The sequence below is a fragment of the Pantoea sp. AN62 genome (assembly GCF_050432985.1).
Lineage (GTDB): Bacteria > Pseudomonadota > Gammaproteobacteria > Enterobacterales > Enterobacteriaceae > Pantoea > Pantoea brenneri.
The window spans coordinates 283,741-340,836 of the sequence record NZ_JBNPYB010000001.1; the positions used below are offsets into that span (position 1 = coordinate 283,741).

Below are 57,096 nucleotides of genomic sequence, written 5' to 3' on the forward strand. Positions count from 1 at the left end.
GACTTCTGATTATCCTGCTGCCGCTGATTACGGGCTGGCTGTTACCGTTCCGTCAAACCACCGTGCTGCGTCAGGTCAATCGCCTGCTGGGCTGGATGGTCTACGTGATCCTGTTCTTCATGGGCATCAGCCTGGCGTTTCTTGATAACCTCAGCAGCAATCTGGTTACCGTGTTTCACACCGCGCTGGTGACCGCGCTGTGCATCCTGTTATGTAACCTGCTGGCGCTGCGCTGGCTGGAGAAGCGCGTGCCCTGGCAGCACAGCCATAAACAGGAAAAATTACCTTCACGGCTGCACATGGCGCTGGATTCACTCAAGCTGTGCGGCGTAGTGGTGATCGGGTTTGTGCTCGGCCTGACCCAATGGCCGTTACTGCATTATGCCGCAACCGCCAGTGAATATGCGCTGATTTTCCTGCTGTTTCTGGTTGGCATTCAGCTTCGTGGCAGCGGGATGACGCTGCGTCAGATCATTCTCAACCGACGGGGAATGTTGGTGGCCAGCGTGGTACTGGTCAGCGCGCTGGTCGGCGGAATGATCGCAGCGCTGGCGCTGGGCCTGCCGCTAAAAACCGGTCTGGCGTTAGCGAGCGGATTCGGCTGGTACTCGCTCTCAGGTATTCTGCTCACCGAAGCGTTTGGCCCGGTGATCGGCAGCGCCGCTTTCTTCAACGATCTGCTGCGCGAGCTGGTGGCGATTATGCTGATCCCGGCGCTCATCGCCCGCCATCGCTGCAGCGCCTTAGGCTTATGTGGTGCCACCTCAATGGACTTTACCCTGCCGGTGCTGCAGCGGGCCGGTGGCAATGAGATCGTGCCCGCCGCCATTGTGCACGGCTTTGTCATGAGCCTGCTGGCTCCGATTCTGATCGCCCTGTTCTCGGCCTGACCGGCGCGGGCAGCCTCCAGCGCATTTTTTCACGGCTGCTTTTCTGTTACGTCGTCTACGCTTCTTTTTTGCGGTTTTGGTCGCGCCATCGGTCTGGCGCACCCACAAAGGAGAATAAGATGAAACAAACCGTGGCGGCGCTGGTCGCTAAAACGCTTGAAAACGCCGGCGTCAAACGCATCTGGGGCGTTACCGGGGACTCATTAAATGGCCTGAGTGACAGTCTGAACCGCATGGGCACCATTGAATGGATGCCGACGCGCCACGAAGAAGTGGCGGCGTTTGCGGCAGGCGCGGAAGCGCATATCAGCGGTGAGCTGGCGGTCTGCGCCGGCTCCTGTGGGCCAGGCAATTTACACCTGATCAACGGATTGTTCGACTGTCATCGCAACCGCGTGCCGGTGCTGGCGATTGCGGCGCATATTCCGTCGAGCGAGATCGGCAGCGGCTATTTTCAGGAAACCCATCCGCAGGAGCTGTTCCGCGAATGCAGCCACTACTGCGAACTGGTATCCAATCCTGAGCAGCTGCCGCAGGTGCTGGGTATCGCCATGCGCAAAGCGATCCTCAATCGCGGCGTTTCGGTGGTCGTCCTGCCGGGCGATGTTGCACTTAAGCTAGCCCCCGAAAACGCTAACGCTGCGTGGTATCCGCCGCAGCTGCCGCAGGTTCTGCCACAGGCCGCTGAACTGGCCCAACTGGCTGAGACCCTGAATCAGGCCAGCAATATTACCCTGCTGTGCGGCAGCGGCTGCGCCGGTGCGCATCAGGAAGTGGTCAGGCTGGCGGAGACGCTGAAAGCGCCGATTGTCCATGCGCTGCGCGGTAAAGAGCACATCGAATATGACAATCCTTATGATGTCGGCATGACCGGGCTGATCGGCTTCTCTTCCGGCTTCCACGCCATGATGAATGCCGAAACGCTGGTGCTACTTGGCACCCAGTTTCCCTACCGCGCCTTCTATCCGGAAAAGGCCCGCATTATTCAGATCGATATCAATCCCGGCAGCCTCGGTTCGCACTGTCACGTTGATGAAGCTTATGTCGGCGACGTGAAAACCACACTGCAGGCACTGCTGCCGCAGCTGACCAGCAAAATCGACCGCAGTCATCTCGACAGCGCGCTGGAACACTATGTCGATGCGCGTAAAAGTCTTGACGAGCTGGCCCAGCCCAACGATAAACAGCCGATTCATCCGCAATATCTGGCGCAGCAGATCAGTCACTACGCCAGTGAAGACGCCATCTTCACCTGCGACGTCGGTACGCCGACGGTCTGGGCGGCGCGTTATCTGAAGATGAACGGCAAGCGCCGGCTGCTCGGCTCGTTTAACCACGGCTCAATGGCCAACGCGATGCCGCAGGCGCTGGGTGCCCAGTCAATTGACCGCAATCGCCAGGTGGTGGCACTGTGTGGGGATGGTGGATTCAGCATGCTGATGGGCGATTTTATCTCGCTGGCGCAGCTGAAAATGCCGGTCAAGCTGGTGATCTTCAACAACAGCGTGCTGGGTTTCGTGGCGATGGAGATGAAAGCTGGCGGCTACCTCACCGACGGCACCGAGCTGGACAACCCCGACTTTGCGGCCATCGCCGAAGCGTGCGGTATTAAAGGCATCCGGGTAGAAAAAGCATCAGAGCTGAACGGCGCGCTGGAGCAGGCGTTCGCCCATGACGGTCCGGTTCTGGTCGATGTCATCACTGCCAAAGAAGAACTGGCGATGCCGCCGCAAATTAAAATGGAGCAGGCCAAAGGCTTCAGCCTGTACATGCTGCGCGCCATTCTGAATGGACGCGGCGACGAAGTGGTAGAACTGGCGAAAACCAACTGGCTGCGGTAAAACAACAGCTTCACCCAGGCGGGCGCGATGCCCGCCTTTTTTTCCGCCACGTTCAGGAGCTTCAGGTGATCGATTTACGCAGTGATACCGTGACCCGGCCCAGTGCCGCCATGTTAAGCGCCATGATGTCCGCCGAAACCGGTGATGATGTCTACCGTGATGATCCTACCGTTAACGCCCTTGAGGCAGAAGCGGCGCGCCTGAGCGGTAAAGCGGCTGCGCTGTTCTTCCCGACCGGTACCCAGGCCAACCTGGTGGCGTTGCTGAGCCACTGTGAGCGTGGTGATGAGTATATCGTCGGTCAGCAGGCGCATAACTACAAATATGAAGCGGGCGGCGCGGCGGTGCTGGGCAGTATCCAGCCGCAGCCGATTCTGGCCGCTGACGATGGTACGCTGCCGCTCAGCGACGTGGCCGCCGCCATCAAGCCTGATGATATTCACTTCGCCCGCACCCGCCTGCTGAGCCTGGAGAACACCCATCACGGCAAAGTATTGCCGATAAGTTATCTGGAACAGGCCTGGGCTTTTACCCGGGAGCGGCAGCTGGCACTGCATATTGATGGCGCACGCATCTTCAATGCGGTCGTCGCCCAGCAGACTACGCTGGCGGCGATCGCCCGCTACTGCGACAGCCTGACCATCTGCCTGTCAAAAGGTCTGGGTACGCCGGTCGGTTCCCTGCTGTGTGGTGATGCGACGCTGATTGAGCGGGCGCGCCGCTGGCGTAAAATGACCGGCGGCGGTATGCGTCAGGCCGGAATTCTGGCAGCGGCCGGGCTTTATGCCCTGCAGCATAACGTGACACGCCTGCAGCAGGATCACGATAATGCCGCCTGGCTGGGGCAGCAACTGCATGAGCTTGGCGTGGAAGTGATTGATCAGCAAACCAATATGCTGTTTGTCCAGCTACCGGCCAACCAGGTTGAACCGTTAGCGGCGTGGATGAAAGCGCGCGACGTGCTGATCAGCGCCGGTCCCCGCACCCGACTGGTGACCCATCTGGATGCCGATCGCGCCGCGCTTGAGCAGGTGGTGGCCCACTGGAAAGCCTTTCTGCAGCAGTAATTTTTCCCGCTTACTGCGCCGCGCCATACTTTTCCAGCAGCGCGGCCGCTATCGCGGCAGTTTCGGCATCTGCGTTGCCGCGATAGTCTGCCGGCCGGAAATGCATCTGAAACGCTGCGATCACCGTCTGCTGCTCGCGCGCGCTCATCGCCCTATTCACCGGATAGCCGTAACGCTGTAAGCGATCGACGATTACTTCAGCCGGTACCGCCGCGTGCGGATCCTCACCGGCTAAGTAAAACGCTACCCGCCTGGCATCAGGCCAGGCACCCAATCCCCGCTGCGCCAGTTGCTGCCAAGGAAACAGCGGTCCGGGGTCCTGTTTACGCTGCGGGGCAATATCGCTGTGACCAACAATGTTTTCCGGCGCAATCGCGTAGCGCTGGCTGATATCACGCAGCAGCGCCTCCAGCGCAGTGATTTGCGCCGTGGTAAACGGCTGCCACTCGCGACCGGTCAGAGTACGGCGATAACCGCGATTCACCAGTTCGATGCCAATTGAGGTGTCGTTAATCCGGCTGGCTCCACGCCAGAAGCTCGGTCCGGCGTGCCAGGCGAGCTGCTGCTCCGGCACCAGTTGCCAGATGACGCCCTTACCGGCGCGCTGTGGCGGCTGCCGCGGGATCAGATAATGGGCGCTGACCTGTTGATCGGTCAGGGTTGCCAGCGAAGAGGAAAAATCTTCGGCGGTATAGTGAATCACAATCACTTTAACCCGTGGTCGCGCACCCTGGGCGGGATGCCGCAGGTCGGCCCAGTAGCCGGGACGGGATTCCACCCCGGACTGACAGCCCACCAGCATCAGCGCTGCGACCAGCAACAGCAGGCGTTTCAACGAACGATTACCGCCGTCCCGCTGACGCTGACCATCAGCATACTGCTCTCTTTGCCGACCGTTTCGTAATCGATATCAATTCCGACAACCGCGTTAGCACCCAGCGCTTTGGCCTGCTCTTCCAGCTCTTTGAAGGCGATCTCACGCGCTTTGCGCAGCTCTTTTTCATAGGCGCCGGATCGGCCGCCGACGATATCGCGAATGCCGGCAAAAAAATCGCGGAAGATATTGGCACCGAGAATCGCTTCGCCGGTTACCACACCGCAATAATCCGTGATGCTGTGGCCTTCCAGCGTGGGGGTAGTTGAAAATTTCATCGTCTTCTCCTTGTTGAAAACCGGACTAAGGCTCTTTCGACTAAAAAGCACGGCTATACTCTATGCTAAAAAGGGCACCTTGCCAGAGAACAATAAGGAAATCGAGATGAGAAACAACGCGTTTGCGCTAATGATCCCCGCGGCCCTGCTGCTCAGCGCCTGTACCACCGTTGAGCCCGTGATTAAGGATAATGGCCCGCGTAGCGCGCCGTGCATCGAAGGCGGCCCTGACCAGGTTGCCCAACAGTTCTATGATCTGCGCGTTCAGCAGCCGACCCAGGGTCTGCCGGACAGCAACACGCTGGCAAAATATCGCCCTTACCTGAGCGATGCACTCTATCACTCACTGCAGGCCGCCAGCGGCAGTAACGCCGGCGCACAGTGGCGCAACGGCGATCTCTTCTCCAGCCTGTCACAGGGTCCGACCGCTGCCAGCGTAGCCGATGCTTCTACCATTCCTAACCGTGATGCGCGCAATATTCCGCTGCGGGTTGAACTGAGCCGCGACGGCAAGCAGTGGCAGGATGAAGTGCTGATGATCCACCAGGGCAGTTGCTGGGTAGTCGATGATGTTCGCTATATGGCGAACCCGGCACATGCCGAGGGTGGCAGCCTGAGTCAGATGCTTGAAAAATCGAAAAAATAATCACCCGTTCGGCGAGTGATAAAAAGCGCGAGGTACTGATACCCGCGCTTTTTTTGTTTCCGCTAGCCCGGCATTCGTCGGGTCATCCCGCCGGACAGCACACGATATTGTGCTAAGCTTTAGCGGTTTTCCCGGCTGTTTCATAAATTTTAACCCACCTCAATTGCATAACTATTCTGGTGACGTTAAAATCCGCGACACTAATAGCTATTCAAATCTGGCGCATGAGTATTCAACTAAACGCAATAAACTGCTTCTACGGTGCTCATCAGGCGCTGTTCGACATTAATCTTGAGTGTCCGCAAGGCGAGACACTGGTATTGCTGGGTCCCAGCGGTGCCGGTAAGAGTTCGTTGCTGCGGGTGCTGAATTTGCTGGAGCAACCCCGTTCAGGTCAGTTGCAGATCGCCGGTAATCATTTCGATTTCAGCCAGAAGCCGGCTGAGGCCGCGATCCGTGAACTGCGCCAGAACGTCGGAATGGTGTTCCAGCAATATAATCTCTGGCCGCATCTGACCGTGCTGCAGAACCTGATGGAAGCGCCCTGCCGGGTGCTGGGTCTGAGCAAGAGTGACGCGCGTGCCCGGGCAGACAAGCTGCTCGATCGTCTGCGTCTGACGCCCTACAGCGACCGTTTTCCGCTGCATCTCTCCGGCGGTCAGCAGCAGCGGGTGGCGATTGCCCGCGCCCTGATGATGGAGCCGCAGGTGCTGCTGTTTGATGAGCCGACCGCTGCGCTCGACCCGGAAATTACCGCTCAGATTGTCACCATTATTCGCGAACTGGCCCAGACCCGGATTACGCAGGTGATCGTTACCCATGAAGTGGAAGTGGCGCGTAAAACCGCCAGCCGCGTGGTCTACATGGAAAATGGTCACATTGTGGAACAGGGTGATGCCAGCCGCTTTACACAGCCGCAAACCGAGGCGTTTGCTCACTATCTTTCGCACTAAGTCAGGATGCTAACAATGAAAAAAGTCGTACTTGCTGCACTGCTTGCTGGTTTTAGCCTGAGCGCCACCGCGGCGCAGACCATTCGTTTCGCGACCGAAGCCTCTTACCCTCCGTTTGAGTTCGTCGATTCAGACAACAAGATTCAGGGCTTCGATGTCGATCTGGCGAATGCATTGTGTAAAGAGATTGATGCGACCTGTACTTTCACCAACCAGGCGTTCGATAGCCTGATCCCCAGCCTGAAATTCCGTCGCTTTGATGCGGTGATGGCCGGCATGGATATCACCCCTGAGCGTGAAAAACAGGTGCTGTTCAGCAAGCCTTACTACGACAACTCGGCGCTGTTCGTGGCGCAGAAAGGGAAAGTGGCCAGCATTGAGGCGCTGAAAGGCAAGCGCGTCGGCGTACAAAACGGCACCACTCACCAGAAATACCTGACCGAAAAGCACAGTGAAATCACTACCGTGCCGTACGACAGCTATCAGAATGCGGTGCTGGATCTGAAAAATGGCCGTATTGATGCGGTATTCGGCGATACGGCGGTGGTTAATGAGTGGCTGAAGCAGAACGCGACGCTGGCGCCAGTGGGCGAGAAAGTCACCGATAAAGCCTACTTTGGTACCGGTCTGGGCATTGCAGTGCGTACCGGCAATACCGATCTGCAAACCAAATTCAACGGTGCGCTGGATAAAATCAAAGCCGACGGCACCTATAAGACGCTCTACAGCAAATGGTTCCCGCAGTAATTTCTGATGAATGAAATGATCCCACTCGCAAGCGCCGCCGGCATGACCGTCGGCCTTGCCGTTTGTGCGCTTATCGCCGGCCTGGTGCTGGCGATGATTTTCGCTGGCTGGGAGTCGCTGCGCTGGAAACCGCTGGCGTGGATCGGCACCGGTCTGGTCACCCTGATCCGCGGTCTGCCGGAAATTCTGGTGGTGCTGTTTATCTACTTTGGCGCCTCTCAGCTGCTGCTGACCCTCTCCGACGGTTTCACCCTCAATTTCGGCCTGTTTCAGTTACCCATTCAGGTAGAAATTGAAAACTTCGACGTCAGTCCGTTCCTGTGCGGCGTGATTGCGCTGGCGATGCTGTATGCCGCCTACGCCTCACAAACCCTGCGCGGGGCGCTGAAAGCAGTGCCGATCGGCCAGTGGGAATCGGGTCAGGCGCTGGGAATGAAAAAATCGGCGATATTTCTGCGTCTGATTATGCCGCAGATGTGGCGGCATGCCCTGCCAGGACTCGGCAATCAGTGGCTGGTACTGCTAAAAGATACCGCACTGGTGTCGCTGATCAGCGTCAACGACCTGATGCTGCAAACCAAAAGTATCGCCACACGAACTCAGGAGCCGTTTACCTGGTTCCTGGTGGCTGCGGCTATCTATTTAGTGATCACCTTGTTCAGCCAGGCGGTATTGCGCCGCATTGAGCTGCGCACCACCCGATTTGAACGGGGGAACAGCTGATGCTGGCGTATCTGCCCGAATTACTGAAAGGATTACACACCAGCCTGACGCTGACCGCGGCCTCGCTGGTGCTGGCGCTGCTGCTGGCGCTGCTGTTCACCGTGGTGCTGTCGCTGAAAACGCCGGTGCTTAATCCGCTGGTAAAAGGCTTTATCACATTGTTTACCGGCACGCCGCTGCTGGTGCAGATCTTCCTGATCTATTACGGTCCGGGACAGTTTCCGTCGATCCAGCAAATCCCCTGGCTGTGGCACCTGCTGTCGCAACCGTGGCTGTGCGCCATGCTGGCGCTGTCGCTCAATAGCGCGGCTTACACGACCCAACTTTTTTACGGCGCGGTGCGGGCTATTCCGTCCGGTCAGTGGCAATCCTGCGCTGCACTCGGCATGAACCGCAAAGATACGCTGCGTATTCTGCTGCCTTATGCATTTAAGCGCGCCCTCTCCTCTTACTCCAATGAGGTGGTGCTGGTGTTTAAAGGCACTTCGCTGGCCTATACCATTACCCTGATGGAAGTGATGGGCCACGGTCAGCTGCTCTACGGTCGCACCTATGATGTCACGGTGTATGCCGCCGCCGGGCTGGTTTATCTGTGTGTTAACGGGGTGCTGACGCTGATGATGCGGCTGATCGAGAAACGCGCACTGGCCTTTGAACACCGTAACTGATGGTCAGGCGAGCCCGCTCGCCTGATACGCCTGGACAATCACAACGATTGCATAAAAATTCATTATCTGGCAGGGTAAGCAGCTCTCAGAGTAGTGAACAGGTTGTGATTACAGGAGTCGTATAATGAAAAAATGGATTGTTGCCGCCACGCTGGCTTCGCTGGCCCTCAGCGCCCAGGCCGCTGATAAAATTCGCTTCGCCGCCTCGGCGACTTATCCGCCGTTTGAATCGCTGAATCGTGAAAATCAGCTGGTCGGTTTCGACATCGATCTGGCGAAGGCGCTTTGCCAGCAGATGAAGGCCGACTGCACCTTCACCAACAATGCGTTCGACAGCCTGATCCCTTCGCTGAAGTTCCGCCGCTATGACGCGGTTATTTCCGGTATGGACATCACCGCCGAACGCAGCAAGCAGGTCGATTTTACCCAGCCCTACTACGCCAACTCCGCAATCGTGATCGCCCGCAAAGGCCAGTTCAGTGATTTTGCCGCCCTGAAGGGCAAGCGTCTTGGTGTCGAGAACGGCACCACCCATCAGAAATACCTGCAGGAAAAACATCCTGAGGTGACGGTGGTGGCGTATGACAGCTATCAGAATGCGATTCTGGATATGAAGAATGGGCGTCTGGATGGGGTGTTTGGTGACAGCGCCGTGGTGAATCAGTGGCTGAAGACCAACAGCGATCTGGCAACCGTCGGCGAGCACGTTACCGATGCAGACTACTTCGGCACCGGCCTCGGCATTGCAGTGCGCAAAGGCAACACCGAATTACGCGATCGCTTTAATCATGCCCTCGCCGAACTGAAAGCCAATGGCCGCTGGCAGCAGATTAACCAGCAGTGGTTCCCTGAATAAATGCAGATGCGGGCTCAGTGTCTGAGCCCGTCTTACGCTTAGCGCGGCTGGCGGGTTAACAACGCCAGCACTTCAAAATGGGCGGTGTGCGGGAACATATCAAACAGCTGCACCTTGCTAATCTGATAATCATTCAGCCGGGCTACGTCTTCTGCCAGCGTCTGTGGGTTACAGCTGGAATAGAGCAGATAATCGGGTGCCATCTGACTAAGAAAATCACACAGTTCAGCGCCAATGCCGCGTCGCGGTGGGTTAACCAGCACCAGCTGTGGCACCGCGTCCCGGCCGGTGGCAAATTCGGTCGAGTCCAGCGCAGCAAACTGCACTTTTTCCAGTCCCATCATCTGCGCTGAACGCTGGGCGCATTTAATCGCCTCGGCGCTGATTTCAATGCCGGTCAGCGTCATCTCTGGCGTGGCGCAGTGCAGGCCAAATCCCCCTACGCCGCAGAACAGATCCCACATGCTGGTGACCGGCAGCTGCTGCACCCATTGCCGGGCGGTGGCGTAAAGCGTGCTGGCAACCTGTGGATTGGTCTGGAAGAAACTTTGCGGACGGATCCACAGCGGCACGCCGTTAAAATTTTCGGCCAGCGACTGCGCTGGCGTCAGCGCAATCTCCTGCTCCCCTTCCAGAATCGCCATATGTACCGGCTGAATATTGGCGGAGATCACCGTCAATTGTGGCAACTGCTGTTGCAGCTCCGGCAGTGCCGCGCGCAGTTGCGCCAGCTTGGTGGTCGAACGCAACACAAAACGCAGCATCATGCCGCCCTGACTACTGCCGGTCAGCAACAGATATTTCAGCTCGCCCCGTTTGCGCGCCACGTTGTACGGCGTCAGCCCGGCGCGGGCGATAAACGGCCGCAGCGCAGCAAACACCGGCTGAAAACTGGCTGGATAGAGCGGGCAGTCGCACAGATCAACCGCCTCGCCATTGCGCTGAACCATGCCGAACACCGGACGCTCCACGCTACCGCTGACCACCATCTTGGCTTTATTACGAAACGCCTGCTGCGGCGAGGTGATCGGTGGCAACCACTGCGCCACCGGCCGATCGGCCAGCAGCTGTTCCAGCCATGACTGTTTGTCAGTCAGCTGTTGGGTATAGGGTTTTTCCAGCCACTGGCAGGAGCGGCAACGGTTAGCGTCATAGAGCGCGCAATGCATGGGAAAGCCTGTATTCACGGTGGAGAGGTCGGGCGGAGCGCGATTGTATCATCGCTTGCTGAAAAATGCGCGACTGCTGAGCGGCAGAAACAGCAGCAGCAGCACCAGCAGATCCGGCAGCTTTTGCAGCAGGGTGTGATGGACGATCTGGACATTATTCGCGCCATCAATGCTGAATATCTCCGGATAGATCCAGCCCATGGAGGCCATCAGCATATAACCCAGCACAATCACCTGGGTGGCGACATAGCCCCAGCGTCCCCGGTTGCTGCCGCGCATCAGGGTAAAGGCGCAGCGCAGTTCGAACAGGAAGATCAGCTGGCTGGCGACAAAGATAAAGGTTGAGTCCCAGGCCTGGGCGCTGCGGTGGACAAAGTTGGCGAGCTCGCTGTAGCCAAGCTCATTTGCCAGCATCAGCACGCTCAGGCAGCGCGTCGCGATAATGGCAATGCCCGCCACGGTGACCGGAACCGGTGCCTCCGTCAACGTGCGGCTGCTTTTAAGGATTTCTGACATAGTCCGTGACTCCACCTGATCAAAAAACGGGCCGGTAAAACCAGCCCGTTGTTATAGTGGCAAATGTTACGGATTTCAGCCACGTTTAGCTTTCTGAATATCGCTTAAACGTTGTTTTTCTTCATGTGCCATCACCCGCCAGGCGATAAAACCGACTAAACCGACCACGAACAGGATCAGTGAGGCGAGCGCGTTGATTTCCGGATTGACGCCACGCCGCACGGTGGCAAAAATCGCCATCGGCAAGGTGGTCGCGCCAGGGCCGGTTACAAAGCTGGAAATCACCAGATCGTCGAGAGACAGCGTAAACGCCAGCAGCCAGCCGGTGACGATAGCCGGAGCAATCATCGGCACGGTAATCACGAAGAACACTTTGAGCGGCGTTGCGCCCAGATCCATCGCGGCCTCTTCAATCGAGCGGTCCAGTTCGCGCAGGCGCGAGTTGATCACCACGGCGACATAGGCGGTACAGAACGTAACGTGCGCCAGCCAGATGGTCAGCATGCCGCGCTCGCTCGGCCAGCCAAAGGCGTTGCCCATCGCCACAAACAGCAGCAGCAGCGACAGCCCGGTGATCACGTCGGGCATCACCAGCGGTGCGGTCAGCATAAACGCAAAGCCGTTATGGCCACGGAAACGGCCGAAGCGCACGATAATCACCGCCGCCAGGGTTCCCAGCACCACCGCCATGGTGGCGGAGAGCGCGGCGATACTCAGACTCAGCATCACCGCGTCAATCATCGCGCTATCCTGAAACAGCACCCGGTACCAGTGGAAGGAGAAGCTGTCCCATACCGTCACCAACTGTGAGCTGTTGAAGGAGTAAACCACCAGCAGCAGCATCGGCGCATAGAGGAACAGGAAACAGCAGACCAGAATCCCGGTACGCCAGGGCGAGCGAATGGTCGGCAAATTGTTCATGCCTTCTCCCCCATCTCACGGTTTTGATGCTTATGGAACCAGATGATCGGCAGAATCAGGATCAGCAGGATAATGACCGCCAGCGCCGACGCGACCGGCCAGTCACGGTTATTAAAGAACTCCTGCCACAGAATACGGCCAATCATAATGCTGTCCGGACCCCCGAGCAGTTCCGGGATCACGTACTCACCGACCGCCGGAATAAACACCAGCATCGAACCGGCGATTATCCCGCCTTTGGTAAGTGGAACGATCACGCTGAAAAAGGTTTTCAGCGGACGCGCGCCCAGATCCAGCGACGCTTCAACCAGCGAGTAGTCGATACGCGTCAGCGCGGTGTAGATCGGCAGCACCATAAACGGCAGATAGCAGTAAACGATGCCGATATAGACCGCGGTATTGGTGTAAAGGATCACCAGCGGATGATCAATCACGCCCAGCCACAGCAGAAAACGGTTGAGGATACCGTTATTGTTCAGCAGCCCCATCCAGGCGTAGACCCGCACCAGAAAGGAGGTCCACGACGGCAGGATCACCAGCAGCAGCAGGATAGTGCGCATCGACGGCTTGCTGTGCGCCACCGCCCAGGCCAGCGGATAGCCCACCAGCAGGCAAATCACCGTCGAGATGGCCGCCACTTTCAGCGACTGCAGATAGGCGTCGACGTAGAGAGGATCGTCGGTCAGCGTCAGGTAATTGGCAAAGTTCAGCACAATACTGAACTGATCGTCCGCCCAGCTGACCAGTTCGGTATAGGGTGGAATGGCGCGCGCAATGTCAGCGAAGCTGATCTTTAGCACCGTCAGGAACGGCAGCAGGAAGAACAGCACCAGCCAGACATAGGGTAAAGCGATCACCAGTTTGCGGCCGTGCTGCATTTTAATTCGCGTGGCCCAGCGTTGCAGCGGCGTGCCGACCAGCCGGGCCGGCGCTTTGCTGCGTTGGAAAATCTGGCTCATGGCGCCTCCTTAAACCGTCAACACCACGCAGCTGTCGCTCTCCCAACAGAGGCGGACTTCATCGCCCCAGGTCGGCAACCCTTTGCGGTAGCGATGCGCGTTTTGCAACTGTGCGCTGATCATCTGTCCGCTGTGCAGACGGACATGGAAAATCGACAGGTCACCGAGATAGGCGATATGCACCACTTCACCGACGGCAAAGTTGCAGCCATCGGCTGGCACCTCATCGCACAGCATCACTTTTTCGGGACGCAGCGCGACGTGAACCGGCAGGTTATCCACCACCGAGACATCGGAATCGACCTTCAGCGGGTGCATCAGCCCCGGGCTGTCGATAACCAGACCATCCGCCTGACGTTCGCGCAGCAGCCCTTCAAACACGTTCACCGAGCCGATGAATTCGGCACTGTAGCGGCTGGTCGGATGCTCGTAGATCTCTTCCGGCTCGCCAATCTGCACGAACTTGCCGCGATTCATGATGGCAATGCGGCCCGCCATGGTCATCGCCTCTTCCTGATCGTGGGTAACCATGACGCAGGTTGCGCCCACCCGCTCGAGGATATCAACCACCTCCAGCTGCATGCGATCGCGCAGCTTCTTGTCCAGCGCGCCCATCGGTTCATCCAGCAGCAGCAGCTTAGGCCGTTTCGCCAGGCTACGCGCCAGCGCCACACGCTGACGCTGACCGCCGGAGAGCTGATGCGGCTTACGCCTGGCAAACTCCTGCATATGCACCAGCGCCAGCATTTCCGCCACCCGACTGGTGATTTCGCCCTTCGGCAACTTATCCTGCTTCAGACCAAAGGCGATATTCTGCTCCACCGTCATGTGCGGAAACAGCGCGTAAGACTGGAACATCATATTGATTGGCCGCTGATAAGGGGCGACGTGCGACAGATCCTGGCCATCCAGCACAATCTGGCCACTGGTCGGCGGCTCGAAACCCGCCAGCATCCGCAACAGCGTGGATTTGCCACAGCCCGACGCGCCCAGCAGGGCAAAAATCTCGCCTTTGTATATGGTCAGACTGACATCATCGACAGCATGCTGTCCGTCGAACGATTTTGTCAGATTGCGAATTTCCAGCAGCGGCGTTAACGCCTTTGCGGTTTTATTTTGAGGACGGGGAATGGCATCGTTCACTAACGTATCTCTCCGGAGCCAGGCGGAACATCGCGGCAAAATCCGCCGCTAAAAATGGCACAACAGAGGCCGACACTGCGCCTCTGTTGCTGATGAGTAATCAGTCAATCCGTTCAGAACGAATTACTTACCACTTTTTACTTTAGTCCATGCACGGGTACGCACACGATCCAGTTTCGGATCCTGAACTTTGAGCACGAACAATTTCGACATCGCTTCTGGCGTCGGGAAGATGCCTGGGTTGTTGCGGACGTCAGCATTGATCAGCGGTAGCGAAGCTTTATTGCCGTTGGCGTAGTTCATCTTGTTCGAGACATCCGCGATCACTTTTGGATCCATGATGTAGTTCAGCCAGGCGTAGGCACCATCAAGATTCTTCGCGTCTTTCGGAATTGCCATCATGTCGAAGAAGGCCAGAGCGCCCTCTTTCGGCACGCTGTAACCGAGATGCACGCCATTTTTGGCTTCATCGGCCCGGTTTTTCGCCTGCAGAATGTCACCTGACCAGCCAATCGCCACACAAATATTGCCGTTAGCCAGATCGTTGATGTACTGCGACGAATGGAAATAACGAATGTTCGGACGCAGTTTCAACAGCAGATCGGTGGCCGCGCCTGAATACTCTTTGGCGTCAGAACTGTTCGGATCTTTACCCAGATAGTTGAGCACGGTAGCGAAAATTTCTTCCGGCGCATCAAGGAAAGAGACGCCACAGCTTTTCAGCTTCTCCAGATTTTCTGGCTTCATCACCAGATCCCAGCTGTTAACCGGTGCATCTGCGCCGAGTACCGCTTTGACTTTATCGATGTTGTAGCCGATACCGGTAGTGCCCCACAGGTAAGGAATGGCGTATTTGTTGCCCGGATCGTGCTGCGCCACTTTTTCCATCAGCGCCGGATCGAGGTTTTTATAGTTAGGCAGTTTGCTCTTATCCAGCGGCTGGAACACGCCGGATTGCAGCTGACGCGCCAGGAAGCTGGAGGATGGCACCACCACGTCATAGCCGGTGCTGCCAGCCATCAGTTTGCCTTCCAGCACTTCATTGGAGTCAAACACGTCGTAGACCACTTTGATGCCGGACTGCTTTTCAAAGTTCGGCACGGTATCTGGCGAGATATAATCAGACCAGTTATAAACGTGCAGCGTTTTATCTTCCGCCATGGTGCTGGCAGACGCGGCCATCAGCACGCCAGCTACCACACCTGACAACCATTTCTGACGTTGGTTGAACATGTTTTCCATCCTCCTGAGCGGGTCATCACAACGCTGCAAACCAGTGATCCATACGTTGCGTTCTGTGTGTAAGGTCAGTGACACAATGAATCATTATTCAGCGGAAGTGTAATAGCAAAAACCATTAGCTGTGGCGCAGTTACGCGGCTGTCACAGCCCCGCAAGAATAGCCCCCCGACTCAGACTGCACCAGACCTCAGCGTAAAAAACGCCTAAAAGCGATATTTTATGCATGTTTAAGCTATGAGGTTCGGCTTTACTGGCATAAAGAACGACAAATATCTGGCACTAAAGGGCAAAGTGCAGAATAAAAAATTATAGCTATCCGGTGCGACGGACATAAAAAAAGCCGTCACAGGGACGGCTTAACGGGCAATCGGGTCTGATCAGTGCAGCACGGAGTGCACGCTGGTCACCGGCACATGCTCTTCCTCTTCACCAATCATCAGCAGATTGTTAGCAAACGCCTCAAGGATCACCATTGAGATCTGCTCTTCACTCTGTTTCATAAAGTGAGAGAACTGACCAAAGGTTAACCCTGCGGTGATGGTCATTGACTGACAGACAATCAGCTTCGGCAGGTTATCATCCTGAATGTCGATGAACGCTTTCACCGTCAGCGAACTGGCATTAATTTGCGACAGGTCGCCTACCAAAGGAATCAGCGCCGTGGGCTTCACTTCAGCCAGCGCCGAAAACAGAATGACGTTGTCGACCAGATCGATTTTGGCGTCAAACACCCCGTCGAAGTTTTGCATATGCGGCAGATGTAGTGCCTGACAGGCATCGCATTCGAACCAGGTGATATTTTGCTGATCCAGCCAGCGACGCAACAGGTCGATATCCGGAACGACAAGAGAATCCATCGTAAAATCCCATGGGGTGATAAACAGGCGACTTAGCTTACGGAAAAATGCGCGTCGATGCCACGAAAACCGCTGAAAAGCGCGTGTCAGCCCGCGGTTTTAGGACGGAGCCCGGGGATAGCCTGCTGCTCAATCCAGCCAATCATCAGCCCGGCAATGTCCAGACCGCTGCTGGTTTCGATCCCTTCGAGACCCGGCGAGGCATTGACCTCCATCACCAGCGGACCCCGAGCGGCACGCAGGATATCGACCCCGGCGACGTCCAGCCCCAGCGTGGTCGCCGCTTTGACGGCAATCTGCCGCTCCTGCTCAGTGATAGTGACCGGATACGCCTTGCCGCCACGGTGCAGATTGGAGCGAAAGTCGCCCTCTTTTGCCACCCGCTCAATCGCCGCCACGACCTGATTGCCAATCACCAGACAGCGAATATCACGGCCGCCCGCCTCTTTGATGAACTCCTGCACCAGAATATGGGCATTCAGACCGCGAAACGCATCGATAACGCTTTCCGCCGCCTGGCGCGTTTCGGCCAGCACTACGCCGATGCCCTGGGTGCCTTCCACCAGTTTGACCACCAGCGGCGCGCCGCCGACCATGGCGATCAGATCCTCGGTATCGTCCGGCGAGGAAGCAAAGCCGGTGACCGGCATATCGATTCCCTCGCGCGCCAGCAGCTGCAGCGATCGCAGCTTGTCACGTGCGCGGGTGATCGCCGCCGACTCATTCAGCGGGTAACTGCCGCTCATCTCAAACTGACGCAGCACCGCCGTACCGTAAAAGGTGGTCAGAGAGCCGATGCGCGGAATGACCGCATCAAAGTGGCCGAGCGGTTCACCGCAGTAGTGCACGGCGGGCGAGGCGGGATTGATGTTCATGTAGCAGGAGAGCGGATCGATGATTTGCACCTGATGGCCACGGCCTTCGGCCGCCTCACGCAGCCGCCGGCTGGAGTAAAGCGTTTCATCGCGCGACAGAATGGCTATTTTCATCGTCCGTTCTCCGCCGTTAGCTTAGCGCGTTGCCCAGCCCTGCTGATGCAGATAATCCAGCATAAACGGGCGCGTTTCTTTGATAATCAGGCGCTGAATCAGTTCGCTCCAGGTTTCGCTGCGCTGGTTGCTGTCACGGTGCTGATAGTAAAGCTCGGTGCGGCTGTCATAGTCCGCCAGTACCGCCGGATCGAGCGGCTGGTAGCGGTTTTCATGCACCAGCATTGCGTGCGGCATGCGCGGTTTCACATCCGGACGGGTTTCAGGATGGCCCAGGCAAAAACCAAACAGCGGCAACACAAATTTTGGCAGGCCGAGCAGAGTGGTTACCTCGGCGATGTTGTTACGGATACCGCCAATGAACACCCCACCCAGATCCAGCGATTCGGCCGCCACCATGGCATTCTGCGCCATCAGCGCGGTATCGACACAGCCGAGCAGCAGCTGTTCAGCGCGGCCCAGCTGGGCATCCGGACAGATCTGCAGGTGACGATTAAAGTCAGCGCAGAACACCCAGAACTCGGGTGCATCTGCCACCCACGACTGACCGCCGGTCAGGGTGACCAACTGGTCGCGCAGCGCACGGTCAGTGATACGAATAATAGAAGAGCACTGTAAAAAACTGGATGTGGACGCCGATTGCGCCGCATTAATAATCGCTTCACGCTGCGCCTCGCTGACGGGCTGGTCGGTGAAGGCGCGAACAGAGCGGTGGCTGCACAGTAAATCAATGGTCGGTGTCATAAAGTCTCCAGCAACATTAACTTTTTTTGTCAGTGTGATTAAACAACTGCGGCGCGATCGCTTTTGCGGTGCGCCACATTAATAGCCAGGCGGCGGGCAGCATCAAAACAATACCCGCGATAAACAGCCCGGTCGCCAGCGTCCTGACGTCCAGCGTGCCGGGCGCGGGCAGCCAGCGGTTCACCAGCAGCAGTGCGGCCAGAATCATCAGGCCGCCAAGCGCTTCCAGCACCAACACGGTGCGGGGTAATCTGGCGACATTCTGCATCGTCCTCTCCTGCCTTAGCCGGTTATTGAGCGTCAATTATGGTTAACAACCCGCAAATTGCCCACCGTTCAGGGTGAGCCACGGACAGAAAAAACGCCGCCCGGCTGATAACAAGGTTCCAGCCGCTATAGGTGGCGGGCATCAGACTAACAGGCAAATCCTGCTTCCTTTAAGCGATACGAGCGGGCATCATGATTGCCATTCTCAGTTTTATTGTGTGATGTAGATCACGCACCACGCTGCAAGGAGTTCTTCATGATTGCTGTAATTTTTGGTCGTCCGGGCTGCCCATATTGTGTCCGTGCTAAAGAGCTGGCGGATAAACTCACTGCTGAGCGTGATGATTTTAGCTATCAGTATGTGGATATTCAGGCAGAAGGCATTACTAAAGCCGATCTGGAAGCCAGCGCCGGTAAGCCAGTCACCACCGTGCCGCAGATTTTCCTGGATGATAAACACGTCGGCGGCTACACCGAATTCGCCGCATGGACCAAAGAAAACCTGGGCTTTGTCGCTTAATTAGCGGTTGCAGGCTGGGTAATGAAAAAGGCGAGACGCGGTTACCGGTCTCGCCTTTTTGCTGGGCAGCGTCTGACTGTTTCTCAGCCCCGGCCCTTTATGCCGGGCCGGGGCCGCTTTAGTTCAGCGAGGCCATCACTATCTGCATCAGGCGCACCAACAGCGCGCCGCAGCCAGCCCAGAACATGGCGCTCACGCTCCAGGCGACCACAAACAGCCCGCTGGCATGGACCAGCAGCGTATTATTTAACAGCAGCACGGCCACCAGGGTGCCCCACAGCGCCATCAGCAAGGTACTTTTTAACGGACTTTCCACCTGCATCAAGGCCATCACGATACCAGGCAGCATAAACAGCAGCAGTTCAGGCTGACCATGCAACGGGCCAGGACCGGTTTGCCAGAAGTGGCAGGTAAAAACAAACACCAGACTATAAAGCACCACCCCACACAGGCGGATCGTCCAGAGATAAGAACGCTGCGGCATAACACCTCACTGACTAAAAATTACCCGGATAAAACTTGCCTGTATCCCTGCTGCGTTCAGGTGGAAATAAAAAGAAACAGTTCGTTTTGATAACGAATGAAATTAGCCAATGGCTGAGGAAGATTTTTCTGATTAGAATAGCCGCCGTTACACCGGTCGCATTTGCAACACTGATACAACGCACCCCCGACGGCTTGCTCAAGATAGCGAAAAACAAGCCTCTCTTCAACAAGTTACACGTAAACAAGAAGTTAAACAGTGAATATTAACGTCGCAGAATTGTTAAGTGGAAATGACGTTTTGTTATTATTTGTCGTTTTGGCGCTCGGGCTCTGCCTGGGGAAATTGCGTCTTGGCTCGGTTCAGCTGGGAAATTCGATCGGCGTATTAGTGGTTTCCCTGTTATTAGGCCAGCAGCACTTTACGATCAATACCGACGCATTAAGTCTCGGCTTTATGCTGTTTATTTTTTGTGTTGGCGTCGAGGCCGGTCCCAACTTTTTCTCGATATTCTTTCGCGACGGCAAAAACTATTTCATGCTCGCTATCGTGATGGTGGTCAGCGCGCTGATTATGGCACTGGGGCTCGGTAAGCTGTTTGGCTGGGATATCGGCCTGACGGCGGGCATGCTGGCGGGCTCAATGACCTCAACGCCGGTGCTGGTCGGTGCCGGCGATACGCTACGGCAAAGTATCAGCGACAGCAAACAGCTGGGATTGATGCAGGATCAGCTCAGTCTCGGCTATGCCGTGACCTATCTGATTGGCCTGGTCAGCCTGATCTTTGGCGCGCGTTACCTGCCGCGCCTGCAGCATCAGGATCTGCCCACCTGCGCGCAGCAGATCGCTCGCGAGCGCGGGCTGGATGCTGACAGCCAGCGCAAGGTGTTTTTACCGGTGATCCGTGCTTACCGCGTCGGCCCGGAACTGGTGGCGTGGAGCGGCGGCAAAAACCTGCGTGAACTCGGTATCTATCGCCAGACCGGCTGCTACATTGAGCGCATCCGCCGTAACGGTATTCTCGCCAGCCCGGATGGCGATGCGGTACTGCAACTCGGCGACGACATCTCACTGGTCGGTTATCCCGATGCGCACGCCCGTCTCGACCCCAGCTTCCGTAACGGCAAAGAGGTGTTTGACCGCGATCTGCTGGATATGCGAATTGTGACCGAAGAGATTGTGGTGAAAAACCACAATGCAGTGAACAAACGGCTCAGCAAACTTAATCTCACCGATCATGGCTGCTTCCTTAACCGGGTGATTCGCAGCCAGATTGAGATGCCGATTGACGACAGCATCATGCTGAATAAAGGCGATGTATTGCAGGTCAGCGGCGAAGCGCGACGGGTTAAAAGCGTGGCGGATCGCATTGGCTTTATCGCTATTCACAGCCAGATGACCGACCTGCTGGCCTTCTGCGCCTTCTTCATCGTCGGCCTGATGATTGGTCTGATTACCTTTCAGTTCAGCAACTTTAGTTTTGGCCTCGGTAACGCTGCCGGCCTGCTGTTTGCCGGCATTATGCTCGGCTTCCTGCGCGCCAACCATCCGACCTTTGGCTACATCCCTCAGGGCGCACTCACCATGGTGAAAGAGTTCGGGCTGATGGTGTTTATGGCCGGCGTGGGGCTGAGCGCTGGCAGCGGTATCAATCACGGCGTCAGCAGTGAGGGTGCGCTGATGCTGCTGTGTGGACTACTGGTCAGCCTGATCCCGGTGATTATCTGCTATCTGTTTGGTGCCTACGTACTGCGAATGAACCGCGCGTTACTGTTCGGGGCCATCATGGGTGCCCGCACCTGCGCGCCAGCGATGGAGATTATCAGTGACACCGCACGCAGCAATATTCCGGCGCTGGGCTACGCCGGAACTTACGCCATTGCTAACGTGCTGTTGACGCTGGCGGGTACGCTGATCGTGATTATCTGGCCGCTTTTGCCCTTATAAAATTTTTTTGTATACGTCCAGAACTTTTTTGTTAAGGGGTAGTCTGAATAAGTGCCACTGCTTTTCTTTGAAATCCCCAAATTGTGGAGCCCGCTGGTCTTTTTCCCGGCGGGTTTTTTTATGCCCTTTTTTCCGCCATGACGCCCCCACTCCGGATTAAAGCGCGGCCGTCCGGCTGTCAAACTTAAACAGTCAGGCAACCCATAAGCAGATTAAGAGCCTTGCTATGGACGAAACCCAGGGTAAAAAGCAGGATAGTGCGCCGGTGCTGTTAGCAATTTGTGCTGAATATTTTGGTTAGCGCGTTGTCGCTGACGTTTGATTTGCCGCTGTAGTCAGTCTGTGTCTGCCCGTGCGGGTAGCGTAGCCGTTGACTGGCGGCCTGTTTGCAGAGGAATGTCCCCCATAATGGAAGAGTTAAACCGCTCATTGTTTATCGCCATCAATGCCACGCCTGCGTCACCCGCCTGGCTGCTGCAACTGGCAACCTTTATCGCCAAAGATCTGATTGCCATCGTGCCGCTGTTAATCGTCGCGCTGTGGCTGTGGGGACCACGCGACCAGGTCTCTTCACAGCGGGTGCTGGTGCTAAAAACCGGCATGGCCTTACTGTATGCGCTGGCGATTTCCTGGTGTGTCGGCCAGCTGTTACCGCACCCTCGCCCGTTCGCGATTGGACTCGGCCATCAGTTCCTGCACCACGCAGCGGATGATTCCTACCCCAGCGATCACGGCACCACTATCTTCACCTTTGCGCTGGCCTTTATTTTCTGGCATCGCCTGTGGTCAGGGGTGATTCTGATGCTGGCCGGTATCGCCATCGCCTGGTCGCGCATCTACCTTGGCGTCCACTGGCCAATGGATATGCTGGGCGGTTTCCTGGTTGGCTTACTGAGCTGTCTGGCCTCCCATCTGGCCTGGCAGATCTACGGCGAGCGGATGCTGGCGGTGATTAATCCGCTCTACCGATCGCTGTTTGCCCTGCCGATTCGTAAAGGCTGGACTCAGGATTAAAAAGAAGGGACGCCGCGGCGTCCCTTCTTTTTATCAGAATTATGAGAACCACTTCCCGAACCAGCCGTTGAATTTCATCATTACGAAATCCACCATCCGGCTGAAGAAGCCTCCTTCCGGCACCTCCTGTAATACCACCAGCGGACGCTGGTCGACGGTTTTGCCATCCAGCTGGAAATCAATGGTGCCCACCACCTGATTCTTCTTCAGTGGCGCTTCGAGCTGCGGCGAATTGAGCTTAAAGCTCGCCTTCAGATTTTTCATCTGCCCTTTCGGGATGGTCAGCGCGGCATCTTTCGACACGCCAAGGTTGACCTGACTCTTATCGCCAAACCAGACCCGCTGCTGCGCAAACGGCGCGTCGGCCTTAATCGGCGTCACGGTTTCATAGAAGCGGAAGCCCCAGGTGAGCAATTTTTCGCTTTCGCGGAAGCGAATCGCATCGCTGGCAGTACCCAGCACTACCGAAATCAGTCGCATATCGCCTTCGGTTGCCGAGGCCACCAGGTTATTACCGGCACCGGAGGTGTGGCCGGTTTTGACGCCATCTACCTTAAGATTGGTGCTCCACAGCAGACGGTTACGGTTCATCTGGCGGATTTTATTGAAGGTGAACTCTTTCTCTTTATTCAGCGCATACTCTTCCGGTACGTCGCGAATCAGCGCCTGGGCAATTAACGCCATATCCCGCGCCGTGCTGTACTGTCCCTCAGCATCCAGCCCGTGAACCGTCATAAAGTGGGTGTTCTGTAACCCCAGCGCTTTAACGTAGTTGTTCATCAGGCCGATAAACGAGTCCTGGCTGCCCGCCACGTAATCCGCCAGCGCAATACAGGCGTCGTTACCGGACTGGATCACAATGCCCTTGTTCAGCTCATGGACCGGAATACGGTCACCCGGTTTTAAAAACATCAGCGACGAACCGCGCAGCTTAGGGTTGCCGGTCGCCCAGGCATCCTGCCCTACCGTAACCAGATCGTCCGGCTTAATTTTGCCGGCTTTGATCGCCTGACCCACCACGTAGCTGGTCATCATTTTGGTCAGACTGGCGGGATCGAGACGCTGATCGGCGTTCGACTCGGCCAGCACTTTGCCGCTGGCATAATCCATCAGTATCCAGGCTTTGGCATCAATGCCAGGCGCGGCAGGTGCCTGTTCAGCAAAAGCGCCGATCGGGGCGATAAGAAGTAAAGAGGTGGCAGCGAGTAGCCGCAGGCGAGAAGCAACGCGAGTGTTTGTCATGGGCTTGACCGGATTGTCCTTGTTAAATCGGGATTCTGGAGGCAGAAAACCTCCACTCAGAACGCTAACCGTTGGAGGCAGCGAAAAAAACCGCCGAATCGTAAAGTTTTTTAGAGTTTAGTAGAGTAACCCTGGCATCCCCAACGCGCGCGTGCCAGTTTCGCCCCGTGCTGTCGCCACCAAAAATGCGTGCAATTCCGATTTTTCGCAGAACAGTTAAGCCGGTCACAATTATCAGCTAACCTGAAAGCCAGTCAGCCGAGGAGACCGACCATGGACTTAGCCCTATTTGATCTGGATGAGACGCTTATTAGTGAAGACAGCACTGGCCTGTGGTTACGCTGGCTGGTATCGCAGGGCTTCGCCCCCCGCGAGCTGATCGACCAGGAACAGGCCCTGATGGCGCAGTATTATGCCGGCACGCTATCGATTGAAGAGTACATGAATACCACCCTGGCCCCGCTGGCGGGCATGGCAACCCTGACCGTTGAAGGCTGGGTCCGTCGCTTTATTCATCGCGACATTATGCCGCGCGTCTATCCTGCTGCACGTGAGCGTATCGAGTGGCACCAGGCGCGTGGCGACAAGGTGATGATTATCTCCGCCAGCGGCGAGCATCTGGTACTGCCGATTGCCGAAAAGCTGGGTGCCTGCGGAGCGCTGGCGATAGGCGTCGAGATCGTCGATCAGCGCTACAGCGGTAAAACCTACGGCACCATGACCTACAAGGAAGGCAAAGTGACGCGACTGGGCGACTGGAAAGCGCTACAGCAGGGTGAAGCCTTCGGTCACACCTGGGCCTACAGCGATTCGATGAACGACCTGCCGTTACTGGAACAGGCCGATCACGCGCATGTGATTAATCCTGACAAACTGCTGCACCAGGAGGCATTAAACCGGGGATGGCAGGTCTGCCACTGGGCTCGCTAAGCTAGCCGCGGGACGCAGTGGCGTCCTGCGCTAACCCGACTTTCAGCAATTTGCCGTTGGCTTCATCGGTCAGCACATAGAGATAGCCATCCGGCCCCTGACGCACATCGCGAATACGTGCGTTCTGATCGCCGAGCAGACGCTGCTCTTCAACGGCCTTCTCCCCGTTTACGCTCAGCCGGATCAGGTTTTTCTCTTTCAGCGCGCCGATAAACAGCGAATTTTTCCACTGCGGGAAGCGGGCACTGTTATAAAACGCCATGCCGCTGATGGCGGGCGAATCTTTCCAGTAATAGACCGGCTGTTCGGTTCCGGCTACATGACTCCCTTTCGATTCCGGTACTTTGTCGCCACTGTAATCAATACCGTAGGTCGCCAGCGGCCAGCCGTAGTTTTTACCTTTACCGATGATGTTGACCTCGTCACCGCCACGCGGACCATGCTCGCTTTCCCACATCGTTCCGGTCCACGGATTAAGCGCCAGGCCCTGCGGATTACGCAGGCCATAAGCCCAGATCTCCGGGCGCGCCCCGCTCTGCTTCACAAACGGATTATCGTCAGGCACGCCGCCATCCGCATTCAGCCGCAGCAGTTTGCCCTGCAGCTTATCGAGATGCTGCGCTGTGCTGCTGGCAAAGTTATCGCCAAACGCGATCCACAGAAAACCCTGCTTATCGAATGCCAGGCGGGTGCCGATATTATTGCCGCTGGAGAGCATAGGCGTCTGGCGAATCACCACGCGGAAATCGCGCAGTTGCCGGTTATCCTCGCTCAGCGTCCCGACACCCACCACCGCACCGGCCTTCCCGCTGCTATTGGCTTCGGTATAGCTCAGCCAGACGCGTCGGCTGCTGGTGAAATCGGGTGCCAGTACCACGTCCAGCAAGCCGCTCTGGCGCTGTGCCCAGACCGGCGGCACGCCAGAAATCGGCTGTGACAAGCCACCCTGCGGGGTCCAGCTGCGCAACTGACCGCTGCGTTCCGTAATCAGCAGAGTCTGGTTGTCGGGCAGAAACGCCACGGACCATGGATGTTGTAACTTATCCTGCAATAGCTGGACCTGTACCTGTGGTTCTGCGGCCAGCAGCGGCGTGGCACACAGTAGCGAACCACTGAACAACAACGCGTGAGCGAAACGAGCCATAGCGATCTCCTGACGGGATGGGATGCCCTTAAGCGTAGTCAGCCACTCTGCGGTGATGTTGAGGATTTACAAAAGATTAAACAGGGCGACGCCCTGAAGATGTGGGGAACAGGCTACCAGCAATGCCAGCCGTAGCCCGGTTTTCGTTTCATCTTCGGAGACACAGGGAACACTTCACGAGGCAAGCAGCATCAACCCTGAATCATGGGTCCGTAGCTGAAACCGGGTTGCTCTCACTGAACAGCCCTGGGCGAGCCTGAGAGATTTCCACTAACCGCAGGTCAGTAAATCATCATCTTATGCCGGTATGTGTGTGGACAAGATGATAAGGAGTTCATCCGGCAATCACTGTCTTAAGGCCCGCGAACAGTGCCTGAGGATGTTATTCGCCAGGGTCAGGCAGGAATCCGCCGCAACGTCACCCTGTTTACCCGACATCACAGCTATAACTTTTTTTCAGCCTGATAACCCAGCCATTACGTTACGACTGTGCTCAGCGGGGCCAGCAGGTTCACTACCCGTCGCCTTCCAGCCAGTCGGCTGGCACTGAGGATAGCGGGCGGCAAATGACAGGTATAAAAAAACCCGACGGGTGAGATCGGGTTTTATTAGTTTTCCGGTATCAGCTTAACGCTCTGACCGGCGAAAAACGGTCCGCATCTGGCGCGTTTAATTTTTGCTGTTACCGCTGATAAATTCATCATAAATCTGACCTTCCTTACCCAACCGTTCGGCAGGTTTTAGTGTCGGATTTGGGCCAGCTCGTCTGCTGAGAGGCCGGTCATTTTCATGACGGTGTTACGGTCAATGCCGTTCTGCAGCATAGTGCGGGCAATTTTCAGCGTGGCTTCGCGCTCGCCTTCGGTACGGCCTTCCTGCTTACCAAGCTGAATGCCTTTCTCAATACCTTTTTCAATACCTTTCTCGATGCCCTTCTGCTCCAGCTGCTGTGCGATGGTCATAAGTGCCTCTCCGTATTGCGGCACACGCTGTGCCAGTTCGCGAACAAAGGCTTCGGAGTCAGCTGACTCGCCTGCCTGCAGTAAATAGTGTATCAGCGCTGTTACCTGGGGTGAAGAAAGATAATCCGCCATCAGTAACGTGGCCAGACGATCGGTCAGGCTGGCGATGTCTCGCTGATGAATATGCTTTTGTAACAGCGTCAGCGCCGCCATGCTGCGGTGTTCCATAATCTCATCGTCCGGAATGACCGTTACATCGACCAGGGGAAAGGCGCTGTTGTAGAGACTTTCCGCCAGCACCGGATCACTGAATTCATCGAGCCAGCGCGTTGAGTACGGATACGGACTGCGCTTGCCGGTATAAAACAGGACCGGTATCACCAGTGGCAGCGTTTTATGACCAGCCTCAAGATGCCGCTGCATAGCAGCCACAGCGTAACGCAGGAGCCTGAACGCCATATGCCTGTCCGGAGTGGATTGATGTTCAATCAGCACATGAATGTACCCGTCGCCGGCAGTCGTCTTCAGGCTGTAGAGAACGTCGCTAAAGTACTGGCGCAGATCGTCTTCAACGAACGAGCCGGATTCCAGCTTCAGAGTACTGAGGTCACAGATAGCACGCAGTTCTGCGGGCAGGTGCAGTTCCATAAAGTCACGGGCAATATCCGGCTGGGTGAGAAACTGCCGGAAAGTGGCATCGTGAGGCGTAGGCGTGCTGTTCTTTTTTTTCATCGTTCCTGACTCTGACAATCACCGGTGCAGGGTACCACAGACCCGATCCAACACCACCGCAGCGGTGACCGGACCAAATGCCAGACCGAGGGAGGAACAGGGTCGGACGGCCTTTTCAACGTCAGTTCGGTAAGCCGGTGATCGGCAGCAGCATAAATGATGACGGTGATCCCCGCTCACACGGGGAACAGGCGCGCTGACGGCCGTTTAAAAGCCGAATACCAGCCGTTAAACTCGCCGGGTCACGGCGCGTTAAAGCTTACCGTGTCACGCACCATGATATTGATACCCGGCTTCAGGTCTTCAAAAGTGATCGGCGTATTGCTGTTGCTGACCGTTTTGCCAAACGCTTTGCGCACTACCCGGATCAACGGTTTCCCGGTCACCGCGTCACTGGCTTCTATTTCCAGAAACAGCTCGCTGTTCTGGGTACGGTGTCCCGACGCCGCCATGGTGGTCGCCACCACCGCCGCAACCGGCACCACCTCGTAGAATTGCACGCCTTCATTCTCTGCAGATACAGCCGTGATGGCGGCCCGCACTTTCAGGGTGTGCGGCGTAGCCTGATTAGTCAGCGGCCGACGGGTGGCGATCGCGCCTTTTAACTGAATGTCGGTATAGCTCAGCACCTGATCCAGCGTTTGCTGGCTGACACGTGCGGTAGGATGGGCTGCCGGATAGTAGACCAGCGGGGTATAGAGCACATCTTTATACTGACTACTTTTGTAATCGGGCGATATCCAGCGCAGGGTCGGTTGACCGCTGGCCGACTCAGTCGGCTGCAACTGGCTGTAATCGCTTAAGAAACCAGAGTATTGCTGCTTCTCTGTGACGTGAGAAGTGCAACCGCTGAGCAGCAGGGCAGAGACCGCCAGCAGAGCAGCAACAGATGTTTTACGCATTATCAACTCGCTTATGTCGGAAAGGTTTAAGCAAGCATAGATAAGCCTGACGGGAAATGCTGAAAAATAAGTGTGCTTCTAATGGGTTATGTGCGCGGGGCCGGAATAACCCGCTGCAGCGCAGCGGGTGCAACGGCTTACTCGAAACAGGTGTCCGGATTTTCAGACAGGGTAATAAACTGTTTACCGCCGTGGGTCAGCGCCATGATGGTGCCGGTTTCAATATCGTAAACCCAGCCATGCAGACGCAGTTTACCGTTACGCAGCGCCACCGATACGGAAGGATGGGTTTTCATGTTGTTAAGCTGGGCGATGACATTCTCTTTCACCATCTCATTCAGCTTTTTCTCTGGCGATTCATATTCGCGCTGCTCTACCACCGCTTTCGCCGCATCGGCATAGCGCAGCCAGTGTTCGACCGCTGGCATGGTGTCCATGCAGGCGCAGGATGCGATGGCATTCATCGCGCCACAGTTGGAGTGCCCACAGATGATAATGTCGGACACGCCCAGCGCGACCACGGCATATTCGATGGTAGCGGAAACGCCGCCTGGCTCCGGACCAAATGAAGGCACGATGTTGCCCGCGTTGCGGATAACGAACAGCTCTCCTGGCTCCTGCTGCGTCACCAGTTCCGGTACCAGTCGGCTATCAGAACAGGAGATAAACAGCGCTTTGGGATTTTGATTTGACGCCAGGCTTTTGAAAAGATCCTTCCTTTCAGGAAACACATTCTGCTGGAAATTCAGAAATCCATTGATGATCTCTTTCATTATTTAGCTCTCACATTATCCACGTCGTTACCTGAAGGGCATAGCCCCTTCAGTGTTGATTTGCCCGTTTATTATTAATGAAAACAAGTGAATATCAACCAGCGATTTCCTAAGGGTGCGGTCTGACCCGCTGTGTCAGCGTTTCGCTTTGATGATGATGCGCATGGCAAAAGCGGAATTTCTTTTTATAGCACGGTCAGTTACTGGAAAATGACAGCGCCAATCAGACGGTGTTTCTGGCCCGGTCAGCGGCCGCGATTTTACCGGTTTTTTCATACCTTTACACGGCGCTAAACCCTTACAGATAACGCTACAATTTTTTCAGCAACACAGGTAAAATCCCGCGCCATCGCTGTGCTGAACCGGAAACAGAGCTATGTCTACTACAATAAAAACTTTGCCGCCACGGGTCGGATTCGTCTCGCTCGGCTGCCCAAAAAACCTCGTTGACTCCGAGCGCATCCTCACCGAACTGCGCACCGAGGGCTATGATGTGGTGCCGCGCTATGACGATGCTGAAATCGTGATTGTAAACACCTGCGGATTTATCGACAGCGCGGTTCAGGAGTCGCTTGAGGCGATTGGCGAAGCGCTGAATGAAAACGGCAAAGTGATTGTCACTGGTTGTCTCGGCGCTAAGGTTGATCAGATTCGTGAAGTGCACCCGAAAGTGCTGGAAATTACCGGTCCACACAGCTATGAGCAGGTTCTGTCGCACGTGCATCGCTACGTGCCAAAGCCTCAGCACAACCCGTTCCTCAGCCTGGTGCCGGAACAGGGCGTGAAACTGACGCCGCGTCATTATGCTTATCTGAAAATTTCCGAAGGCTGCAACCATCGCTGCACCTTCTGCATCATCCCATCAATGCGTGGCGATCTCGACAGCCGCGCCGTCGGTGAGGTACTGGATGAGGCCAAACGGCTGGTCGAAGCGGGCGTTAAAGAGCTGCTGGTGATCTCGCAGGATACCTCAGCCTATGGCGTTGATGTGAAACACCGCACCGGTTTCTGGAACGGCTCGCCGGTAAAAACCAGCATGGTCAGCCTGTGTGAGCAACTGGCGAAGCTCGGCGTGTGGGTGCGTCTGCACTACGTCTATCCCTACCCGCACGTCGACGAAGTTATTCCGTTGATGGCGGCCGGCAAAATCCTGCCCTATCTCGATATTCCGTTGCAGCATGCCAGCCCGCGCATTCTGAAGCTGATGAAGCGTCCTGGCGCGGTGGAACGCACGCTGGAGCGGATTAAGCGCTGGCGTGAAATCTGCCCGGAACTGACGCTGCGCTCCACCTTCATTGTCGGCTTTCCCGGCGAGACCGAAGAAGATTTCCAGATGCTGCTCGACTTTATCAAAGAGGCGCGTCTCGATCGGGTAGGCTGCTTCCAGTACAGCCCGGTGGAAGGCGCGACCGCCAACCAGCTGCCCGATCCGGTCGACGAGGCGGTGAAGCAGCAGCGTTACGATCGCTTTATGCAGCTGCAACAGCAGATCTCAGCTGAACGCCTGCAGGAGAAAGTCGGACGTGAGATTCTGGTGATGGTTGATGAAGTGGACGAGGAAGGCGCGATTGGCCGCAGTATGGCTGATGCGCCGGAAATTGATGGCGCGGTCTACCTTAACGGCGAGCGTAACGTTAAACCGGGCGACATGCTGCGGGTCAAAGTTGAGCATGCCGATGAGTACGATCTCTGGGCGAGCCGCGTTTAATCCCGGCATTGAATGGCGGCGCGCAGTGATGTCCGTTGCCGCATCGGGCCTAATTCGCGCTTAACCATACTGCTGCTGATGCGCTTTCTTGCGTGTCAGGTAATCCTCATCGGCCCGGATCCGATCCCAGTAGCCTTTAAAGATGGCCGCCGCCGCGGCCTTTTCTTCATTCACGCCACGCGGTAATTCTTTACCGTCAGCATCATATTTTCGTCCGCCCTGATGATTGCTGTAGCGACGTGCGCGGGTGTAGCCCATCTGAATAAACTTACGCGCCATATCCATGCCGACAAAATCATCCTGCTGACGATACGCCTCAAACAGCGCCATGATTTTCTCCGCCGACGCTTCGGCAATCGGTACGGTACGAAAACGCCAGTACGGCAGGATTTCGCTCTTATAGGGCTCGACCATCAGCACCCCCTGCTCCCCACGTCCGACCTGATAACGTTCGGGATGCTGGCGGAAGTCGATGGTGCTGAAGTCCTGATCATAATCGAAAGGTTTCATGTCTTGAGTTTAGGATCCAACGCGTCGCGCAGCCCGTCTCCGAGTAAATTAAATGCCAGAACGGTGAAGAAGATCGCCAGGCTGGGGAAAATCGCCACGTGCGGCGCAATCACCATATCGGCACGCGCCTCGTTCAGCATGGCGCCCCATTCTGGCGTCGGCGGCTGCGCGCCCAATCCGAGAAACGACAGGCTGGCGGCAGTAATGATAGAGGTGCCGACGCGCATGGTGAAATAGACCACAATCGGTGAGACGGTACCCGGCAGAATATGCCGCATGATAATGGTCCAGTCAGAGGCGCCAATACTGCGTGCTGACTCAATGTAGGTCTGATGCTTCAGCACCAGGGTATTACCGCGCACCAGGCGGGCAAACGCCGGAATGCTGAAAATCGCTACCGCTACAATCACGTTGCTCATTCCGCTGCCCATGATCGCCACCACCGCAATCGCCAGCAAAATACCGGGAAAGGCAAACAGCACGTCGCAAACGCGCATGGTAATGCGGTCCCACCAGCCTTCGTAATAGCCTGCTAACAGACCAAACAGCGTACCAATCAGCGCGCCGATAGCCACCGAGAAGAAACCGGCAATCAATGAAATGCGGGTTCCCACCAATACCCGGCTGAAAATATCGCGGCCGAGTGAATCGACACCAAACCAGTGCAGCAGTGAAGGCCCGTCATTCAGCCGGTCGTAATCGAAATAGTTTTCAGCATCAAACGGCGCCACGTAAGGGGCGATAAACGCCAGCACAATCAGCAGCAGCACAAACAGTCCGGCCAGCAGCGCCACCGGCTGCTGCCGGAAACGCCGCCAGAACTCGCGCCACGGCGTGCGTACCCGGTTCTCCTTGATCAGCGGCAGGGTTTTCAGTGCCGCATCGCGTCGCCAGTTTTTCATCGCGATTCCTTAAAGCGAATGGCGGGATTGATCACCGCATACAACATATCAACCATCAGATTGATCAGAATAAACTCCAGTGAAAACAGCAGCACTTCCGCCTGAATCACCGGATAGTCGCGCATTGACACCGAATCGACCAGCAGTCGTCCCAGGCCTGGCCAGTTAAATACCACCTCAACCACGATCGATCCGCCCAGCAGGAAACCGAACTGCAGGCCCATCATGGTCACCACCGGGATCATCGCGTTACGCAGTCCGTGTTTCACCACCACCAGCGACTCGCGCACCCCTTTCGCGCGCGCGGTACGCATATAATCTTCCTGCATCACTTCGACAAACGAGGCGCGGGTGAAACGCGCCATCACTGCCGCCACCGCCGCACCGAGAGTAATCGACGGCAGAATATAGTGTTGCCAGCTTTCTGCCCCGACCGTCGGCAACCAGCCCAGCTCCACCGAGAAAATCTGCATCAGCAACATGCCAAGCGCAAAGGCCGGAAACGAAATGCCGGAGACCGCCAGCGTCATGCCGAGGCGATCGGGCCAGCGATTGCGCCAGACGGCGGAAACAATGCCGATCGCCATACCAAAAATCACGGCCCAGACCATGCTGGTCAGGGTCAGCCATAAGGTCGGCATGAAGCGCGAGGCGATCTCATCCGCCACCGGCCGTTTTGATACCATCGACTGACCGAAATCGCCCTGCAATGCATTGAGAATAAAGTGCCAGAACTGCTGCGGCAGCGGCAGATCAAGTCCAAGCTCCTGACGTACCAGCGCCACCACCGAGGCATCCGCCTCCTGTCCGGCAATCAGACGCGCCGGATCGCCCGGCAGCAGGTGAACAAACAGAAACACCAGCACCGCAACAATCAGCAAGGTGGGGATCAGCCCCAACAGCCGTTTAAGAAAATAGTTAAGCATGCAACATCCTGCAGCTGCGGCCAGCCGCGTGGGCTGGCCGGCTCCGTTACTTCAGACTGGCCTCATCAAAATTGAATGAGGTATCGGGCATCACATAAAAACCGCTGAGGTTTTTGCTGTTGGCGGACACCAGTTGCTCAACCACCAGCGGGATCCACGGATGATCCTGCCAGATGGTGTCCTGGGCATCTTTATACAGCTGGGCCTTCTGCGCGCGATCGGTGGTTTTCAGCGCATCCGCCAGATCCTTATCAACCTTAGGATTGCTGTAAAACGCGGTGTTGAAGATCGCAGGTGGCCAGGCGGCAGTGGCAAACAGCGGCGTCAGTGCCCAGTCGGCTTCACCGGTTGAGGCGGACCAGCCGGTGTAGAACATCCGCACGCCGCTCTCTTTCTGGCCTTTGCCTTCAACTTCGGCCGCACGCTGTCCCGCATCCATCGCGGTGACCTTAACCTTCACGCCGACCTGCGCCAGCTGCTGCTGCGTGAACTGCAACACTTTCTGCGCGGTGCTGTGATTGTGTGATGACCAGAGGGTGGTTTCGAAGCCGTTGGGGTAGCCCGCCTCTTTTAGCAATGCTTTGGCTTTAGCCGGATCGTAGCTGATGGCCGGATAGTGTTGAGCGAAGTCGATGGCCGGCGGGACGATACCGGTGGCCGGGGTGGCATAACCAGCAAAGGCCACCTTCGCCAGCGCCTGGCGGTTGATGGCATACTCCAGCGCCTCACGTACTTTCGGGTTGTCGAACGGCTTCTGGGTAACGTTGAGGCTGATGTAACGCTGCATAATCGACGGTGTGGTTACCACCTCGAGCTTGCTGTTTTTCTCCAGCAGTTTGGCCTGCTCATAAGGGATCGGGAAGGCAAAGTTGGCTTCCCCGGTTTGCAGCATCGCCGCACGGGTATTGTTATCCACGATCGGTCGCCAGGTAATGCTGTCCAGCTTCGGATAGCCCGGCTTCCAGTAGCCGTCCCACTTCTTCACCTTGACGAAGTCGGTCTGGTTCCGGGTTTCAAACACAAACGGGCCGGTCCCGACCGGATGGAAACCGATATCCTTGCCATATTTTTTCAGCGCGGTCGGTGAAATCATCGCCGCCGCCGGGTGGGCCAGAATGTTAATGAAGGCCGAGAACGGCTGCTTCAGGGTCACTTTCACCGTGGTCGGATCGATCACTTCGGTAGTGGCGATCTGCTTAAACAGGTTATAGCGTTTAAGGTGGTTATCCGGGTTGCTGGCGCGGTCGAGATTGACCTTGACCGCTTCGGCGTTAAAGTCGCTGCCGTCCTGGAACTTAATTCCCGGGCGGAGCTTGATGGTGTAGGTCAACCCATCCGGACTGGCCTGATAGCTCTCCGCCAGCACGTTGGTCAGCTTCATCTGTTTATCAAAACCAAACAGCCCCTGATAAAACGATTTGGCGACCGCCTGCGACAGCGTGTCGTTGGCGTCATACGGATCGAGGGTGGTGAAGTTGGACGCGACGGCAATCACCGCATCCTGCGCCGCCCAGGCGGGCAATGTGAGGGCGCTGCTTAATACGCCAGCCGCCACTAACCCTTTACGCATCGTCATCTGCATCTTGTTCTCCTGTAATCCCTGTCGGGTGGGTCGCCGAAGCGATATCTTCACTATTCAGGTCGCGCTGATAACGTGGCGGGCGACAAAGTGCCCCGGCGCCACTTCCATCAACGGTGCCACTTCAGGTTCATCCCCTAACGCATGGATTGGACTGGGGATCTCATCAACCATTAACGCGCGTTCCCGGCGATGGTGCGCCGGATCGGCAACCGGGACGGCGGCCATTAGTTTTCGGGTATAAGGATGCTGTGGCTGCTCAAATACCGCCTGACGCGGCCCCATCTCAACAATCTGGCCGAGATACATCACCGCCACGCGGTGACTGATGCGTTCCACCACCGCCATATCATGCGAGATAAACAGAAACGCGATACCAAATTCGCGCTGTAAATCGAGCATCAGGTTGATGATCTGCGCCTGGATCGAGACATCGAGTGCCGAGACCGACTCATCCGCAATCACCACCTTCGGATTAAGTGCCAGCGCACGGGCAATACAGATGCGCTGCCGCTGGCCGCCTGAAAATTCGTGCGGATAGCGCTGCGCGTGCTCCGGCAGCAGCCCGACCTTTTCCAGCAGCCAGGCCACTCGCTGTTCCGCTTCACGACGCGGCATCACCTTGTGCACCAGCAGCGGCTCCATGATCGAGAAGCCTACCGTCAGTCGCGGATCGAGCGAGGCGTAGGGATCCTGAAAAATAAACTGAATGTCACGCCGCAGATGTGCCAGCGCCGCGCCGCTGAGGTTATCGATGCGTTGACCGTTGAAGGTCAGCGTCCCGCCCTGGCTGGCCACCAGCCTGAGCAGTGAACGGCCGGTGGTCGACTTACCGCAACCGGACTCGCCGACCAGCGCCAGCGTCTCACCGGCATAGAGATCGAAACTGACTTTTTCGACTGCGTGCACCCGGCTTTTCACCCGGTTAAACAGCCCACCGCGAATATCAAACCGCGTCACCAGATCGCGGACCTGCAGAATCGGCGGCTGGTCACGGCGCACGGTATCCTGCGGCGTCTGCTGCTCTTCCCCGCCGTGCAGCAGCGGGAACTTAGCGGGCAGTGGCTGACCGTGCATCGAGCCGAGCTTAGGGACCGCCGCCAGTAACGCCTGGGTGTAAGGCTGGCGGGGCGCGCTAAACAGCTGGGCTGCCGGCGCATTTTCCACCACTTCGCCGCGATACATCACCTGCACCCGATCCGCCATTTCCGCTACCACGCCCATATCGTGGGTGATAAAGATGACGCCCATCTGCATCTCTTTTTGCAGTACGCGGATCAGTTGCAGGATCTGGGCCTGAATGGTGACGTCGAGCGCGGTGGTAGGCTCATCGGCAATCAGTAACGCCGGTTTACAGCAGAGCGCCATGGCGATCATCACTCGCTGACGCATCCCGCCGGAGAGCTGATGCGGAAAGCGGGACAAAACATTTTGTGCATCCGGAATACGCACCAGGTCCAGCATATGGCGTGCTTCTGCCAGCGCCTGGGCGTGGCTTTTGCCCTGATGCAAGCGAATCGATTCGGCGATCTGTTCACCAACGGTAAACACCGGATTGAGCGAGGTCATCGGCTCCTGAAAAATCATCGCCATATCCGCGCCGCGTACCCGCCGCATCTGACCGGCCGGGGCGCGCATGATATCCAGCACCTCACCGTTGCGGCGGCGCAACTGTACCTCACCGCGAACCGTTGCGCCGTTTTGCTCAATCAGCCGCATCAGCGCCAGCGAGGTGACAGACTTACCGGAGCCTGACTCGCCCACCAGCGCCAGGGTTTCGCCGCGAAACAGATCGAGGGAGAGATGGCGTACCGCCTCGGTCACCGTGCCCTGATGCTGAAAATGCACACTGAGATCGCGTACCGCCAGCACCTGGTCGGGCGCCAGTGAGGGTAACGCCTGCCGATCGCTCATGCCTGCTCCTTAACTGTCACGGTAGATGGCCACATCGGCCGCCTCGCCGACCCGTGCCACCGCCCGGTACATTCCTTCGCTATTGAACGGCAGCGCCACGTTACCTTCGCGATCGACCGCAATCAGGCCGCCGCTGCCGCCCAGCTCCAGCACGCTATCGTGAATCACATTGACGCTGGCCTGCTGAAGCGTGCGGCCGGCGTAACGCATCTGCGCCGCCACGTCGTAGGCGGCCAGAGTACGGATAAAAACTTCGCCGGTGCCGGTACAGGAGACCGCCACGCTATCGTTGCTGGCGTAGCAGCCCGCGCCCGGCAGCGGGGAATCACCGACCCGTCCGGTCTGTTTATTGGTCATGCCGCCGGTCGAGGTCGCCGCAGCCAGATTGCCATTAAGATCGAGCGCCACGGCACCCACCGTGCCAAATTTGCGGTCCGGGTCGAGCGGATCGCCATCGCCGGCAGCGCCATCGTGATCCAGCACCGTTTCGTCGCTGTTTAGTGCGCGCTGCAACTGCTCCCAGCGTTCTGGCGTCGAGAAGTAATCTGCCGCCACCGGCTGCAGGCCCTGCGCCTCGGCGAACTGCTCAGCACCTTCGCCGATAAACAGCACATGCGGACTCTGTTCCAGTACCGCGCGCGCCGCCAGCACCGGATTGCGTACCCGACTGACGCCCGCCACGGCCCCGACATCCAGCGTGCGGCCATCCATCACGCAGGCGTCCAGCTCATGGGTGCCCTGATGGGTAAACACCGCGCCTTTGCCGGCGTTGAACAGCGGACACTCTTCCAGCTGGCGTACCGCTTCTGTTACCGCGTCGAGTGCGCTGGCACCCTCAGCCAGCATCTGCTGACCGTGCGTCACAATATCCAGCAGGGCCTGGCGATAGTGCTGCTCCTTTTCGGCGCTCATCGCTGAGCGCGTAATTGCGCCCGCTCCCCCATGAATGGCGATAACTGCTTTGCCCATAACGCTCTGCCCTGTGGTTGCATCAGCACGAAATACACTGATTTAGAATGGTTTTCATCCATTTTCGGTAATTTTTGACTATAGAAAGCCTGCTAAGTGTTGTAAAGAAGAAACTGTTCCGATGGTTATAACCTTTTCACCCGGCCATATTTCACTTTAGTGGCAGGCGCGTGCCTGGCAGAGAGCAGAGCGCGGATACCGATGTGACTCAGCGGACAAATCCCACCATAATAAGCAGCATCTGAGATAACCCAACTGGAATAACCATGGAAAGCTTTACTGCAGGATTGATCTCCCTTGAGGAGGCACAACAAAAAATGCTGGCGCAGCTGACGCCGATCACTGACACGCTGAGCGTCCCTTTGACCGAAGCGGCCGGGCGGATCACTGCCGTGGCCGTCACCTCACCGATTGCGGTACCGCCGTTTGATAATTCAGCGATGGACGGGTACGCGGTGCGGCTGGCGGACGTCAGCCGCGGTGAGCCACTGCCAGTTGCCGGTAAAGCGTTTGCCGGCGCGCCGTTCAGCGGCGAATGGCCGCTGGGCAGCGTGGTGCGGATCATGACCGGCGCCCCGCTGCCGCCAGGCTGTGAAGCGGTGGTGATGCAGGAGCAGACCGAAACCCGTGGCGATGCGATTGTGATTACCGCGCCGGTGCGCGCCGGACAAAATATTCGCCTGACCGGTGACGACATCCAGCCCGGCCACGTGGTGCTTGAAGCCGGTGTGCGGCTCGGCGCGGCTGAACTGCCGCTGCTGGCTTCACTCGGTATTGCGCAGGTTGAGATCGTGCGCAAACTGCGGGTGGCGATCTTCTCTACCGGTGATGAGTTGCAGCCGGTTGGTCAGCCGCTGGCGGCCGGACAAATTTACGATACTAACCGCTTCGCGGTGTCGCTGATGCTGCACAAACTGGGCTGTGAAGTGATCGACCTCGGCATTATTAAGGACGATCCTGCGGCGCTGCGTGCAGCGTTTGAGGAAGCCGATCGTCAGGCTGACGTGGTCATCAGTACCGGCGGCGTGTCGGTCGGCGAAGCCGATTTCACCAAAAGCATGCTGGAGCAGCTCGGCGCCATCAGTTTCTGGAAGCTGGCGATCAAACCTGGTAAGCCGTTTGCCTTTGGTCGACTCGCCAGTAGCTGGTTCTGTGGGCTGCCGGGCAATCCGGTTTCCGCTGCGGTCACTTTTTATCAACTGGTACAACCGCTGCTCGCCGCTTTAACCGGGCAGAAGAAAGCGGTGCTGCCACCGCGTCAGAAGGTGCGTAGCGCGTCGCGTCTGAAAAAAACGCCGGGCCGGCTCGATTTTCAGCGTGGGGTGCTGCAACAGAATGCTGAGGGCGAACTGGAAGTGCAGACCACTGGCATGCAGGGCTCACACGTCTTCAGCTCATTTGCGCAGGCTAACTGCTTTATCGTGCTGGAACGCGATCGCGGCAACGTTGAGCCGGGCGAATGGGTTGAGGTAGAGCCGTTTAATGCGCTGCTGGAGGGGTAAATGCTGCCTGAGCTAACCGATGAAGAGATGCTGCGCTACAACCGGCAGATCGTGCTGCGAGGCTTCGATTTTGACGGCCAGGAACGGCTGAAAGCCAGTCAGGCGCTGATTGTCGGTTTGGGTGGACTGGGCTGTGCCGCCGCGCCTTATCTGGCATCGGCCGGGGTCGGCAGGCTAACGCTGCTCGATTTCGACAGCGTGTCACACTCTAATCTGCAGCGGCAGATCCTGCATCATGATACGGATATAGGCCGTGCCAAAGTTGAATCCGCCGCTCAAAGCCTGGCCGCGATCAATCCCCACTGCCAGCTGCAGCCAATCCACGGCCAGCTGGACGATACGGCGCTGCTGGCGCTCATCGCTCAGCAGCAGGTGGTGCTGGACTGTACCGATAATGTGGCAGCACGTGAGCAGCTTAACCGGCTGTGTCGTCAGCAACGGGTGCCGCTGGTATCCGGCGCGGCGATTCGGATGGAAGGCCAGATCAGCGTGTTTAACTGGCAGCCAGGTACGCCCTGCTATCGCTGCATCAGCCGGCTGTTTGGCGAACAAACCCTGAGCTGTGTCGAGGCAGGCGTAATGGCGCCGCTGGTTGGCGTGATAGGTGCGATGCAGGCCATGGAGGCGATTAAGCTGTTGGCGGACTACGGCACGCCCGCCACCAGCCGGTTGCTGATGTACGATGCGTTAAGCGCAGAGTTCCGGAGCATGAAGGTGGCGCAGGACGCGCAGTGCGAAGTGTGTGGCGCGCAGCACCGATGAAAAAACGGGGTAGCCTGCGCTACCCCGTCCGGTATCAGACGATGCCCTGACTACGCAGGTAATCTTCGTAGTTGCCGGTGAAGTCCACCACCCGATCCGATTTGATTTCCATCACCCGGGTCGCCAGCGAGCTGACGAATTCACGGTCGTGTGAAACGAAAATCAGCGTCCCTTCGTACATCTCCAGCGCCATATTAAGTGACTCAATCGACTCCATGTCGAGGTGGTTAGTCGGTTCATCCATAATCAGGATGTTCGGTTTTTCCATCATCAGCTTACCGAACAGCATGCGACCTTTTTCACCACCGGACAGCACTTTGGCCGGTTTCTTAATATCATCCTGCGAGAATAACAGGCGGCCAAGAATACTGCGCACGCTCTGCTCATCGTCGCCAGCCTGTTTCCACTGACTCATCCAGTCAAATACCGTCAGGTCATTGGCGAAATCTTCGGCGTGATCCTGAGCGTAATAACCGATGCGTGCATTTTCTGACCATTTAACGCTGCCGCTATCGGGGTTCAGTTGGCTGACCAGCGTTTTAAGCAGGGTCGATTTACCAATACCGTTGGCACCGATTACCGCCAGTTTTTCGCCCACTTCCAGCAGCAGGTTTAAATTCTTAAACAGCGGACCGTTATCAAAGCCTTTGGTTAAGCCTTCCACTTCCAGCGCATTACGGAACAATTTCTTGTCCTGTTCAAAACGGATAAACGGGTTCTGACGGCTGGAGGCTTTTACCTCATCCAGTTTAATTTTATCCATCTGTTTTGCGCGCGAGGTTGCCTGACGGGATTTAGAGGCGTTGGCGCTAAAGCGGCTGACAAAAGATTGCAGATCGGCAATCTGCGCTTTTTTCTTGGCATTATCGGCTAACAGACGTTCACGCGCCTGGGTCGCTGCGGTCATATATTCGTCATAATTGCCGGAATAGACCCGCAGCTCGCCATAATCCAAATCAGCCATGTGGGTGCAGACCATATTAAGGAAGTGACGGTCATGCGAAATGATAATCATGGTGCTGTCACGTTCGTTCAGCACCTGCTCCAGCCAGCGGATAGTATCGATATCCAGGTTGTTGGTCGGTTCGTCCAGTAACAAAATATCAGGATTAGAGAACAGCGCCTGCGCCAGCAGGACGCGCAATTTAAAGCCTGGAGCAATTTCACTCATCGGGCCATAATGTTGCTCAACCGGAATACCGACGCCGAGTAATAACTCACCGGCACGGGATTCGGCGCTGTAGCCGTCCATTTCACCGTAAACTGCTTCGAGGTCGGCAACTTTATAGCCTTCCTCTTCGCTCATTTCCGGCAAAGAATAAATACGATCGCGTTCCTGCTTAACTTCCCATAATTCATGGTGACCCATAATCACGGTGTCCAGCACGCTATATTGTTCAAAGGCGAACTGATCCTGACGTAACTTACCGATACGCTCATTGGGATCGTAAGAGACGTTGCCGCCTGAAGGCACCAGATCGCCACCCAGAATCTTCATGAAGGTGGATTTTCCGCTGCCGTTCGCACCGATTAAACCGTAACGATTACCGCCGCCAAATTTAACGGAGATGTTCTCGAACAGTGGCTTACTGCCAAACTGCATGGTGATATTGCTGCTAACTAACACGGCATTGACCTTTGTGAAGAGAGTGGATAGAAAAACGGCAGCTATTATGCCAGATGTGACGCAGCGCACGCCAGTCTAAGCCGCGGATTGCGGGTGGGATGATTGATATCGCGACAGAAATAAAAAAGCCGGAGGGCCATTAAGGCCCCCCGGCTCCCACTTACAAGGATTGTGTTGATCAATCGATCAGGAAGCTGTCCAGGCTTTTACCGGCATCCAGCGCTTTTTTAATCGCTGCCGGGGTACGGCCCTGGCCAGTCCAGGATTTTTTCTCGCCGTTTTCGTCGGTATAAGAATATTTAGCCGGACGCGGTGCACGCTTAGCGCGTTTTTTACCGGTTTCCAGCGCACCTAATAATTCATTAGGATCGATGCCGTCAGCCAGCAGCATTTCACGATATTTCGACAGTTTTTCTTCTTTTTCGCGATTCTGCGTCTCTTCCGCTTCCGCTTCTTCACGGCGCTCGGTGACCACAACGTTTAATTTTTCGAGGATCTCTTCAAGATCGCTCAGTGGCAGTTCACGGGCCTGGGCACGTAATGTGCGAATATTGTTCAGAACTTTAAATGCGTCACTCATCACAATGTCCTTGTTTAAGGGGGTTAATAAAACTGTAGCGACAAGATTACCTAATTCAAATAAAAAAATAAATTATTTTTACGCTCCAGATAATTCTTAGATGTTATTTCAAAAACGCTGGCTGAATTTGAGCGGCTAATTCCTGACGTTTTATTAACGCTGAATTAACACTGAACGGCGTCTTACTTCCGTCACTGGAATCGATTACAGGCATCCTTCGCCCGCTGTGACGGGCAAAAAACACCGGTTTAAAGAGTCTGACGCCCTGTTTTTTATTTGGGGTCCGCTGCATACCAGGGCGAGATTAAACGCGCGATAAATTTCGATCTCAGTCACAATAGTTTACAGATTAACGCGAAAAGCCCCCCGCCGCGACGCACCGTAATAGCGCAAAAGGTTCACCGTGCTGGCGCATTTTTATTAATGCCTGTGGATGGTTTAAAAATTTCGCCGTGCAGGCGCAGTTCGTCAGATAAACCTCAGGCGGACTGCGGCCGGTTAACCGATTTAACCGACGTATCGGGCCTATTAAGCAGACACATCGGCAGATGGCATACCCGACGCCGATAAACCTGGCTGTGAATAAAAACAGAAAACCCCCGCGCGGCTAACCGGGCGTTGCTAACGCTATTTATCCTGTTCAGGTAAATAATAGCCGGCGCGGTGCCCGGCCTTAGCTGAATAATAACCCTGATATTAAGCCTGGTTTATTCCCGCTGACGCGCGGCCGGTAAAAATGCAGTGAACGGTGACGATTCAATGAGTTATCAGAGCAAGAAACGCGCAATGTGGGGGAGGAACAGTGACTGGCAGGGTCGGTGTTGCCGGTGTAAAAAATTGCGGCGATGGCAGCCGGGTCTCTGCCACCGCCTGAAGGTTAATTCACCTCTGTCGCCGGACCAAATACCGAATACTGCGGCAGTTCGACGTTTTGATAGGTTTCCCAGCCGCCGCCCAGCGCTTTATACAGCGCGACTAAATCCAGCGCGCTCTGCATCCGCGCCTGAGTAGCCTGCTCTTCAGCCTGCGCCAGCTGACGCTGTGCATCCAGCACCTCAAGGAAGGTTGAGAGTCCCTGACGGTAGCTATCGCTGGCCAGATCGAAGGCGCGCTGCAACGAACCGGTGGTCTGGTCCAGCGCGGTGACCCGCTGCTGATCGGCGCGGTAGCTGACCAGCGCATTCTCCACGTCCTGTAAGGCGGTCAGTACCGTCTGACGATAGTCGAGTGCAGCACTGGCCTGCTGCGCCCGCGCCAGTTTGACGCTCGACACCAGCCGTCCGCCCTGGAAAATTGGAATCGATAATGACGGGCCGTAGCTGTAGAAGTGACTGCTCCAGTTATCGAGATAGCTGACGTCGGTGTTTCGCACGCCAAGCTGGCCGGTCAGTGACAGGCTGGGGAACAGCTGCGCGACGGAAACGCCAATCTCCGCCGTCTGTGCATGCAGCGTCGCTTCCGCCTGACGGATATCAGGACGACGTCGCGCCAGCGTAGAAGGGATCCCCACCGGGACAAACTGCGGCAGCGGCGGGAGTGCTTTCGGCGCACTCAGTTCAGCATCCAGCGAGCCTGGCGTTTTGCCCAGCAGCACCGCTAAGCCATTCATCGCCTGATGTGCCTGCGACTGATACTGCGGCAGCTGCGCCTGCAGGCTACTGAGCTGGGCGCGGGCATTTTCCACATCGGTCAACGGTGCCAGTCCGTTACGCTGCTGGCTCTGGGTCAGTTCGGTAGTCTGCTGCGCCACATCAATCTGCTGCTGCAGCGTCTGGATAGTACTTTGCGCGCCACGCAGTTGCAGCCAGGCACGCGCCACTTCCGCTTCCAGCGACACCAGCGCATCGTTGCGCTGCTCAATCGCCGCCTGCTGCTGGGCATTGGCGGACTCAACCTGACGGCGCACTTTGCCCCACAGGTCGAGTTCCCAACTGGCATCGAAACTGCCCTGATAGAGCGTGACCGGCTGGGTCAGCCCATTGAGCTGGCTGGCGACATTGCTGTCGAGCTGATCGGTCGCGCCATTGGCTTTCAGCAAGCCTTCCAGCCCGAGCTGCTGGCGGTTGACTTTGGCCGAACCGTTGAGGCTGGGAAACAGGCCGCCCTGCGCCTGGCTCAGTTGCTCACGCGCGCCGGCAATGCGCAGCACCGCCTGTTGCAGCGTCAGGTTGCCTTCAATTGCTCGGGCGATCAGGCTGTCGAGTTGCGGATCGTTGAAGCTGCGCCACCAGCGGGAGTTGATCGCCGCACTCTGCGGCTTAGACGCTTCCTGCGAATCCAGGCTGTTGTAGCTGCCGGGCACCGCCGGCTTCGGTGCCTGGTAATCTGGCCCGACGGCGCAGCCGGCCAGCGAAAGTGCCAGCGTAAACAGGCTCAACGGTTTCAGGCCGCGAGAAGAAATAACCTTCATGTCAGTGTGCTCCTGCACTGCCTTCGCTCTTAATCGGCGACAGCAGCCAACAAAATGGAATCAAAATCAGGGCGACAATACTCAGGCCTGAGAAGACGTCGATGTAAGCGAGAATGCGCGACTGGGCGATCATCTCCTGATAGAGCTGACCGCTTGCCAGGGTGATGGGATCGCCTACCGCTGAGGTAAAGTCGCGAATTGCCTGCGCCCAGTGCTGAACGGTGATGTTGAACGGCTCGTTGAGCGGCGTCATGTTATGCACCATATGCGCCGAGCGCACCTGCTCACGTTCGGTGATGGCGGCGGTCGACAATGAAATACCAATCGAACCGGCGACGTTTCGGAACATGGTAAACAGCGCCGAGGCGTCAGCATTGAGCCGCTGCGGAATAGTGACGAACGCGATAGTGGTGAGCGGCACGAACAGGAAACCGAGCCCGATAGACTGCGCGCTGCGCATCAACACCAGCGTGGTGAAATCAACATCGGGTGTCAGGGTCGAAGAGTAGAGGAACGCGACCGCCAGACAGCTGAAACCAAACGCAATGATGTAGCGCGTCTGCACAATCGGCATCAGTTTCAGCACCAGCGGGATAGTCAGCACGATCAGCACCGCCCCGGGTGACAGCACCAGACCGGACCAGGTGGCGGTATAGCCCAGATCCTGCTGCGCCAGCTGCGGCAGAACCACGGAGCTGCCGTACAGGATCATTGCCATCCCGGCCATCAGCAGCCCGGCCACCCAGAAGTTTCGGTCTTTCATCACCAGAATATCGACCACCGGCTTGCGGGCATACATCAGCCAGTAGACCGCCCCGACAATACCGATCACTGCCAGAATGGCGAACAGCACAATAAAGTGCGAGGCAAACCAGTCTTCGTCTTCACCGCGATCCAGCATCACCTGCAGACAGCCGAGTCCGAGGGTAATTAAGCTGATACCGATGTAATCGATCTTCAGTTTGCCCTTGGCCCATTTGCGCTCCCACGGCGGATCTTCCAGCAACTGATAGATCGCCAGTACGGTGAGCACGCCGACCGGAATGTTTATAAAGAACACCCAGCGCCAGCTGTAATTATCGGTGATCCAGCCGCCCAGCGTTGGCCCGATAACCGGTGCCACGATGATGGCGATGGAGGAGAGACCAAACGCCTTGCCGCGATCTTCCGCCTTAAAATAGTCCAGCAGCACCGACTGCTGCACCGGCTGCAAGCCGCCACCAAAAAAGCCCTGCAGGACGCGGAACAGAATAATTTGCCACAGCTCAGTGGCGATGCCACACAGGAAAGAGCAGATGGTGAACATCACAATGCAGATCAGGAAAAACTGCTTACGGCCAAACAGTCGGCTGAAGAAGGCGGAGATCGGCAGCACAATGCCGTTTGCCACCAGATACGAGGTCAGCACCCAGGTTGACTCGTCATAGCTGGAAGAGAGCGAACCGGCGATATGCGGCAGCGCCACGTTAACAATCGTGGTGTCGAGGATCTCCATGAACACCGCCAGGGTGACCGTGACCGCTACCAGCCACGGATTGCTGGCCGGTTTCCAGCTCTGCGGGGCACTCATTCCACCGTCACCTTCGGTTCAACCGACAGGCCGAGCGGCAGCGGATGATTCGGGTCCAGACCTTTATCAATCACGATCTTGACCGGTACGCGCTGCACGATTTTGACGTAGTTACCGGTGGCATTTTCTGATGGGAAAGTGGAGAAGCGTGAACCGGAGCCCATCTGAATACTGTCGACGTGCCCTTCCAGCTTCATATCCGGCCAGGCATCAACGGTGATCGCCACTTTGTCGCCTGGGTTCATGCGCTCAAGCTGCGACTCTTTGAAGTTGGCGGTAATCCAGATATCCGGCGACACCAGCGAGAACAGCGAAGATCCTGCCTGTACCAGCGTGCCGAGCTGCACATTACGCTTGGTAACAAAGCCGTCGTACGGAGCGCGCACCTGGGTGTAGGAGAGATTAAGATCGGCGGTGTTGAGCTGCGCTCTGGCCTGTTCAACCTGTTGCTGACGCGCTTCAACGTTGGTTTCCTGCTGGCGAATCTGTAACTGCACCTGCGACGCTACTTCCACCTGCGCTTTCGCGCTCTGCAACTGGGCCTGAGCAGAACGTAACTGTGCCGCCGCGGTGTCAATATTGCGCTGGCTGGTGGCGCGTGGATCGACGCCGCGCTGGCGACGGTAATCCGCCTGCGCGTTAAGCAGATTCGCTTCCGCTTTGGCCTGATCGGCTAACGCCTGATCGCGCTGGGCCGGATACTGTACCCGCGACAGCGCCAGTTGCGCCTGCGCCTGGTGCAACTGAGCGACCGCCAGGCCGAGTTGGGCTTTGGCCTGATCGCGCTGCGCCTGATTATCGCTGGGATCAATTTCGACCAGCAGATCGCCCTTCTTCACCCGCTGGTTATCTTTAACCAACAGCTTAACCACATAACCGGATGCCTTCGGTGCGATGGTCACCGCATCGCCTTCGGTAAAGGCGTCATCGGTGGTCTCCTGGTTACGGGTTGAGAACCAGAACCAGAAACCGACAATCAGCATCACCACTACCACAATTGCCAGAATTATCAACGGTTTCTTGCCGGGGCGTTTGCGTTCAGGCTGCTGATCGTTATCCTGGTTATCATCAGACTGACTGTTCTTATCCGGCGCATTTTCTGCGTCCTGCTGGTGTGGATCGCGTTGGTTGTTCTCGCTCATAGTTCCCATCACTGGCTAAGGCCCTAATTCCCGGGCATAAAAGGTCTCGTTAACCTTAGATCGAAAACTGACAAAATCCAGCATAACTTTACCTAACCTGAGGAAAGGCGCACATCCTGCTACCTGGGATTGGCAGCAGGATGAAGTGGACTTATTTGAGCAACTGCAGCAACAGCCAGCCGCTGGCCATTGACCAGCCGAGTAATGGCAGGGAGAAGAGATGGAAACGCCACCAGACCGCACGATCCTGCGCCATTCGCAAGGCGATCAGGTTAGCGAGCGAGCCGGGCAACAGGCCGAAGCCGCCGATATTCACCGCCCAGGCGAGCACCTCAGACGGCGGGACTTTTTGCAGCAGCAGAATCGTGGCCGGCACGTTGCTGATCACCTGTGACAATCCAATCGCCAGCAGGTAGAGCTGTCCCTGACCGAGCTGGGCAATTGCATCAAAGTGCGCCTGCATTACCGGCAGGCGCGTTAGCAGCCAGACGTCGATGAACATAGCGATAAACACCGCCAGCAGACTCCAGTCGATGCGCAGTAACACCGGGCGCGCCATCAGCAGGAAGCTGGCGATGATCAACAGCAGCACCCAGCCGGTCACCTGCCACTCCAGCCCGGCGATAAACAGCAGATAGAGCAGCACGCTGACTACAAACAGCGGCTTCTGCCACTGCGGCTGGTGCGGATTATCGTGTTTCTCAATAGTGCGCTTCGAAAAGCTAAACCAGGTTAACAGCACCAGGCTGAGCAACAGCCAGACCGCCAGCGGCAGCATCTGCACAATAAAGCCGGCCACGCTGAGCGAGCCGTGACTCCATAACAAAATGTTTTGTGGATTGCCGACCGGCGTCAGCAGCGATCCGGCGTTAACCGCCAGCGCTTCAAAGATAATCAGCCGTGAAATCGGTAAGCGCGAGAACTTACGCAACGTCAGGGTCAGCGGCACCAGAATGAACAGCGCCACATCATTAGTCAGAAAGGTTGAAAGCAGCGCCGCCGCCAGCACCATAAACAGCGCCAGCGCGCGTTCATGGCGAAAGCGGGCGATCAGCCGTCCGCCCAGCACATCAAAATAACCGCTGGTTTCCAGACCTTTAGTCAGGATCAGCAAGCCGGTGAGGGTAATAATGGTGTGCCAGTCCACCGCACCAGGCAGATCCGGCCAGCGAAAGTCAGCCAGAAATGCCAGAACCACACCAATAACGACGAGTAAATGCAAAATCGAGTCATGCAAAAAAGATCGAAACAGCTGCGGCATGATGGCATTGCGCCTTAAGAGTTAACGGGTTTCACAGAACTTCTGGAACACGGCCAGGGTTTCATCACTGACGTGATGCTCAATACCTTCTGAGTCACGGCGGGCAGTTTCCGGGCTGATCCCCAGCGCCAGCAGGAAAGTTTCAACAATATGATGACGGGCACGGCTCTCCTCAGCCAGCTTCTCGCCCTCGCTGGTGAGAAATACGCCGCGATAAGGCACCTGCTCAACCAGTCCGGCGCTGCCGAGACGTTTCAGCATTTTTGCCACCGTTGGCTGGGAAACGCCCAATCGCGCCGCCATATCAACCTGACGGGCTTCGCCAAATTCACCAATCAAATCAGAGATTAACTCAACGTAGTCATCAATTAATTCACGACGATGCGCTTCGCGCACCTGCCGAAAACCTTCGACATGCTCTTCAATATCTTTCAGTGGTCCTTGCGGGGCAGAAACCACGCTTTTGGCACGACGACTCATTCAGCTTCCTCTTTATTATGTCCGTACTGTCACTGCCGTACGGATGTAGCTGCGCTCATTGTAAACCAGGTGCAAAGAAGCTCAAATTTTTCGTCATTAGCCTTGGCTAAATGATATAGCCAATGCTATATTTGTTGATAATGTAAGCAGCCGGTGATCAAGATCATGATCGATCCCTATCTGTTACTGTTGTTGTTTATGGGTTACGTCGCCGGACTCTGCTTACTTTTACGTCGATACTGATTGGGAGGTGATTCTATGAGCACCCTGAAATGCTGTTTAGATTGCAGCAAATGCTTCCAGGCTGAAAAGAGAACAACCACGGAGATGAAATCCTGGCTGTGCCTGCTGACGCGTTCCCCATTCACACTGCGTCTGATGTTGATTGAAAAACTACTCGGCAAAAAGCCCGAAGATCGTCGCTGTCAGAATCTGATCTGGCGCGGATAATTCTTCACCTGCCCGTTTACAGCGCCTTTCAGTGAATCACTGGAGGGCCACTTCTCTGTTTCGCTCAGATAATATTCTTCTCAGGCAACCTACCCTTCAGGTAATGTTCTCCTCAGCTGTTATGCAGTTCAGATAACGTTCGCTTCAGATTCTCTTTACCTCAGCGGTCACTGCCTTCAGACAACGTTCCCCTACCACTTTCCCTGGCTGAGAACCTGACACGCCACGTCAGATCAGGCGCAATTCGGCCTGCGGCATTGTGCTCGCTGGTCAGCATAAGCCCGCGTTAAACGGGTGGAGTGTCCCGCTTCTGCAGAAGCCGTCTGGCAAGCGCGCAATAAAAAACGGCCCATAAAGGGCCGTTTTTTGGCAGGTCGTCTAAGCTAAACTTAGAAGCTGTAACCTACGCCAGCAATCCAGGTGCCAACGTCAACGTTACGGATGCGGCTCTGCTCGTAGCCCACGTCCAGTGCAACGTTTTCGATTGGGTTGAACTGCATACCAGCGCCGTATGAGAAACCTACGTCGCTGCTATCAGATTTGTCACGTGAAGCGGTGTCGTTCTGCTGGAATTTACCATAGCCGATACCCACAACACCGTAGATGCTTGCCCAGTCGTTCAGACGGTAAGCAGGACCACCAGTGATGCCGTAGTATTGACCTTTGTTGTAAAAGCCATCTTCGGTACGATCTTTTTCGGTGTAGGTGAATGAGCCGATCCAACCCAGTGGGTTAGAACCGTCTTCATAGCGGTATTTCAGGTTGAAGCCGTTAGCTTTGTTAGCCACGCCCTGGTAATCGCTCTGAGCATAGCCACCAGTTACGGTGCTCTGTGCCATTGCTGAACCTGCAGATACTGCCAGTACACAGGCTAATGCTGAAAGACATGCAATTTTTTTCATAACCACCTCAAATGTGAAAATACTTCTCTCCTGACAACGCTGAAAATATAACAAAAAATAGCGAGAAACTCTGCCCGCATTTTGTTGTCTAACAGAATGTTTGGTGTAACAGGAAGTTAATGCAACAACCTATGTCATTCATTTTTCTTATAAAAACCGTCATCTTCCTGCAATAATTTTTTTTTCATGTTTTCGGTCTTTAAGTAAAATCCTAAAAAAACCTGACGTTTCTTTACCAAATTGGTCCTGAATCTGGCCAGAATTTGCGCAGTTAACGCAAATTTAAACGCCACTCTGTCATTTTTTTGCTCGCCATTTCCTTTACACTGACTGACTCATCGCGCTTATGACCAGGAAATGTATACAGGATGTCTGCCTCTTCAGCTCAAAAAAGCCTTACGCCCGTCTTGTTACCGATCGCCGTGCTGCTGATTGCGATGTTATCGCTGCAGGGTGGTGCCTCTCTGGCCAAAACACTGTTCCCGAGCGTCGGCGCGACCGGCATCACTGCCCTGCGTCTCGGCTTCGGCACCCTGATTCTCTGCCTGATCTTCAAACCATGGCGCTTACGCTTCAGCCGCGAACAGCGGATGCCGCTGTTGATGTATGGACTGGCGCTTGGTGCGATGAATTTTATGTTCTATCTGGCGATTCGTACCGTGCCGCTCGGGGTAGCGGTTGCACTGGAGTTTACCGGTCCGCTGGCGCTGGCGCTATTCGGATCGCGCCGCCTGCTCGATTTTGTCTGGGTGCTGCTGGCGGTGGTGGGATTAGGCTTCCTGCTGCCGTTCGGTGCTGGCATGGCATCGATTGACCCGCTGGGTGCCGCGCTGGCGGTGGGTGCAGGCGCCTGCTGGGCAATCTATATTCTGGCTGGCCAGCGCGCCGGTGCAGAGCACGGTCCTGCCACCGTGGCGATTGGCTCGCTGATCGCATCGATTATTTTTGTTCCGCTCGGCCTGACGTTTGCCGAAAGCGGCATCTGGCACTGGAGCGTGCTGCCGGTGGCGCTGCTGGTAGCGTTGCTTTCCAGCGCTATCCCCTATTCGCTTGAGATGATCGCGTTAACGCGCTTACCGGCACGCATCTTCGGCACGCTGATGAGCCTGGAGCCAGCGATGGCGGCTTTTTCCGGCATACTGTTTCTCGGCGAAACCCTGACGCCGCTGCAGTGCCTGGCGCTACTGGCGATCATCACTGCCTCAGCCGGTTCCACCCTCACCATGAAGCCAAAAAAGAGTCAGTTAAGCGAAGTGGGAATTAACAGCAGCGGGACCAAATAAACGATAAACAGGATTTTGATCAGCCGCTTAAATAACAATCATACTCAACGTGAGAATTATTCTTAACTAAATCAAGCGACTGTCTTTCGTATTTTGAAACAGTCGTTTATCTGTTATTTACATTAACATTTAACAGTCTGATTTATAAACAGTTTAACCATCCATTGTATTTTAACATGGCATTAACCTTTCCCGCCTGGCGCGGCCTGTGCTGAAGATACGCACTATTTCAGCCATCGACACAGCCGTTAATGCAAAGCTGAAAACCGCTGCTATACTTATCCGGTACTTGATTAGGACAACCATCAAAGAGAGGACTGAAACGATGAGTACCGCTAAATTGGTTAAAACTAAATCTTCCGACCTGATTTATACCCGCAACGATGTGGCAGATAATGAGAAAAAAGCCACCATTGAAGTGTTGAACCGTCTGGTTGTCGAATTTATTGATCTGTCTTTGATCACCAAGCAGGCCCACTGGAACATGCGTGGCGCTAACTTTATTGGTGTTCACGAAATGCTGGACGGCTTCCGTACCACAATTACCGATCATCAGGACACCATTGCTGAGCGTGTTGTACAGCTGGGCGGTGTTGCGCTGGGTACCGCGCAGGTAGTTAATGATAAAACACCCCTGAAAAGCTACCCGCTTAACATCCACAGCGTGCAGGACCACCTGAAAGCGCTGGCCGATCGTTATAGCGTCGTTGCCAACGACACCCGCAAAGCGATTTCAGAAGTTAAAGATGAAGATACTGCTGACATCTTTACTGCCGCTTCACGTGACCTGGATAAATTCCTGTGGTTTATCGAAGCCAACATTGAATAACAGCCATTGATTTATCAATGAGACAAAACTGGCGGGGAGACCCGCCTTTTTTACGTCTGTGTTACCGCAATTTTATGACCCTGTTAACAGTTCTTCCCTCCTTCGCTTCACAGCCTTTACAACTGAGGCACACTACCGGTTGCACCAAAACAGCAATCTGCACCAATTTGGATCACCAAAATAGTGCAGAGGCAGATATTCCTGCAAAATCGTGTCAGCTGGGTTATTTAACCCACTGATTTGGTGTATTTTGCAAAGTTGGCATAATTCTTTCATATGACAAGCCGCAAACACAGGCCCTGCCGCCTGGTAGTAATAAGGAAAAATGATGAAGTCACTGTTAAAAGTTTCTGTGGCCGCGCTGGCGCTGGCCTTCTCCCTCTCTTCCACCGCAGCAGAAAAGAAACTGGTGGTCGCTACTGACACCGCCTTCGTTCCCTTTGAGTTCAAACAGGGCGACAAATATGTCGGCTTCGACGTTGACCTGTGGGATGCGATTGCTAAGCAACTGAAACTCGATTACACCCTCAAGCCAATGGATTTCAGCGGTATTATCCCGGCACTGCAGACCCGCAACGTCGATCTGGCGCTGGCAGGGATCACCATTACCGAAGAGCGTAAAAAGGCTATCGAGTTTTCTGATGGCTATTACAAAAGCGGTCTGCTGGTGATGGTGCGTAACAATGAGAACGACATCAAAGGCATCAGCGATCTCAGCGGTAAAGTGGTCGCCGTGAAGAGCGGCACCGGCTCGGTTGATTACGCTAAAGCCAACATCAAAACCAAAGATCTGCGTCAGTTCCCGAACATCGACAACGCCTACATGGAACTCGGTACCAATCGCGCTGACGCGGTACTGCATGATACGCCAAACATTCTCTACTTCATCAATACCGCCGGTAAAGGCCGCTTCAAAGCGGTAGGCGAATCAATTGAAGCGCAGCAGTACGGTATCGCCTTCCCGAAAGGCAGCGACGATTTGCGTGAAAAAGTGAACGGCGCGCTGAAAACCATCAAAGAGAACGGCACCTACAATCAGCTGTATAAAAAATGGTTCGGTACCGAACCTAAATAACAATTTGCAGCAGCACTAACTTTTCAGCAGGGAAACTTTTTCCCTGCTTTTTTCCATCGCAACATATCTGGAGTCACACCATGGAGTTTGACTGGAGCGTCATCTGGCCCGCCATGCCGGCGCTGCTTGAAGGCGCAAAGATGACCTTAATCATCTCAATCATCGGCCTGGTTGGCGGGTTAATTATCGGCTTGGTGGCCGGTTTCGCCCGCGCTTACGGCGGCTGGATCACCAACAACATCGCGCTGGTGTTTATTGAAATTATCCGCGGCACCCCGATTGTGGTGCAGGTGATGTTTATCTATTTCGCCCTGCCGATGGCCTTCCCTGACCTGCGTATCGATCCGTTCAGCGCGGCGGTGGTGACCATTATGATTAACTCCGGCGCCTACATTGCGGAAATTACCCGTGGTGCGGTGCTGTCGATCAACAAAGGCTTCCGCGAAGCGGGGCTGGCGCTCGGTCTGTCGAGCCGCGAAACGCTGCGCTATGTGATTATGCCGCTGGCGCTGCGCCGCATGTTGCCACCGCTGGGTAACCAGTGGATTGTCAGCATCAAAGATACTTCGCTGTTTATTGTTATCGGTGTCGCTGAACTGACGCGTCAGGGTCAGGAGATTATCGCCGGTAACTTCCGCGCTCTGGAGATCTGGAGCGCCGTCGCGATCATCTATCTGGTGATTACGCTGGTGTTGAGCTTTGTGCTGCGCCGTGTTGAGAAAAGGGTGAAAATCCTGTGATTGAATTTAAAGATGTTTCGAAGCATTTTGGCCAGACCCAGGTGCTGCATAATATTGACCTGAAGATTAACCGGGGTGAAGTGGTGGTGATTATCGGGCCGTCCGGCTCGGGCAAATCGACTCTGCTGCGCTGCATTAACAAGCTGGAAGAGATCACCAGCGGCGAGCTGATCGTCGACGGTCTGCGGGTCAACGATCCGAAAGTAGATGATCGCCTGATCCGTCAGGAAGCGGGCATGGTCTTCCAGCAGTTTCACCTGTTTCCACAGATGAGCGCGCTGGATAATGTGGCTTTTGGTCCGATCCGGGTGCGTGGCGCCAGCAAAGAGGCGGCCCGCCAGCTGGCGAAAGAGCTGCTGGGCAAAGTGGGGCTGGCTGAGCGCGCGCACCACTTCCCGTCTGAGCTTTCCGGCGGTCAGCAGCAGCGGGTAGCGATTGCCCGGGCGCTGGCGGTGAAACCCAAAATGATGCTGTTCGATGAGCCTACCTCGGCGCTGGACCCGGAGCTGCGTCATGAAGTGCTGAAAGTGATGCAGGATCTGGCAGAAGAAGGCATGACGATGGTGATCGTGACCCACGAAGTGGGCTTCGCGCAGAAGGTAGCATCGCGTCTGATCTTCATCGACAAGGGTCGTATCGCGGAAGATGGCGATCCCGACAGCCTGATCAGCAATCCGCCCAGCGATCGTCTGCGCGAATTCCTGCAGCACGTCTCCTGATGACGGGCGGGCCGCCCTGCCGGCCCGCTTTTCCTGCCTGTCCCGCGCCGTCGCCGCGGCAGATTAATCCTCATTAACCACTTTAATATCAATCGCCTGACTATACTTTCCCTCTTGTGAAGCACGCGCGTAGCTAAGGAGAGAGCTATGTCGTCAGCCTGCCCACCCCGCCCCGTTGTGTGGCGCTGGATCCTGCTGTTCCTGATGTTATTTAGCCTGGCACCACAGGCTCCGGCGGTCACTTTACCGCAGGCGGCAGTTGCCGCGCAGCAAACCAGCAAAGGGTCAGGCGATCAATCCAGCCAGCCCGATCCCGACCAGCAAAAAGCGGCATACGCCGCACTGGCCAATATCCTTGAGAATGAACAGTCACGGCAGGCGCTGATTGAGCAGTTGCGTCACGTCTCGACCTCGCCGTCTGCCAGCGCTGCGCCGGAGTTGCTGCCGCCCGTTGCGGAGCAGGAAGATAAAACGGTGTTGCAGGGGCTGACCGAGGTTACCCGCGAGTACGGCGGCGTGGTCGCCTCGCAGTTCGTGCGGCTGCATGACAATATTGTCAAAGCGCCTCATAAGACCTTTAATCCCACCACCTTTATCAACGCGCTAAACCATTTTGCGGGCCTGGCGCTGGCGATGTTCGCCTTCTACTGGCTGCTGCGCCGCCTGGTCTATCCGATCTATCGCCGGCTGGGCGTCTGGGGACGGCATAAAAACCGCGATCACCGTAACTGGCTGCAGCTGCCCGCCGCCATCGGCGGTGCATTTATTATCGACCTGCTGCTGCTGGCGCTGGCGCTGTTTGTCGGTCAGATCATCAGCGACAACTTTCACAGCGACAACCGCACCATCGCCTATCAGCAAGGGCTGTTCCTCAACGCCTTCGCCCTGATTGAGTTTTTTAAAGCACTGCTGCGCCTGATTTTCTGTCCGCACTTCCCGGCACTGCGCTTTTTCCATCTTACCGACAGCCGCGCTGCGTACTGGAATACCCGGCTGAGCTGGCTGAGCGGGGTGATGGGCTACGGCCTGCTGGTGGTGGTACCGATTGTCAGTAATCAGGTCAACGTGCAGATTGCCGCACTGGTCAACATCATCATCATGGCGATCATGACCAGCTGGGCGCTGTATCTGATCTTCACCAACAAGCGCAGCATCCATAACGCGCTGATCGGGCTGGCCGACCGCAGCATGGCGTTCTTCGCGCTGTTTATCCGCGCCTTCGCCGTGATCTGGCACTGGCTGGCCAGCGCCTATTTTATTGCGCTGTTCCTGTTCTCGATTTTTAATCCCGGCGACAGCCTGAAATTTATGATGTCCGCCACGGTACGAAGCCTGGCGATCATCGGTATCGCCGCCTTTGTCTCCGGAATACTGACCCGCTGGATTAGCAAAACCATCATCCTGTCGCCCGATTTACGGCGTAACTACCCGGAACTGCAAAAGCGCGTCAACGACTGGGTCAAAGCATTGCTCAAGCTGGCGCGCGTGCTGACGGTGTTCGCCACCCTGCTGCTGCTGCTTAACGCCTGGAACCTGTTTGATTTGTGGCACTGGCTGACGGTCGGGGCCGGGGAAAAAATGGTGGATGTGCTGATCCGCATCGTAATGATTGTGCTGCTGTCGGCCGTTGGCTGGACCGTGCTGGCCAGCCTGATTGAAAGTCGGCTGGCTTCGGATTCACATGGCCGTCCGATGCCCAGTGCCCGTACCCGCACCCTGCTGACCCTGTTCCGCAACGCGCTGGCGGTGGTGATCAGCACCATCACCATTATGATCCTGCTTTCTGAGATTGGGGTGAACATTGCGCCGCTGCTGGCTGGCGCCGGTGCGCTGGGGCTGGCAGTCTCTTTCGGTTCACAGACGCTGGTGAAAGATATTATTACCGGTATCTTTATCCAGTTCGAAAACGGCATGAATACCGGCGATCTGGTGACCATCGGCGCGATTACCGGCACGGTAGAGCGGATGTCGATTCGCTCGGTCGGCGTGCGCCAGGATACCGGTGCTTATCACATCATTCCGTGGTCATCGATTACCACTTTTGCCAACTTTGTGCGCGGCATCGGTTCGTTTGTCGCTAACTATGATGTGGATCGCAATGAGGATAGCGAACGCGCTAATCAGGCGTTGCAGGCAGCAGTGAAAGAATTACTGGAGAATCCGGACATTCGCGGCATGGTGATTGGTGAGCCGGGCTTTGCCGGTCTGGTGGGACTGACCAACCAGGCGTTTACGGTACGCGTCTCGTTTACCACT

56 protein-coding genes (2 of these 56 cut by a window edge) are annotated in these 57,096 nt (G+C 56.1%); 23 read left to right on the plus strand and 33 right to left on the minus strand.

Annotated elements, in window-relative coordinates:
- The 3 genes from FHW04_RS01390 to ltaE form a co-directional block, all read left to right on the plus strand.
- Positions 1-890 carry the 3' portion of a lysine exporter LysO family protein gene (locus FHW04_RS01390; RefSeq protein WP_069728090.1) on the plus strand. Its footprint begins 10 nt before the window's first position, so only the last 890 of its 900 coding nucleotides appear in the window; the start codon falls outside the window, past its left edge; the stop codon is at positions 888-890.
- Between the two features lie 119 nt (positions 891-1,009).
- Positions 1,010-2,731, plus strand: coding sequence for a ubiquinone-dependent pyruvate dehydrogenase (gene poxB, locus FHW04_RS01395; RefSeq protein ID WP_031376988.1), 1,722 nt, complete (start codon positions 1,010-1,012; stop codon positions 2,729-2,731).
- Between the two features lie 65 nt (positions 2,732-2,796).
- Complete coding sequence (gene ltaE, locus FHW04_RS01400) at positions 2,797-3,798, plus strand: low-specificity L-threonine aldolase (RefSeq protein WP_031376989.1); 1,002 nt, start codon at positions 2,797-2,799, stop codon at positions 3,796-3,798.
- A gap of 10 nt (positions 3,799-3,808) precedes the next feature.
- Here ltaE and FHW04_RS01405 read toward each other — a convergent pair whose 3' ends face one another.
- Positions 3,809-4,633 (minus strand): N-acetylmuramoyl-L-alanine amidase, encoded by an 825-nt coding sequence (locus FHW04_RS01405; RefSeq protein WP_089561101.1) that lies wholly within the window; start codon positions 4,631-4,633, stop codon positions 3,809-3,811.
- Positions 4,630-4,950 (minus strand): heavy metal-binding domain-containing protein, encoded by a 321-nt coding sequence (locus tag FHW04_RS01410; protein ID WP_031376991.1) that lies wholly within the window; start codon positions 4,948-4,950, stop codon positions 4,630-4,632. Before FHW04_RS01410 ends, FHW04_RS01405 begins: the two co-directional genes overlap by 4 nt.
- Before the next feature lie 106 nt (positions 4,951-5,056).
- Between FHW04_RS01410 and FHW04_RS01415 the strand changes: the two genes are divergently transcribed.
- The 6 genes from FHW04_RS01415 to FHW04_RS01440 all read left to right on the plus strand — a co-directional run bounded on the left by FHW04_RS01415 (position 5,057) and on the right by FHW04_RS01440 (position 9,543).
- The gene (locus tag FHW04_RS01415) at positions 5,057-5,596 is read left to right on the plus strand and encodes a lipoprotein (protein WP_031376992.1); all 540 of its coding nucleotides are present in this window, start codon (positions 5,057-5,059) and stop codon (positions 5,594-5,596) included.
- A gap of 224 nt (positions 5,597-5,820) precedes the next feature.
- Positions 5,821-6,549, plus strand: coding sequence for an arginine ABC transporter ATP-binding protein ArtP (gene artP, locus FHW04_RS01420; protein WP_069728086.1), 729 nt, complete (start codon positions 5,821-5,823; stop codon positions 6,547-6,549).
- A gap of 15 nt (positions 6,550-6,564) precedes the next feature.
- A complete protein-coding gene (gene artJ, locus FHW04_RS01425; protein ID WP_089561102.1) occupies positions 6,565-7,296 on the plus strand; it encodes an arginine ABC transporter substrate-binding protein in 732 nt (243 codons plus the stop codon).
- A 6-nt stretch (positions 7,297-7,302) separates the two neighbouring features.
- Complete coding sequence (gene artQ / locus FHW04_RS01430) at positions 7,303-8,019, plus strand: arginine ABC transporter permease ArtQ (RefSeq protein WP_046288421.1); 717 nt, start codon at positions 7,303-7,305, stop codon at positions 8,017-8,019.
- Positions 8,019-8,687: an arginine ABC transporter permease ArtM gene (gene artM, locus FHW04_RS01435; RefSeq protein ID WP_031376995.1), complete on the plus strand. Its 669-nt coding sequence runs from the start codon at positions 8,019-8,021 to the stop codon at positions 8,685-8,687. Before artQ ends, artM begins: the two co-directional genes overlap by 1 nt.
- Before the next feature lie 124 nt (positions 8,688-8,811).
- Positions 8,812-9,543: an arginine ABC transporter substrate-binding protein gene (locus FHW04_RS01440; protein WP_031376996.1), complete on the plus strand. Its 732-nt coding sequence runs from the start codon at positions 8,812-8,814 to the stop codon at positions 9,541-9,543.
- A 38-nt stretch (positions 9,544-9,581) separates the two neighbouring features.
- Here the strand turns inward: FHW04_RS01440 and rlmC are convergent, their stop codons facing one another.
- The 10 genes from rlmC to FHW04_RS01490 all read right to left on the minus strand — a co-directional run bounded on the left by rlmC (position 9,582) and on the right by FHW04_RS01490 (position 18,351).
- Positions 9,582-10,712 (minus strand): 23S rRNA (uracil(747)-C(5))-methyltransferase RlmC, encoded by a 1,131-nt coding sequence (gene rlmC, locus FHW04_RS01445; protein ID WP_031376997.1) that lies wholly within the window; start codon positions 10,710-10,712, stop codon positions 9,582-9,584.
- A 48-nt stretch (positions 10,713-10,760) separates the two neighbouring features.
- On the minus strand, positions 10,761-11,228 hold the full coding sequence (locus tag FHW04_RS01450) for a YbjO family protein (RefSeq protein ID WP_031376998.1): 468 nt from the start codon (positions 11,226-11,228) through the stop codon (positions 10,761-10,763).
- Between the two features lie 75 nt (positions 11,229-11,303).
- Positions 11,304-12,149, minus strand: a complete 846-nt coding sequence (gene potI / locus FHW04_RS01455) for a putrescine ABC transporter permease PotI (protein ID WP_031376999.1) — start codon at positions 12,147-12,149, stop codon at positions 11,304-11,306.
- Positions 12,146-13,108, minus strand: a complete 963-nt coding sequence (gene potH / locus FHW04_RS01460; RefSeq protein ID WP_031377000.1) for a putrescine ABC transporter permease PotH — start codon at positions 13,106-13,108, stop codon at positions 12,146-12,148. Before potH ends, potI begins: the two co-directional genes overlap by 4 nt.
- Before the next feature lie 9 nt (positions 13,109-13,117).
- Positions 13,118-14,251 carry a putrescine ABC transporter ATP-binding subunit PotG gene (potG, locus tag FHW04_RS01465; protein WP_031377001.1) on the minus strand — a complete coding sequence of 378 codons (1,134 nt, stop codon included), beginning with the start codon at positions 14,249-14,251 and terminating at the stop codon, positions 13,118-13,120.
- A 123-nt stretch (positions 14,252-14,374) separates the two neighbouring features.
- A complete protein-coding gene (gene potF, locus FHW04_RS01470) occupies positions 14,375-15,484 on the minus strand; it encodes a spermidine/putrescine ABC transporter substrate-binding protein PotF (protein WP_031377002.1) in 1,110 nt (369 codons plus the stop codon).
- A 386-nt stretch (positions 15,485-15,870) separates the two neighbouring features.
- A complete protein-coding gene (locus FHW04_RS01475; RefSeq protein ID WP_031377003.1) occupies positions 15,871-16,350 on the minus strand; it encodes a YbjN domain-containing protein in 480 nt (159 codons plus the stop codon).
- Positions 16,351-16,436: 86 nt separating this feature from the next.
- The gene (rimK, locus tag FHW04_RS01480) at positions 16,437-17,339 is read right to left on the minus strand and encodes a 30S ribosomal protein S6--L-glutamate ligase (RefSeq protein ID WP_046288422.1); all 903 of its coding nucleotides are present in this window, start codon (positions 17,337-17,339) and stop codon (positions 16,437-16,439) included.
- A gap of 21 nt (positions 17,340-17,360) precedes the next feature.
- Positions 17,361-18,083 (minus strand): oxygen-insensitive NADPH nitroreductase, encoded by a 723-nt coding sequence (gene nfsA / locus FHW04_RS01485; RefSeq protein ID WP_031377004.1) that lies wholly within the window; start codon positions 18,081-18,083, stop codon positions 17,361-17,363.
- A gap of 16 nt (positions 18,084-18,099) precedes the next feature.
- A complete protein-coding gene (locus FHW04_RS01490; RefSeq protein ID WP_089561103.1) occupies positions 18,100-18,351 on the minus strand; it encodes a DUF1418 family protein in 252 nt (83 codons plus the stop codon).
- A 255-nt stretch (positions 18,352-18,606) separates the two neighbouring features.
- Here FHW04_RS01490 and FHW04_RS01495 point away from each other — a divergent pair, with 255 nt between their 5' ends.
- Entirely contained in the window at positions 18,607-18,870 is a 264-nt protein-coding gene (locus FHW04_RS01495) for a GrxA family glutaredoxin (protein WP_031377006.1), read from the plus strand.
- Positions 18,871-18,988: 118 nt separating this feature from the next.
- Here the strand turns inward: FHW04_RS01495 and ybjM are convergent, their stop codons facing one another.
- On the minus strand, positions 18,989-19,354 hold the full coding sequence (gene ybjM / locus FHW04_RS01500) for an inner membrane protein YbjM (RefSeq protein WP_046288423.1): 366 nt from the start codon (positions 19,352-19,354) through the stop codon (positions 18,989-18,991).
- A gap of 258 nt (positions 19,355-19,612) precedes the next feature.
- Here ybjM and FHW04_RS01505 point away from each other — a divergent pair, with 258 nt between their 5' ends.
- Together FHW04_RS01505 and ybjG are read left to right on the plus strand one after the other, a co-directional pair.
- Positions 19,613-21,301 carry an aspartate:alanine antiporter gene (locus FHW04_RS01505; protein WP_046288424.1) on the plus strand — a complete coding sequence of 563 codons (1,689 nt, stop codon included), beginning with the start codon at positions 19,613-19,615 and terminating at the stop codon, positions 21,299-21,301.
- A gap of 408 nt (positions 21,302-21,709) precedes the next feature.
- Positions 21,710-22,315, plus strand: a complete 606-nt coding sequence (ybjG, locus tag FHW04_RS01510) for an undecaprenyl-diphosphate phosphatase (RefSeq protein ID WP_031377009.1) — start codon at positions 21,710-21,712, stop codon at positions 22,313-22,315.
- Positions 22,316-22,354: 39 nt separating this feature from the next.
- On the opposite strand, the gene FHW04_RS01515 is transcribed toward ybjG, so the two are convergent.
- Positions 22,355-23,557, minus strand: a complete 1,203-nt coding sequence (locus tag FHW04_RS01515; RefSeq protein WP_031377010.1) for a serine hydrolase — start codon at positions 23,555-23,557, stop codon at positions 22,355-22,357.
- 273 nt (positions 23,558-23,830) lie between these two features.
- On the opposite strand from FHW04_RS01515, the gene FHW04_RS01520 reads away from it, so the two are divergent.
- Entirely contained in the window at positions 23,831-24,487 is a 657-nt protein-coding gene (locus tag FHW04_RS01520; protein ID WP_031377011.1) for an HAD family hydrolase, read from the plus strand.
- Position 24,488: 1 nt separating this feature from the next.
- Here FHW04_RS01520 and FHW04_RS01525 read toward each other — a convergent pair whose 3' ends face one another.
- The 5 genes from FHW04_RS01525 to FHW04_RS01545 all read right to left on the minus strand — a co-directional run bounded on the left by FHW04_RS01525 (position 24,489) and on the right by FHW04_RS01545 (position 29,000).
- Positions 24,489-25,631 carry a PQQ-dependent sugar dehydrogenase gene (locus FHW04_RS01525; RefSeq protein WP_089561105.1) on the minus strand — a complete coding sequence of 381 codons (1,143 nt, stop codon included), beginning with the start codon at positions 25,629-25,631 and terminating at the stop codon, positions 24,489-24,491.
- 740 nt (positions 25,632-26,371) lie between these two features.
- The gene (locus FHW04_RS01530) at positions 26,372-27,325 is read right to left on the minus strand and encodes an Rpn family recombination-promoting nuclease/putative transposase (protein ID WP_094106246.1); all 954 of its coding nucleotides are present in this window, start codon (positions 27,323-27,325) and stop codon (positions 26,372-26,374) included.
- Complete coding sequence (locus tag FHW04_RS01535) at positions 27,322-27,495, minus strand: Hha/YmoA family nucleoid-associated regulatory protein (RefSeq protein ID WP_122983603.1); 174 nt, start codon at positions 27,493-27,495, stop codon at positions 27,322-27,324. The genes FHW04_RS01530 and FHW04_RS01535 overlap by 4 nt, the downstream gene beginning before the upstream one ends.
- Before the next feature lie 72 nt (positions 27,496-27,567).
- Complete coding sequence (locus FHW04_RS01540; protein ID WP_031377014.1) at positions 27,568-28,227, minus strand: DUF3313 domain-containing protein; 660 nt, start codon at positions 28,225-28,227, stop codon at positions 27,568-27,570.
- A gap of 137 nt (positions 28,228-28,364) precedes the next feature.
- The gene (locus tag FHW04_RS01545) at positions 28,365-29,000 is read right to left on the minus strand and encodes a carbonic anhydrase (protein WP_031377015.1); all 636 of its coding nucleotides are present in this window, start codon (positions 28,998-29,000) and stop codon (positions 28,365-28,367) included.
- A 376-nt stretch (positions 29,001-29,376) separates the two neighbouring features.
- Between FHW04_RS01545 and rimO the strand changes: the two genes are divergently transcribed.
- Positions 29,377-30,708 (plus strand): 30S ribosomal protein S12 methylthiotransferase RimO, encoded by a 1,332-nt coding sequence (gene rimO, locus FHW04_RS01550; protein WP_046288425.1) that lies wholly within the window; start codon positions 29,377-29,379, stop codon positions 30,706-30,708.
- Positions 30,709-30,768: 60 nt separating this feature from the next.
- Here the strand turns inward: rimO and FHW04_RS01555 are convergent, their stop codons facing one another.
- The 6 genes from FHW04_RS01555 to FHW04_RS01580 are packed head-to-tail and all read right to left on the minus strand — an operon-like array spanning position 30,769 to position 37,508.
- Positions 30,769-31,218, minus strand: coding sequence for a DUF4385 domain-containing protein (locus FHW04_RS01555; protein ID WP_031377016.1), 450 nt, complete (start codon positions 31,216-31,218; stop codon positions 30,769-30,771).
- Entirely contained in the window at positions 31,215-32,120 is a 906-nt protein-coding gene (gene gsiD, locus FHW04_RS01560; RefSeq protein ID WP_031377017.1) for a glutathione ABC transporter permease GsiD, read from the minus strand. The genes FHW04_RS01555 and gsiD overlap by 4 nt, the downstream gene beginning before the upstream one ends.
- Positions 32,117-33,046, minus strand: coding sequence for a glutathione ABC transporter permease GsiC (gene gsiC, locus FHW04_RS01565; protein ID WP_031377018.1), 930 nt, complete (start codon positions 33,044-33,046; stop codon positions 32,117-32,119). Before gsiC ends, gsiD begins: the two co-directional genes overlap by 4 nt.
- A gap of 46 nt (positions 33,047-33,092) precedes the next feature.
- On the minus strand, positions 33,093-34,628 hold the full coding sequence (gene gsiB / locus FHW04_RS01570; RefSeq protein ID WP_089561106.1) for a glutathione ABC transporter substrate-binding protein GsiB: 1,536 nt from the start codon (positions 34,626-34,628) through the stop codon (positions 33,093-33,095).
- A gap of 54 nt (positions 34,629-34,682) precedes the next feature.
- On the minus strand, positions 34,683-36,539 hold the full coding sequence (locus FHW04_RS01575; RefSeq protein ID WP_031377020.1) for a dipeptide ABC transporter ATP-binding protein: 1,857 nt from the start codon (positions 36,537-36,539) through the stop codon (positions 34,683-34,685).
- Positions 36,540-36,548: 9 nt separating this feature from the next.
- Entirely contained in the window at positions 36,549-37,508 is a 960-nt protein-coding gene (locus tag FHW04_RS01580; RefSeq protein ID WP_046288426.1) for an isoaspartyl peptidase/L-asparaginase family protein, read from the minus strand.
- 266 nt (positions 37,509-37,774) lie between these two features.
- Between FHW04_RS01580 and moeA the strand changes: the two genes are divergently transcribed.
- Both moeA and moeB read left to right on the plus strand, forming a co-directional pair.
- On the plus strand, positions 37,775-39,010 hold the full coding sequence (gene moeA, locus FHW04_RS01585) for a molybdopterin molybdotransferase MoeA (RefSeq protein WP_031377021.1): 1,236 nt from the start codon (positions 37,775-37,777) through the stop codon (positions 39,008-39,010).
- A complete protein-coding gene (moeB, locus tag FHW04_RS01590) occupies positions 39,011-39,772 on the plus strand; it encodes a molybdopterin-synthase adenylyltransferase MoeB (protein ID WP_089561107.1) in 762 nt (253 codons plus the stop codon). It abuts the gene before it with no gap.
- Positions 39,773-39,806: 34 nt separating this feature from the next.
- Here the strand turns inward: moeB and FHW04_RS01595 are convergent, their stop codons facing one another.
- The 7 genes from FHW04_RS01595 to mntR all read right to left on the minus strand — a co-directional run bounded on the left by FHW04_RS01595 (position 39,807) and on the right by mntR (position 48,842).
- Positions 39,807-41,399, minus strand: coding sequence for an ABC-F family ATPase (locus tag FHW04_RS01595; protein ID WP_046288427.1), 1,593 nt, complete (start codon positions 41,397-41,399; stop codon positions 39,807-39,809).
- Between the two features lie 178 nt (positions 41,400-41,577).
- Positions 41,578-41,979 (minus strand): H-NS family nucleoid-associated regulatory protein, encoded by a 402-nt coding sequence (locus tag FHW04_RS01600; protein WP_031377023.1) that lies wholly within the window; start codon positions 41,977-41,979, stop codon positions 41,578-41,580.
- Between the two features lie 877 nt (positions 41,980-42,856).
- Complete coding sequence (locus FHW04_RS01605) at positions 42,857-44,389, minus strand: efflux transporter outer membrane subunit (RefSeq protein ID WP_089561108.1); 1,533 nt, start codon at positions 44,387-44,389, stop codon at positions 42,857-42,859.
- 1 nt (position 44,390) lies between these two features.
- Positions 44,391-45,959: a DHA2 family efflux MFS transporter permease subunit gene (locus FHW04_RS01610; protein ID WP_031377024.1), complete on the minus strand. Its 1,569-nt coding sequence runs from the start codon at positions 45,957-45,959 to the stop codon at positions 44,391-44,393.
- Positions 45,956-47,101, minus strand: coding sequence for an HlyD family secretion protein (locus tag FHW04_RS01615; protein ID WP_031377025.1), 1,146 nt, complete (start codon positions 47,099-47,101; stop codon positions 45,956-45,958). The genes FHW04_RS01610 and FHW04_RS01615 overlap by 4 nt, the downstream gene beginning before the upstream one ends.
- 151 nt (positions 47,102-47,252) lie before the next feature.
- Positions 47,253-48,362 (minus strand): SLC13 family permease, encoded by a 1,110-nt coding sequence (locus FHW04_RS01620; RefSeq protein ID WP_031377026.1) that lies wholly within the window; start codon positions 48,360-48,362, stop codon positions 47,253-47,255.
- A 21-nt stretch (positions 48,363-48,383) separates the two neighbouring features.
- Positions 48,384-48,842, minus strand: a complete 459-nt coding sequence (gene mntR / locus FHW04_RS01625) for a manganese-binding transcriptional regulator MntR (RefSeq protein ID WP_046288429.1) — start codon at positions 48,840-48,842, stop codon at positions 48,384-48,386.
- A gap of 258 nt (positions 48,843-49,100) precedes the next feature.
- Between mntR and FHW04_RS01630 the strand changes: the two genes are divergently transcribed.
- Positions 49,101-49,292 (plus strand): hypothetical protein, encoded by a 192-nt coding sequence (locus FHW04_RS01630; RefSeq protein WP_031377027.1) that lies wholly within the window; start codon positions 49,101-49,103, stop codon positions 49,290-49,292.
- 389 nt (positions 49,293-49,681) lie between these two features.
- Here FHW04_RS01630 and ompX read toward each other — a convergent pair whose 3' ends face one another.
- The gene (gene ompX / locus FHW04_RS01635; RefSeq protein ID WP_031377028.1) at positions 49,682-50,194 is read right to left on the minus strand and encodes an outer membrane protein OmpX; all 513 of its coding nucleotides are present in this window, start codon (positions 50,192-50,194) and stop codon (positions 49,682-49,684) included.
- 368 nt (positions 50,195-50,562) lie between these two features.
- Here ompX and rhtA point away from each other — a divergent pair, with 368 nt between their 5' ends.
- The 6 genes from rhtA to ybiO form a co-directional block, all read left to right on the plus strand.
- Positions 50,563-51,477 (plus strand): threonine/homoserine exporter RhtA, encoded by a 915-nt coding sequence (gene rhtA / locus FHW04_RS01640; protein WP_089561109.1) that lies wholly within the window; start codon positions 50,563-50,565, stop codon positions 51,475-51,477.
- 325 nt (positions 51,478-51,802) lie between these two features.
- Positions 51,803-52,306 (plus strand): DNA starvation/stationary phase protection protein Dps, encoded by a 504-nt coding sequence (gene dps, locus FHW04_RS01645; RefSeq protein ID WP_089561110.1) that lies wholly within the window; start codon positions 51,803-51,805, stop codon positions 52,304-52,306.
- Between the two features lie 328 nt (positions 52,307-52,634).
- A complete protein-coding gene (glnH, locus tag FHW04_RS01650) occupies positions 52,635-53,381 on the plus strand; it encodes a glutamine ABC transporter substrate-binding protein GlnH (protein ID WP_031377031.1) in 747 nt (248 codons plus the stop codon).
- Between the two features lie 80 nt (positions 53,382-53,461).
- Positions 53,462-54,121, plus strand: a complete 660-nt coding sequence (glnP, locus tag FHW04_RS01655; RefSeq protein WP_031377032.1) for a glutamine ABC transporter permease GlnP — start codon at positions 53,462-53,464, stop codon at positions 54,119-54,121.
- Positions 54,118-54,840, plus strand: coding sequence for a glutamine ABC transporter ATP-binding protein GlnQ (gene glnQ / locus FHW04_RS01660; RefSeq protein WP_031377033.1), 723 nt, complete (start codon positions 54,118-54,120; stop codon positions 54,838-54,840). Before glnP ends, glnQ begins: the two co-directional genes overlap by 4 nt.
- 147 nt (positions 54,841-54,987) lie before the next feature.
- Positions 54,988-57,096, plus strand: the 5' portion of a protein-coding gene (gene ybiO / locus FHW04_RS01665) for a mechanosensitive channel protein (RefSeq protein WP_089561111.1). Its footprint extends 165 nt past the window's final position; the window shows 2,109 of its 2,274 coding nt (coding positions 1-2,109); its start codon is at positions 54,988-54,990; its stop codon lies beyond the right edge, outside the window.

Excerpts from the sequence above, each read along its gene's own strand:
- poxB (WP_031376988.1), top strand. The coding sequence starts at position 1,010 with ATGAAACAAACCGTGGCGGCGCTGGTCGCTAAAACGCTTGAAAACGCC.
- FHW04_RS01410 (WP_031376991.1), bottom strand. The coding sequence starts at position 4,950 with ATGAAATTTTCAACTACCCCCACGCTGGAAGGCCACAGCATCACGGAT.
- FHW04_RS01415 (WP_031376992.1), top strand. The coding sequence starts at position 5,057 with ATGAGAAACAACGCGTTTGCGCTAATGATCCCCGCGGCCCTGCTGCTC.
- artP (WP_069728086.1), top strand. The coding sequence starts at position 5,821 with ATGAGTATTCAACTAAACGCAATAAACTGCTTCTACGGTGCTCATCAG.
- artJ (WP_089561102.1), top strand. The coding sequence starts at position 6,565 with ATGAAAAAAGTCGTACTTGCTGCACTGCTTGCTGGTTTTAGCCTGAGC.
- artQ (WP_046288421.1), top strand. The coding sequence starts at position 7,303 with ATGAATGAAATGATCCCACTCGCAAGCGCCGCCGGCATGACCGTCGGC.
- artM (WP_031376995.1), top strand. The coding sequence starts at position 8,019 with ATGCTGGCGTATCTGCCCGAATTACTGAAAGGATTACACACCAGCCTG.
- FHW04_RS01440 (WP_031376996.1), top strand. The coding sequence starts at position 8,812 with ATGAAAAAATGGATTGTTGCCGCCACGCTGGCTTCGCTGGCCCTCAGC.
- rlmC (WP_031376997.1), bottom strand. The coding sequence starts at position 10,712 with ATGCATTGCGCGCTCTATGACGCTAACCGTTGCCGCTCCTGCCAGTGG.
- FHW04_RS01450 (WP_031376998.1), bottom strand. The coding sequence starts at position 11,228 with ATGTCAGAAATCCTTAAAAGCAGCCGCACGTTGACGGAGGCACCGGTT.
- potI (WP_031376999.1), bottom strand. The coding sequence starts at position 12,149 with ATGAACAATTTGCCGACCATTCGCTCGCCCTGGCGTACCGGGATTCTG.
- potH (WP_031377000.1), bottom strand. The coding sequence starts at position 13,108 with ATGAGCCAGATTTTCCAACGCAGCAAAGCGCCGGCCCGGCTGGTCGGC.
- potF (WP_031377002.1), bottom strand. The coding sequence starts at position 15,484 with ATGTTCAACCAACGTCAGAAATGGTTGTCAGGTGTGGTAGCTGGCGTG.
- FHW04_RS01475 (WP_031377003.1), bottom strand. The coding sequence starts at position 16,350 with ATGGATTCTCTTGTCGTTCCGGATATCGACCTGTTGCGTCGCTGGCTG.
- rimK (WP_046288422.1), bottom strand. The coding sequence starts at position 17,339 with ATGAAAATAGCCATTCTGTCGCGCGATGAAACGCTTTACTCCAGCCGG.
- nfsA (WP_031377004.1), bottom strand. The coding sequence starts at position 18,083 with ATGACACCGACCATTGATTTACTGTGCAGCCACCGCTCTGTTCGCGCC.
- FHW04_RS01490 (WP_089561103.1), bottom strand. The coding sequence starts at position 18,351 with ATGCAGAATGTCGCCAGATTACCCCGCACCGTGTTGGTGCTGGAAGCG.
- FHW04_RS01495 (WP_031377006.1), top strand. The coding sequence starts at position 18,607 with ATGATTGCTGTAATTTTTGGTCGTCCGGGCTGCCCATATTGTGTCCGT.
- ybjM (WP_046288423.1), bottom strand. The coding sequence starts at position 19,354 with ATGCCGCAGCGTTCTTATCTCTGGACGATCCGCCTGTGTGGGGTGGTG.
- ybjG (WP_031377009.1), top strand. The coding sequence starts at position 21,710 with ATGGAAGAGTTAAACCGCTCATTGTTTATCGCCATCAATGCCACGCCT.
- FHW04_RS01515 (WP_031377010.1), bottom strand. The coding sequence starts at position 23,557 with ATGACAAACACTCGCGTTGCTTCTCGCCTGCGGCTACTCGCTGCCACC.
- FHW04_RS01520 (WP_031377011.1), top strand. The coding sequence starts at position 23,831 with ATGGACTTAGCCCTATTTGATCTGGATGAGACGCTTATTAGTGAAGAC.
- FHW04_RS01525 (WP_089561105.1), bottom strand. The coding sequence starts at position 25,631 with ATGGCTCGTTTCGCTCACGCGTTGTTGTTCAGTGGTTCGCTACTGTGT.
- FHW04_RS01530 (WP_094106246.1), bottom strand. The coding sequence starts at position 27,325 with ATGAAAAAAAAGAACAGCACGCCTACGCCTCACGATGCCACTTTCCGG.
- FHW04_RS01540 (WP_031377014.1), bottom strand. The coding sequence starts at position 28,227 with ATGCGTAAAACATCTGTTGCTGCTCTGCTGGCGGTCTCTGCCCTGCTG.
- FHW04_RS01545 (WP_031377015.1), bottom strand. The coding sequence starts at position 29,000 with ATGAAAGAGATCATCAATGGATTTCTGAATTTCCAGCAGAATGTGTTT.
- rimO (WP_046288425.1), top strand. The coding sequence starts at position 29,377 with ATGTCTACTACAATAAAAACTTTGCCGCCACGGGTCGGATTCGTCTCG.
- FHW04_RS01555 (WP_031377016.1), bottom strand. The coding sequence starts at position 31,218 with ATGAAACCTTTCGATTATGATCAGGACTTCAGCACCATCGACTTCCGC.
- gsiD (WP_031377017.1), bottom strand. The coding sequence starts at position 32,120 with ATGAAAAACTGGCGACGCGATGCGGCACTGAAAACCCTGCCGCTGATC.
- gsiC (WP_031377018.1), bottom strand. The coding sequence starts at position 33,046 with ATGCTTAACTATTTTCTTAAACGGCTGTTGGGGCTGATCCCCACCTTG.
- gsiB (WP_089561106.1), bottom strand. The coding sequence starts at position 34,628 with ATGCAGATGACGATGCGTAAAGGGTTAGTGGCGGCTGGCGTATTAAGC.
- FHW04_RS01575 (WP_031377020.1), bottom strand. The coding sequence starts at position 36,539 with ATGAGCGATCGGCAGGCGTTACCCTCACTGGCGCCCGACCAGGTGCTG.
- FHW04_RS01580 (WP_046288426.1), bottom strand. The coding sequence starts at position 37,508 with ATGGGCAAAGCAGTTATCGCCATTCATGGGGGAGCGGGCGCAATTACG.
- moeA (WP_031377021.1), top strand. The coding sequence starts at position 37,775 with ATGGAAAGCTTTACTGCAGGATTGATCTCCCTTGAGGAGGCACAACAA.
- moeB (WP_089561107.1), top strand. The coding sequence starts at position 39,011 with ATGCTGCCTGAGCTAACCGATGAAGAGATGCTGCGCTACAACCGGCAG.
- FHW04_RS01600 (WP_031377023.1), bottom strand. The coding sequence starts at position 41,979 with ATGAGTGACGCATTTAAAGTTCTGAACAATATTCGCACATTACGTGCC.
- FHW04_RS01605 (WP_089561108.1), bottom strand. The coding sequence starts at position 44,389 with ATGAAGGTTATTTCTTCTCGCGGCCTGAAACCGTTGAGCCTGTTTACG.
- FHW04_RS01610 (WP_031377024.1), bottom strand. The coding sequence starts at position 45,959 with ATGAGTGCCCCGCAGAGCTGGAAACCGGCCAGCAATCCGTGGCTGGTA.
- FHW04_RS01615 (WP_031377025.1), bottom strand. The coding sequence starts at position 47,101 with ATGAGCGAGAACAACCAACGCGATCCACACCAGCAGGACGCAGAAAAT.
- FHW04_RS01620 (WP_031377026.1), bottom strand. The coding sequence starts at position 48,362 with ATGCCGCAGCTGTTTCGATCTTTTTTGCATGACTCGATTTTGCATTTA.
- mntR (WP_046288429.1), bottom strand. The coding sequence starts at position 48,842 with ATGAGTCGTCGTGCCAAAAGCGTGGTTTCTGCCCCGCAAGGACCACTG.
- FHW04_RS01630 (WP_031377027.1), top strand. The coding sequence starts at position 49,101 with ATGAGCACCCTGAAATGCTGTTTAGATTGCAGCAAATGCTTCCAGGCT.
- ompX (WP_031377028.1), bottom strand. The coding sequence starts at position 50,194 with ATGAAAAAAATTGCATGTCTTTCAGCATTAGCCTGTGTACTGGCAGTA.
- rhtA (WP_089561109.1), top strand. The coding sequence starts at position 50,563 with ATGTCTGCCTCTTCAGCTCAAAAAAGCCTTACGCCCGTCTTGTTACCG.
- dps (WP_089561110.1), top strand. The coding sequence starts at position 51,803 with ATGAGTACCGCTAAATTGGTTAAAACTAAATCTTCCGACCTGATTTAT.
- glnH (WP_031377031.1), top strand. The coding sequence starts at position 52,635 with ATGAAGTCACTGTTAAAAGTTTCTGTGGCCGCGCTGGCGCTGGCCTTC.
- glnP (WP_031377032.1), top strand. The coding sequence starts at position 53,462 with ATGGAGTTTGACTGGAGCGTCATCTGGCCCGCCATGCCGGCGCTGCTT.